At 51.9% G+C, this 56,804-nt stretch carries 64 protein-coding genes and 1 riboswitch (2 of these 65 cut by a window edge); of the genes, 8 read left to right on the top strand and 56 right to left on the bottom strand.

The annotated features are described in order from the left end of the window. The 13 genes from ACE5KN_RS11670 to ACE5KN_RS11610 form a co-directional block, all read right to left on the bottom strand. On the bottom strand, positions 1–111 hold the start of the coding sequence (locus tag ACE5KN_RS11670) for an NAD(P)H-dependent glycerol-3-phosphate dehydrogenase (RefSeq protein ID WP_375523565.1). The gene continues 930 nt to the left of window position 1, outside the view; only the first 111 of its 1,041 coding nucleotides appear in the window; the start codon lies at positions 109–111; its stop codon lies off the left edge, out of view. Next, a complete protein-coding gene (gene plsY / locus ACE5KN_RS11665) occupies positions 104–715 on the bottom strand; it encodes a glycerol-3-phosphate 1-O-acyltransferase PlsY (RefSeq protein ID WP_355320338.1) in 612 nt (203 codons plus the stop codon). The genes ACE5KN_RS11670 and plsY overlap by 8 nt, the downstream gene beginning before the upstream one ends. An 11-nt stretch (positions 716–726) precedes the next feature. Beyond that, positions 727–2,049 carry a ribosome biogenesis GTPase Der gene (der, locus tag ACE5KN_RS11660; protein ID WP_375523564.1) on the bottom strand — a complete coding sequence of 441 codons (1,323 nt, stop codon included), beginning with the start codon at positions 2,047–2,049 and terminating at the stop codon, positions 727–729. 129 nt (positions 2,050–2,178) lie between these two features. Then, complete coding sequence (gene rpsA / locus ACE5KN_RS11655) at positions 2,179–3,396, bottom strand: 30S ribosomal protein S1 (RefSeq protein WP_375523563.1); 1,218 nt, start codon at positions 3,394–3,396, stop codon at positions 2,179–2,181. 89 nt (positions 3,397–3,485) lie between these two features. Beyond that, positions 3,486–4,073: a lysophospholipid acyltransferase family protein gene (locus ACE5KN_RS11650; protein ID WP_375523562.1), complete on the bottom strand. Its 588-nt coding sequence runs from the start codon at positions 4,071–4,073 to the stop codon at positions 3,486–3,488. A gap of 3 nt (positions 4,074–4,076) precedes the next feature. Further along, positions 4,077–4,778, bottom strand: a complete 702-nt coding sequence (cmk, locus tag ACE5KN_RS11645) for a (d)CMP kinase (RefSeq protein WP_375523561.1) — start codon at positions 4,776–4,778, stop codon at positions 4,077–4,079. 138 nt (positions 4,779–4,916) lie between these two features. Then, positions 4,917–5,111: a hypothetical protein gene (locus ACE5KN_RS11640; protein WP_375523560.1), complete on the bottom strand. Its 195-nt coding sequence runs from the start codon at positions 5,109–5,111 to the stop codon at positions 4,917–4,919. A gap of 73 nt (positions 5,112–5,184) precedes the next feature. Beyond that, positions 5,185–5,838 (bottom strand): flagellar brake protein, encoded by a 654-nt coding sequence (locus tag ACE5KN_RS11635; protein ID WP_375523559.1) that lies wholly within the window; start codon positions 5,836–5,838, stop codon positions 5,185–5,187. Between the two features lie 346 nt (positions 5,839–6,184). Beyond that, positions 6,185–7,564, bottom strand: a complete 1,380-nt coding sequence (gene ypeB / locus ACE5KN_RS11630; protein WP_375523558.1) for a germination protein YpeB — start codon at positions 7,562–7,564, stop codon at positions 6,185–6,187. A gap of 80 nt (positions 7,565–7,644) precedes the next feature. Continuing rightward, positions 7,645–7,794, bottom strand: a complete 150-nt coding sequence (locus ACE5KN_RS11625; protein WP_355320346.1) for a hypothetical protein — start codon at positions 7,792–7,794, stop codon at positions 7,645–7,647. 63 nt (positions 7,795–7,857) lie between these two features. Continuing rightward, a complete protein-coding gene (gene prsW / locus ACE5KN_RS11620; protein ID WP_375523557.1) occupies positions 7,858–8,553 on the bottom strand; it encodes a glutamic-type intramembrane protease PrsW in 696 nt (231 codons plus the stop codon). Positions 8,554–8,673: 120 nt separating this feature from the next. Then, positions 8,674–9,288, bottom strand: coding sequence for a genetic competence negative regulator (locus ACE5KN_RS11615; protein ID WP_375523556.1), 615 nt, complete (start codon positions 9,286–9,288; stop codon positions 8,674–8,676). A gap of 193 nt (positions 9,289–9,481) precedes the next feature. Next, on the bottom strand, positions 9,482–9,850 hold the full coding sequence (locus tag ACE5KN_RS11610) for a hypothetical protein (protein ID WP_375523555.1): 369 nt from the start codon (positions 9,848–9,850) through the stop codon (positions 9,482–9,484). A 93-nt stretch (positions 9,851–9,943) separates the two neighbouring features. Here ACE5KN_RS11610 and ACE5KN_RS11605 point away from each other — a divergent pair, with 93 nt between their 5' ends. After that, positions 9,944–10,834 (top strand): polysaccharide deacetylase family protein, encoded by an 891-nt coding sequence (locus ACE5KN_RS11605; protein WP_375523554.1) that lies wholly within the window; start codon positions 9,944–9,946, stop codon positions 10,832–10,834. 127 nt (positions 10,835–10,961) lie between these two features. Here ACE5KN_RS11605 and ACE5KN_RS11600 read toward each other — a convergent pair whose 3' ends face one another. Beyond that, entirely contained in the window at positions 10,962–11,300 is a 339-nt protein-coding gene (locus ACE5KN_RS11600) for a hypothetical protein (RefSeq protein ID WP_375523553.1), read from the bottom strand. Next, positions 11,297–11,896, bottom strand: a complete 600-nt coding sequence (locus ACE5KN_RS11595; RefSeq protein ID WP_375523552.1) for a CPBP family glutamic-type intramembrane protease — start codon at positions 11,894–11,896, stop codon at positions 11,297–11,299. Before ACE5KN_RS11595 ends, ACE5KN_RS11600 begins: the two co-directional genes overlap by 4 nt. Positions 11,897–12,488: 592 nt before the next feature. On the opposite strand from ACE5KN_RS11595, the gene serA reads away from it, so the two are divergent. Beyond that, positions 12,489–14,081 (top strand): phosphoglycerate dehydrogenase, encoded by a 1,593-nt coding sequence (gene serA, locus ACE5KN_RS11590; RefSeq protein ID WP_375523551.1) that lies wholly within the window; start codon positions 12,489–12,491, stop codon positions 14,079–14,081. Positions 14,082–14,446: 365 nt separating this feature from the next. Here serA and ACE5KN_RS11585 read toward each other — a convergent pair whose 3' ends face one another. From ACE5KN_RS11585 to ACE5KN_RS11550, 8 genes are all read right to left on the bottom strand, one after another. Beyond that, on the bottom strand, positions 14,447–15,868 hold the full coding sequence (locus ACE5KN_RS11585; RefSeq protein WP_375523550.1) for an ATP-binding protein: 1,422 nt from the start codon (positions 15,866–15,868) through the stop codon (positions 14,447–14,449). Between the two features lies 1 nt (position 15,869). Continuing rightward, positions 15,870–16,586: a response regulator transcription factor gene (locus ACE5KN_RS11580; RefSeq protein ID WP_375523549.1), complete on the bottom strand. Its 717-nt coding sequence runs from the start codon at positions 16,584–16,586 to the stop codon at positions 15,870–15,872. A gap of 144 nt (positions 16,587–16,730) precedes the next feature. After that, positions 16,731–17,477, bottom strand: a complete 747-nt coding sequence (locus tag ACE5KN_RS11575) for a pseudouridine synthase (protein ID WP_375523548.1) — start codon at positions 17,475–17,477, stop codon at positions 16,731–16,733. An 81-nt stretch (positions 17,478–17,558) separates the two neighbouring features. After that, positions 17,559–18,089 carry a spore maturation protein gene (locus ACE5KN_RS11570; RefSeq protein WP_375523547.1) on the bottom strand — a complete coding sequence of 177 codons (531 nt, stop codon included), beginning with the start codon at positions 18,087–18,089 and terminating at the stop codon, positions 17,559–17,561. 13 nt (positions 18,090–18,102) lie between these two features. After that, positions 18,103–18,723, bottom strand: coding sequence for a nucleoside recognition domain-containing protein (locus ACE5KN_RS11565; RefSeq protein ID WP_375523755.1), 621 nt, complete (start codon positions 18,721–18,723; stop codon positions 18,103–18,105). A 37-nt stretch (positions 18,724–18,760) separates the two neighbouring features. After that, positions 18,761–19,945, bottom strand: a complete 1,185-nt coding sequence (locus ACE5KN_RS11560; protein ID WP_375523546.1) for a D-alanyl-D-alanine carboxypeptidase family protein — start codon at positions 19,943–19,945, stop codon at positions 18,761–18,763. Positions 19,946–20,103: 158 nt separating this feature from the next. Then, on the bottom strand, positions 20,104–20,604 hold the full coding sequence (ytfJ, locus tag ACE5KN_RS11555) for a GerW family sporulation protein (RefSeq protein WP_375523545.1): 501 nt from the start codon (positions 20,602–20,604) through the stop codon (positions 20,104–20,106). 138 nt (positions 20,605–20,742) lie between these two features. Continuing rightward, the gene (locus ACE5KN_RS11550) at positions 20,743–21,474 is read right to left on the bottom strand and encodes an SDR family oxidoreductase (protein WP_375523544.1); all 732 of its coding nucleotides are present in this window, start codon (positions 21,472–21,474) and stop codon (positions 20,743–20,745) included. Between the two features lie 164 nt (positions 21,475–21,638). Here ACE5KN_RS11550 and ACE5KN_RS11545 point away from each other — a divergent pair, with 164 nt between their 5' ends. Further along, positions 21,639–22,574, top strand: coding sequence for an AraC family transcriptional regulator (locus ACE5KN_RS11545; protein WP_375523543.1), 936 nt, complete (start codon positions 21,639–21,641; stop codon positions 22,572–22,574). 67 nt (positions 22,575–22,641) lie between these two features. Here the strand turns inward: ACE5KN_RS11545 and ACE5KN_RS11540 are convergent, their stop codons facing one another. The 14 genes from ACE5KN_RS11540 to ACE5KN_RS11475 form a co-directional block, all read right to left on the bottom strand. Next, a complete protein-coding gene (locus tag ACE5KN_RS11540; RefSeq protein ID WP_375523542.1) occupies positions 22,642–23,355 on the bottom strand; it encodes a DUF2953 domain-containing protein in 714 nt (237 codons plus the stop codon). Between the two features lie 160 nt (positions 23,356–23,515). Beyond that, on the bottom strand, positions 23,516–24,127 hold the full coding sequence (gene scpB / locus ACE5KN_RS11535) for an SMC-Scp complex subunit ScpB (protein WP_375523754.1): 612 nt from the start codon (positions 24,125–24,127) through the stop codon (positions 23,516–23,518). Continuing rightward, positions 24,096–24,890: a segregation and condensation protein A gene (locus tag ACE5KN_RS11530; protein WP_375523541.1), complete on the bottom strand. Its 795-nt coding sequence runs from the start codon at positions 24,888–24,890 to the stop codon at positions 24,096–24,098. The genes scpB and ACE5KN_RS11530 overlap by 32 nt, the downstream gene beginning before the upstream one ends. A 69-nt stretch (positions 24,891–24,959) precedes the next feature. Next, positions 24,960–25,424 (bottom strand): 6,7-dimethyl-8-ribityllumazine synthase, encoded by a 465-nt coding sequence (ribH, locus tag ACE5KN_RS11525; protein WP_375523540.1) that lies wholly within the window; start codon positions 25,422–25,424, stop codon positions 24,960–24,962. 49 nt (positions 25,425–25,473) lie between these two features. Continuing rightward, a complete protein-coding gene (locus ACE5KN_RS11520; RefSeq protein ID WP_375523539.1) occupies positions 25,474–26,706 on the bottom strand; it encodes a bifunctional 3,4-dihydroxy-2-butanone-4-phosphate synthase/GTP cyclohydrolase II in 1,233 nt (410 codons plus the stop codon). Positions 26,707–26,750: 44 nt separating this feature from the next. After that, the gene (gene ribE, locus ACE5KN_RS11515) at positions 26,751–27,413 is read right to left on the bottom strand and encodes a riboflavin synthase (protein WP_375523538.1); all 663 of its coding nucleotides are present in this window, start codon (positions 27,411–27,413) and stop codon (positions 26,751–26,753) included. A 308-nt stretch (positions 27,414–27,721) separates the two neighbouring features. Beyond that, positions 27,722–27,894: riboswitch (FMN riboswitch) on the bottom strand. 117 nt (positions 27,895–28,011) lie between these two features. Further along, positions 28,012–28,461: an IDEAL domain-containing protein gene (locus ACE5KN_RS11510; protein WP_375523537.1), complete on the bottom strand. Its 450-nt coding sequence runs from the start codon at positions 28,459–28,461 to the stop codon at positions 28,012–28,014. A gap of 215 nt (positions 28,462–28,676) precedes the next feature. Next, positions 28,677–29,111, bottom strand: coding sequence for a peptidylprolyl isomerase (locus tag ACE5KN_RS11505; protein ID WP_375523095.1), 435 nt, complete (start codon positions 29,109–29,111; stop codon positions 28,677–28,679). Positions 29,112–29,241: 130 nt separating this feature from the next. After that, a complete protein-coding gene (gene lysA, locus ACE5KN_RS11500; RefSeq protein ID WP_375523536.1) occupies positions 29,242–30,570 on the bottom strand; it encodes a diaminopimelate decarboxylase in 1,329 nt (442 codons plus the stop codon). A 122-nt stretch (positions 30,571–30,692) separates the two neighbouring features. Further along, complete coding sequence (locus tag ACE5KN_RS11495; RefSeq protein WP_375523535.1) at positions 30,693–32,327, bottom strand: spore germination protein; 1,635 nt, start codon at positions 32,325–32,327, stop codon at positions 30,693–30,695. Positions 32,328–32,517: 190 nt separating this feature from the next. Beyond that, positions 32,518–33,273 (bottom strand): RNA polymerase sporulation sigma factor SigF, encoded by a 756-nt coding sequence (sigF, locus tag ACE5KN_RS11490; protein ID WP_375523534.1) that lies wholly within the window; start codon positions 33,271–33,273, stop codon positions 32,518–32,520. 15 nt (positions 33,274–33,288) lie between these two features. Beyond that, on the bottom strand, positions 33,289–33,744 hold the full coding sequence (gene spoIIAB, locus ACE5KN_RS11485) for an anti-sigma F factor (protein WP_375523533.1): 456 nt from the start codon (positions 33,742–33,744) through the stop codon (positions 33,289–33,291). Then, a complete protein-coding gene (spoIIAA, locus tag ACE5KN_RS11480) occupies positions 33,741–34,094 on the bottom strand; it encodes an anti-sigma F factor antagonist (protein ID WP_375523532.1) in 354 nt (117 codons plus the stop codon). Before spoIIAA ends, spoIIAB begins: the two co-directional genes overlap by 4 nt. Before the next feature lie 128 nt (positions 34,095–34,222). Further along, positions 34,223–35,401, bottom strand: coding sequence for a D-alanyl-D-alanine carboxypeptidase family protein (locus tag ACE5KN_RS11475; protein ID WP_375523531.1), 1,179 nt, complete (start codon positions 35,399–35,401; stop codon positions 34,223–34,225). A 662-nt stretch (positions 35,402–36,063) separates the two neighbouring features. Here ACE5KN_RS11475 and ACE5KN_RS11470 point away from each other — a divergent pair. Beyond that, on the top strand, positions 36,064–38,658 hold the full coding sequence (locus tag ACE5KN_RS11470) for a beta strand repeat-containing protein (protein ID WP_375523530.1): 2,595 nt from the start codon (positions 36,064–36,066) through the stop codon (positions 38,656–38,658). 204 nt (positions 38,659–38,862) lie between these two features. Here the strand turns inward: ACE5KN_RS11470 and ACE5KN_RS11465 are convergent, their stop codons facing one another. The 8 genes from ACE5KN_RS11465 to ACE5KN_RS11430 all read right to left on the bottom strand — a co-directional run bounded on the left by ACE5KN_RS11465 (position 38,863) and on the right by ACE5KN_RS11430 (position 45,445). Further along, entirely contained in the window at positions 38,863–39,687 is an 825-nt protein-coding gene (locus ACE5KN_RS11465) for a purine-nucleoside phosphorylase (protein WP_375523529.1), read from the bottom strand. Between the two features lie 32 nt (positions 39,688–39,719). Beyond that, complete coding sequence (gene deoB / locus ACE5KN_RS11460; RefSeq protein WP_375523528.1) at positions 39,720–40,913, bottom strand: phosphopentomutase; 1,194 nt, start codon at positions 40,911–40,913, stop codon at positions 39,720–39,722. Then, the gene (xerD, locus tag ACE5KN_RS11455) at positions 40,906–41,868 is read right to left on the bottom strand and encodes a site-specific tyrosine recombinase XerD (protein ID WP_375523527.1); all 963 of its coding nucleotides are present in this window, start codon (positions 41,866–41,868) and stop codon (positions 40,906–40,908) included. The genes deoB and xerD overlap by 8 nt, the downstream gene beginning before the upstream one ends. An 89-nt stretch (positions 41,869–41,957) precedes the next feature. Continuing rightward, on the bottom strand, positions 41,958–42,194 hold the full coding sequence (locus ACE5KN_RS11450) for a DUF4227 family protein (protein ID WP_375523526.1): 237 nt from the start codon (positions 42,192–42,194) through the stop codon (positions 41,958–41,960). A gap of 157 nt (positions 42,195–42,351) precedes the next feature. Next, positions 42,352–42,816 (bottom strand): ferric iron uptake transcriptional regulator, encoded by a 465-nt coding sequence (gene fur, locus ACE5KN_RS11445; protein WP_375523525.1) that lies wholly within the window; start codon positions 42,814–42,816, stop codon positions 42,352–42,354. Between the two features lie 99 nt (positions 42,817–42,915). Further along, entirely contained in the window at positions 42,916–43,563 is a 648-nt protein-coding gene (spoIIM, locus tag ACE5KN_RS11440; protein ID WP_375523524.1) for a stage II sporulation protein M, read from the bottom strand. Between the two features lie 110 nt (positions 43,564–43,673). Then, complete coding sequence (locus tag ACE5KN_RS11435; protein WP_375523523.1) at positions 43,674–44,876, bottom strand: endonuclease Q family protein; 1,203 nt, start codon at positions 44,874–44,876, stop codon at positions 43,674–43,676. Further along, the gene (locus ACE5KN_RS11430) at positions 44,876–45,445 is read right to left on the bottom strand and encodes an NUDIX domain-containing protein (RefSeq protein WP_375523522.1); all 570 of its coding nucleotides are present in this window, start codon (positions 45,443–45,445) and stop codon (positions 44,876–44,878) included. The genes ACE5KN_RS11435 and ACE5KN_RS11430 overlap by 1 nt, the downstream gene beginning before the upstream one ends. Before the next feature lie 108 nt (positions 45,446–45,553). Between ACE5KN_RS11430 and mciZ the strand changes: the two genes are divergently transcribed. Next, positions 45,554–45,697, top strand: a complete 144-nt coding sequence (gene mciZ / locus ACE5KN_RS11425) for a Z-ring formation inhibitor MciZ (RefSeq protein ID WP_375523521.1) — start codon at positions 45,554–45,556, stop codon at positions 45,695–45,697. A gap of 159 nt (positions 45,698–45,856) precedes the next feature. Here the strand turns inward: mciZ and ACE5KN_RS11420 are convergent, their stop codons facing one another. Continuing rightward, the gene (locus ACE5KN_RS11420; RefSeq protein WP_375523520.1) at positions 45,857–46,993 is read right to left on the bottom strand and encodes a tripeptidase T; all 1,137 of its coding nucleotides are present in this window, start codon (positions 46,991–46,993) and stop codon (positions 45,857–45,859) included. Between the two features lie 89 nt (positions 46,994–47,082). On the opposite strand from ACE5KN_RS11420, the gene prli42 reads away from it, so the two are divergent. After that, positions 47,083–47,184: a stressosome-associated protein Prli42 gene (prli42, locus tag ACE5KN_RS11415; RefSeq protein WP_375523519.1), complete on the top strand. Its 102-nt coding sequence runs from the start codon at positions 47,083–47,085 to the stop codon at positions 47,182–47,184. A gap of 21 nt (positions 47,185–47,205) precedes the next feature. Here the strand turns inward: prli42 and ACE5KN_RS11410 are convergent, their stop codons facing one another. From ACE5KN_RS11410 to ACE5KN_RS11380, 7 genes are all read right to left on the bottom strand, one after another. Then, positions 47,206–47,673 carry a GNAT family N-acetyltransferase gene (locus tag ACE5KN_RS11410; protein ID WP_375523518.1) on the bottom strand — a complete coding sequence of 156 codons (468 nt, stop codon included), beginning with the start codon at positions 47,671–47,673 and terminating at the stop codon, positions 47,206–47,208. A 67-nt stretch (positions 47,674–47,740) separates the two neighbouring features. Then, on the bottom strand, positions 47,741–48,427 hold the full coding sequence (gene lipB, locus ACE5KN_RS11405) for a lipoyl(octanoyl) transferase LipB (protein WP_375523517.1): 687 nt from the start codon (positions 48,425–48,427) through the stop codon (positions 47,741–47,743). A 44-nt stretch (positions 48,428–48,471) separates the two neighbouring features. Then, positions 48,472–49,830: a dihydrolipoamide acetyltransferase family protein gene (locus ACE5KN_RS11400; protein ID WP_375523516.1), complete on the bottom strand. Its 1,359-nt coding sequence runs from the start codon at positions 49,828–49,830 to the stop codon at positions 48,472–48,474. A gap of 29 nt (positions 49,831–49,859) precedes the next feature. Continuing rightward, entirely contained in the window at positions 49,860–50,846 is a 987-nt protein-coding gene (locus ACE5KN_RS11395) for an alpha-ketoacid dehydrogenase subunit beta (protein WP_355320389.1), read from the bottom strand. Between the two features lie 2 nt (positions 50,847–50,848). After that, a complete protein-coding gene (locus ACE5KN_RS11390; protein WP_375523515.1) occupies positions 50,849–51,877 on the bottom strand; it encodes a thiamine pyrophosphate-dependent dehydrogenase E1 component subunit alpha in 1,029 nt (342 codons plus the stop codon). Positions 51,878–51,995: 118 nt separating this feature from the next. Next, the gene (gene lpdA / locus ACE5KN_RS11385) at positions 51,996–53,417 is read right to left on the bottom strand and encodes a dihydrolipoyl dehydrogenase (protein WP_375523514.1); all 1,422 of its coding nucleotides are present in this window, start codon (positions 53,415–53,417) and stop codon (positions 51,996–51,998) included. A 126-nt stretch (positions 53,418–53,543) separates the two neighbouring features. Then, positions 53,544–53,753, bottom strand: a complete 210-nt coding sequence (locus ACE5KN_RS11380) for a hypothetical protein (protein ID WP_375523513.1) — start codon at positions 53,751–53,753, stop codon at positions 53,544–53,546. 176 nt (positions 53,754–53,929) lie between these two features. Here ACE5KN_RS11380 and ACE5KN_RS11375 point away from each other — a divergent pair, with 176 nt between their 5' ends. Further along, entirely contained in the window at positions 53,930–54,526 is a 597-nt protein-coding gene (locus ACE5KN_RS11375) for a thymidine kinase (RefSeq protein ID WP_375523512.1), read from the top strand. Between the two features lie 108 nt (positions 54,527–54,634). Further along, a complete protein-coding gene (locus ACE5KN_RS11370; RefSeq protein ID WP_375523511.1) occupies positions 54,635–55,411 on the top strand; it encodes a sporulation protein in 777 nt (258 codons plus the stop codon). A gap of 213 nt (positions 55,412–55,624) precedes the next feature. Here the strand turns inward: ACE5KN_RS11370 and ACE5KN_RS11365 are convergent, their stop codons facing one another. From ACE5KN_RS11365 to spo0A, 3 genes are all read right to left on the bottom strand, one after another. Next, positions 55,625–55,888, bottom strand: a complete 264-nt coding sequence (locus ACE5KN_RS11365) for a hypothetical protein (protein WP_375523510.1) — start codon at positions 55,886–55,888, stop codon at positions 55,625–55,627. A gap of 48 nt (positions 55,889–55,936) precedes the next feature. Beyond that, positions 55,937–56,227, bottom strand: a complete 291-nt coding sequence (locus tag ACE5KN_RS11360; protein WP_375523509.1) for a hypothetical protein — start codon at positions 56,225–56,227, stop codon at positions 55,937–55,939. 134 nt (positions 56,228–56,361) lie between these two features. Next, positions 56,362–56,804: the 3' portion of a sporulation transcription factor Spo0A gene (spo0A, locus tag ACE5KN_RS11355; RefSeq protein ID WP_375523508.1), read on the bottom strand. It continues 364 nt past the right edge of the window; only the last 443 of its 807 coding nucleotides appear in the window; its start codon lies beyond the right edge, outside the window; it ends in the stop codon at positions 56,362–56,364.

Raw genomic sequence — 56,804 nt, 5'->3', positions numbered from 1 at the left:
CTGCCCGGCATTGCGGGTCCAGATCGTTACCTCATGCCCGTTGTTTGCCAGCACCGAAGCAAGGGCCGTTCCCCAGCTGCCGGCGACCAGTACAGCAACCTTCTCAGCCAAGTCGATCTCCTCCCTTGGAGCCCAGTCTGTTCTCTTTACCTTGAATCAGCTTGCGGATATTCGATCTGTGTCTCCATACGGCGAAAACACAGATGATCAGGCTGCTCCAGAACAGCGGCCACGAATAACCCAGGACAAGAATCATCCATGGCGTCAGAATAACGAAAATTAATGAGCCAAGCGATACATATCGGGTAATTACAATAGATAAAATAGCGATGATTCCGGCGATCAGCGCCGGGAAAAAGCAGAGTGTCGCAAGCACACCGATAGCTGTGGCGATGCCCTTTCCACCGCGGAAATGAAAATAGAGCGGCCAGTTATGACCCGCGATGGCGGCAATGCCGGCCAGGGCGGCAGTCCATTGCGAACCGCCTCCCAGCCAGTAGCCAAGCCATACTGCGGCAATGCCCTTGCACACATCAAGCAGCAGCACCATAATGGCCGGACCTTTGCCCAAAACGCGCAGCGTATTGGTCGCCCCCGCATTACCGCTTCCGTGCTGCCTTACATCTACACCCTTCATAAAACGTCCGATCAAAACACTAAAGCTGACCGAGCCCAAAAGATAGCTGAGCACTACGGCTGCAATCTGTAAAATCAAACTGCTCTCCCCTAACCTTCATCAGACTTGTGCCGGGTAAATATGCGAATCGGTGTTCCTTCAAAACTGAAAGCGGCACGAATTTTATTCTCCAGATATCTCTCATAGGAGAAGTGCATCAACTCCGGATCATTGACAAACACCACCATCGTCGGAGGTTTCACCGCCACCTGTGTCGCATAATTAATGCGCAGTCTGCGTCCTTTATCCGTAGGCGGAGGATTGATGGCTACTGCATCGGACACAACGTCATTCAGCAGATGTGTCTGCACTCTCATCGCATGCTGCTGCGATACATGCTGAACGACGGGAAGCAGCTTGTGCAGGCGCTGTTTCGTTTTGGCTGAAAGGAATACTACGGGGGCATAGGTCATAAAGAGAAAATGATCACGGATTTTCGTTTCGAACTGCCGCATCGTCTTGTCATCCTTCTCTACGACATCCCATTTGTTGACAACGAACAAGGAAGCCTTGCCCGCTTCATAAGCATAACCGGCAATATGCTTATCCTGCTCGATAATGCCTTCTTCGCCGTTGATCACGACCAATACGACATCAGCGCGCTCAATGGCGCGCATCGCACGCATGACACTGTATTTCTCGGTCGTTTCATACACCTTGCCGCGCTTGCGCATACCCGCCGTGTCGATCAGCACATAACGCTGCCCATCCCGTTCAAACGGCGTATCAATCGCGTCTCGTGTCGTACCCGCAACGTCGCTGACGATGACCCGCTCTTCCCCCAGGATCGCGTTGACAAGCGAAGACTTGCCGACATTAGGACGCCCGATCAAAGCCACACGAATCACGTCCTCGTCGTACTCGTCATCCGCAAGCTCGGGGAGGCTGTCTGTTATGGCATCCAGCAGGTCGCCAATGCCGGTTCCATGGCTGCCGGAAACACCGATCGGATCACCGAAGCCAAAAGCGTAAAATTCATAAATCAGATCGCTGCGTTCAATATTGTCAACCTTGTTCACAGCGACAACGACCGGTTTGCCGGAACGGTACAAAATTTGTGCGACCTCTTCGTCCGCCTGTGTGACTCCGGTTTTGGCATCACACATAAATACGATGACATCGGCTTCTTCAATTGCCAGTTCGGCCTGCATACGGATGGATTTCAGAATGACATCCTCTCCGTCAATCTCGATGCCGCCGGTATCGATGATGCTGAAAGGCTTGCCGTTCCATTCTGCCACACCGTAAATCCGGTCACGGGTAATTCCGGGCTTGTCCTCCACAATGGCCAAACGATCACCGATGATCCGGTTGAATATCGTTGACTTCCCGACATTCGGACGACCTACAATCGCCACGACGGGTCTTGCCATATTGCCATTCCTCCTGTCCATTTTTCGCTATCTAATCATAGCAAAAAAATGATGTTTGCAACAACAATCGGCGAACCCTCTGGGTCCGCCGATGGTGTATGTTCATGCGTTATATTGCTGCTTGCCCAATCACTTGAACTTGCTCAGCTTGTCGCCAAAGCGCTCTCCAAGAGTAACGCTCATGCCTTCATTGTTCAAGGACACATTCGGGTTGTTGAGCTGCTCTCTAGGAGCGCGGTCACGCGATCTTTCAGATCTTTCAGCTCTAGGTGCCGGTGCCGGCGCTTCTTCCGTTTCCTTGATGCTCAGGCTGACACGCTTTTCCGCCGGATTCATTTCCAGAATCTTCACTTTCACTTCTTGTCCCTCTTCAAGCACTTCCTGAGGAGTTCCGATATGCTTGTGCGAGATTTGGGAAATGTGAACCAGTCCTTCTACGCCAGGAGCGATTTCAACGAAGGCGCCGAAGTTAACGAGACGTCTTACTACGCCTGTCACAATGTCACCGTTGTTGAATTGTCCTGCAGCGGTTTCCCACGGACCTGGTTGAGCGGCTTTCATGCTCAGGCTGATTTTTCCTTTTTCAGGATCAACCTTGAGTACTTTGACCTTAACCTGTTGTCCTTCGGATACGACGTCGGAAGGCTTGTCAACATGAGTCCAGGCAATTTCGGAAACGTGAACCAGTCCGTCTACGCCGCCAACATCAACAAAGGCTCCAAACTGGGTCAGGCGCTGAACTGTACCAACAATCTCCTGGCCTTCCTGCAGCTCGGACATCACTTTTTGCTTGCTCGCTTCGTATTCAGCTTCCAGCACGTCTTTCTGGGAAAGAATGACCTTGTTGTTCTCACGGTCCAGCTCTTTCACCTTAACGCGCAATGTACGCCCTTTGTAATCGCTGAAATCTTCGACAAAATGACGCTCCACCATGGAAGCTGGAATGAATCCGCGCACACCTACGTCTGCTACAACGCCGCCTTTTACAACATCGGTTACGGTAACCTCGAATACATCCTGGTTATCGAAATGCTGCTGCAGCTTCTCCCATGCATTCTCGCTGTCAATAGCGCGCTTGGACAAAATCAGCTGCTCTTTGTTGTCGTTGATGCTTACAACCTTGGCTTCGATTTCTTGTCCGACCTGTGGTTCCTCTTCACCGGAAGACAGCTCGCGAACTGGAATTACACCATCGTATTTATATCCAATGCTTACTACCGCTTGGTTATCTTCCAGCTTCACGATTGTCCCCTTGACGGTATCCCCTTTTTTGAGTGATACCATTTGGTCCAGCTCGTCTTGAGTTGCCGCTTCAGCAGCTTCTTGGTTTCTTGTTTCTTCCGACATGTCAATACCCTCCTCAATTCAAAAACACCTTTATTCAAACCTGCGTGTAGCAGAGTTCAAAACATTCATGCATGCCCAGATTGTCAAGCTCAGCTCTGTGTCGGCTGGCCGGTCTCTTTCATCGTGCGGATTCTGGACATAATGCCTTCGGTTGCCAGCTCCAAAGGGTCGCCTTCCACTGCCGTCTTGTACTGCTCCAGGTCAACCGGCTTCCCGTAAATGACCTTTGTCTTCCGGAACAGCTTGTATTCGCCCACGATCGCTACAGGCACGGCGGCGGCACCGCTGCGAAGCGCAAAGCTTGCAGCCCCTTTCTTGCCCATTCCCTGGGCGTTCCGCGACCCTTCCGGGAATATGCCCATAACCTCTCCATCACGCAAAATCGTGAGTGCCAGCTTGATCGATTCCTTGCTCACTCCGCCGCGCTTCACCGGAAAAGCTCCAAGCTTATTGATCAGCGGTCCAAGGACCGGAACATCAAAAAGCTCTGCTTTGGCCATAAAGCGAACCTTTCGGTCGAGCAAGATACCAACAGTGGGCGGATCCAGATTGCTGATATGATTGGAGCAAAGCAGCACACCGCCTTCGGCCGGCACATTCTCCATGCCGATCGCCTCCAGTCTGAACAGGAAACGATACAGGATGCGCAGAATCCCCCTGCACAATTGATAAATCATTGCTTAATCTCCCCATCCTATCGCCGTTTTGCAGTAGGATACGATCGTATCGACAACCTCGTCGATTCCCATTTGCGTCGTATCCAGCATAATGGCATCTTCGCTGCGACGAAGGGGGGAAACTTCCCTTTCTTCGTCCAATTTGTCCCGAGCCGCAATATCGCGTTCGAGCTGCTCCAGCGTGATGTCAGCCGCTTCCCGCAATTCTTTGAATCGGCGAAGAGCACGTTCCTTGACGCTGGCGGTCATGAATACTTTCAACTCTGCGTCTGGCAGCACGGTCGTACCGATATCACGGCCGTCCATGACTACACCCTTGCGTTCCGCCATCCGGCGCTGACCTGACGTTAAATGCTCCCGCAGACCAGCGATACTGGCATACCTGGATACGTTGCCGGTGACGTCCAGCGAACGAATTTCCACGGTGACATCCACTCCGTTGCAGATCACCTTCTGCCCGGACGGATCCGGTTTTAATTCAATCACCATCTTTGGTACATGTTGAAGCACTTCCCGGACATTTTCCGGAGAAATCTTATGTTTCATCAAATACCAAGTCGCTGCCCGGTACATGGCGCCAGTGTCCACATAGACATAAGATAATGCTTCAGCCACCCTGCGGGCAACCGTACTTTTGCCTGCCCCGGCAGGCCCGTCAATGGCGATGTTGATTTTCCCGTTCGATGCCGTACTCTGCCTTGCCAACGGGGCACCCTCCTCAACCCTGAGCCTCAATAAAAAAGCAGGCATTGCCTGCGACGTGAAAATTATACCACACCTAGCACGATGATGCAAAAACAGGCCTTTTGAAAAAACCTGCCAAAAGCCACAAAAAATGCTTGATTACAGCCCGTTTGCGTCCAGCGGCCATCCTTCCATTTCGGAAATAGGCGAGATATGCCGCGCGGCAGCGGGGATGTGAAGCAGCAGCTGAGCGCACACCATGACAACGGTTAGCAGCGCCAGCAGGCTCAACACCCCCAGCGGCAAAAGCTGGTGCAAATCCCGGACAATCCGGCGCATATTTTTCTTTTTCAATGGGCCACCTTCCGTTTTTTGCTTTTATTTTTCCTCCATACCGGAAAAATTACTCTCTCCACTCGCTCATTTCTTACTGCCGCTGCTCCAGCTGTTGTTCAAAGCAGTATCTGATGACCTTCTGACGTTCATGGTCCGGGATTTTTTTGTAGGCAGCCATGACCTGGTTTGTCCCGTTCTCCTGCGCGACAACCCTTACAATTTCCGCATCAAAGCTAACGTGCTCCCTTGTTCCGTTTCTGTATGGCACCAGCAGCCAGCAGTTGAGGTTCCAGCCTGCCTGCATTGCGATCTCGGGCTTGGTGTAAAAAGATACGCCGCCCCCACCCACGTCAATCGTATGTGCCAAAAAATGAACGGCCTGCTCTGTCGACTGCACGGCGATTTCCAGTGATGCAGGAACCCGTAAATAGCTGCGCCGCTGAACCTTTGTAATTTCATCTTCCAGCGGCTTGCGAATATGTATCAACTGCACCCTGTCTTTTCCAAAGCCGGTAACATGGGAATTAAAATAATGCCTCAGCCCATTTTCATTTACATAGACGACGGACAACTCGTCACCGAGATGCAGCATCTTCATTTTTCCCGTTTCCACATGGATCGGTACTTCGATCAGATAGTTGCCTTCTTTCATATCCATAATTCTGGATCTATAGTCAAATGTCTCCTTGTTGTCGTCTGAAGTAGCCAACTGAAAAAACAGCATATCTGTTATTTTGGGCAACATCCCTGCCACCATCCTCATCCTGCAGTAATCTTCATCGTTGATATAACCCCGCCATTATACCACGACTTTTTCACAGGAAGATGAAATTTTTTTACGAAAAGTGAGTGCTCAAAAAGTCAGGTTTTCAGCACCGAGAAGGTTGAATGAAGCTAGGGACTGAGGAGCGGAGCGTACTTGGGGTACGTGAGCACCGGAAGGCCCGGCTGAATTCAAGATTCGATGTCGAGTCCACTTCCTGACTTCCTTCGTGATCAAAAGATGACTTTTTGAACTACCTCTATGAGGACGGCTTGCAAATAAACAGCCCCCTGAACGATCAGGAGGCTGTCGGAAATGAATGAAAAGCCTAGCTTACAAGCTGTTTATTATGCTGATCCTTTGTAAAATTGTCGTCCGCATCCTTCACTTCCTCGATCTTCTCTTCTTCTCCCGTATTTGCATTAATGTATATCCGGTACACCGAGCCGTTGATCCGTCCGCCGAATTCATAACAGAGAACGTGCTTGGACAGCTCATTTTCAATGACGGCTTTCCGGTGATACATCTCCTTGAACCCGGGATTGAGGAATTTGCGGGCCTGAGCCAGGCTCAGCTTTGCTTTCTGCGGCTTCTGGGCATTTTGATGTTCATAGATATAATCGCTTGCCTGCAGACCGATGACTTCTCCGTTGTCCAAAGCCGAACGGACCGTAACCTTTTCCGGGTAAATGAGCGTATCCCCTTCGGTCGGCACAAAAGTGATGTTGGCCATATTATCGTATTCATCATAAGCAACAGGCTTCATTCCTTTGTAGCCTTTCTGGCTGAGGAAGGAATTCGCCTTGGTAATCGCCTGCTTGCGATCCGTTGCTTTTTTGCCTACTGGCCGCTGATCACTGTAGGAAATGAGCAGACCGCCGTTGTGTGTAAAATCCATGCTCTTCCCGCCGCCTTGTTTGGCATGAATAACAGCGGTGTAGGATGGCCACTCTGTATTCTTGCCGTTTTCAAGGACTTTTACCTCTTCCGGCCTGGCGGCGGCAAACCTGGCCGCTTTTGCCCGGATATCCTGCGGCGTGGTCGGCTGCAAATTCAGCTTTTTCACGGACCGCTTATCGTACATATTGGAAATGGATGGGCCCCAGTCGAGCTCGGAATACTGCTCCACCTTTTTATCCACTGTCTTGAAGCCATCAATAATCGTGTTATCCGCAGGCTGTTTCTCTGTGGCGATGGCCGACTCCACATCCATCCAGCGCAGGTTATGGGCCAGTACCTTGCTCTGCATTTCATGCAGATCCTTCGAAATGTCCTTGGAATTTTCATAGAGCACCTTGAGGTTTTTCAGCTCCTTCTCGCTCAGCGGCTCCTTGTTCAAATCCCGGACAGAGGTCTGATAAGCAAAATTGGACATCCGTGAAAGCAGGTCCTCCGCATGATTGAACGAGGCCAGCGAGAGCGGGAGCTGGTTAACCTCATTCTGCGCTTCGCTTGTGAGCCTCCATACGTTGACCAGGCTTTTACGGTGCATTCCTTTAGAGGTTGAATTCACCGCAATGGCATTGCCGAGCTGGGAATGAAGCTGGTCCATATGGTATGACAAATCATGAAAAGCCCGCTGATATTGGTTCTCCGCTTTGATCAGCAGCGAATTCTTCTCCTGATTCTCCTGATATCCCCATACTAATGCTCCGACCAGCAAAACTGCTGTAACAGGGAACAAAAAAGCGCTTATTCGCTTATACATCGTGAGAGTCTCCTTTCATCAGGTACACTAACCATAGTGTGACAAGATGACAGGACTCTTATGCATGGGCTTTGGGCAGCCTACAACGCCTCTTCTTCGATGATGAATTCATCCACATTATCGCACAGACAGCGCTTGAATCCGGTTTCAATTCGATCCGTTTCTCTGCGGCCGCGCAGCACAAATTTTTCTCCACACCGCTTGCAGTAAATTCTTACTTTAACACGCATAAAAAAACACACCTCCGTCATCAGGCTCAGAGCCCGTATGTCAGACAAGTGTGTCCAATTTTGTTACAAATTAACCTCTTCCTCCGGTTTGACCAACCGGAACGGGGAGCGGCTGTTCGCTCTTGCGAGTTTGCCCATGCCCAAAAACCAGAGCAGCAGCATCAGCGGCACAATGAACCAGATCCAATCATGGGTCAGCGTATTCAGGATAATATCGTAAAGTCCGTGCCAAAACCACGGGAACAGCAGCGAGAGCGCAAGAAAAAGCTTGCTGCTTCGGCCTTCCGAGAACTTGGCCCGGCCGAGATAATAACCCATAATGATGCCGAACATGGCGTGCCCTGATACCGGCAGCAGCGAACGGATGATCAGCGTGCCGATGGACGAATAACCAGCCCACGCATAGAGCAGGTTCTCTACGGTCGCAAATCCAAGCGAAACGGCTGCAGCATATACGATCCCGTCATAAGGCTCATCAAATTCCGTATGATTATAAATAATGTGATACACAACAAACCACTTCAGAAACTCTTCGACCCCGGCGGATATGCCAAAGGAGGCAAGCAGCGTATGGTCGCCGAGCCAGATCGTAAGTCCCCGTTGAAAGATCATGACCGGCAGCACGACGAGAAAGCCCAGCAAAAACACCTTGATTACCATATGCAGCGGCTCGGAATCATACTTGTCTTTGAGATAAATATACGTCAGTAGAGCGATACCCGGCGCAATCGCTGCCGCAAGTACCGAAAACAGGAGCACCGTCATCCCTCCAAAAAAACTGCAGCCGGCCCGTTTGTTCTGCAGGGCCGGCTGTCGTTCAAAAATGCTGCAGCAAAGGGACCGTCAAGGTCTTCTGCTGCGGTTTACCTGAGCACCGGATTAGCCGCGGCTGTCAAAATGCGTGCAGATGGTTGCCACCGCATTCTCGGCCATGACCAGCTTGCCATACTCTTCAAGCACCGCCGGAGTAAGGGAAGAGGCTTCCCCGAATTCTGCCAGCACCGCGATGAGCGCAGCATGCCGGTCTTCATCCACTTCCTCCGGCTCCAGATATAGAACCCATTTTCCTCTATAGTGATACAGCTTACCTGCCTCCGTAATACTGCTGCGGAGCATGTGAGCCGCTTCAATTAGCACCTCGAAATCGCTGAAGGCGTAGATGATGGAATCACTTTGTTCAAGGGTGACCTCCATCTCATACACTTCTTCAGGCAGCTCATCATCAGATCCCGAAACGTATTGCTGGTGATCGTATTTCCCCCGGGTTACGATAACGACCATTCCTTGAGCGGGAAGCGCGAATACTTCAACGGCTAACGGGCCGGTGGCGTCAAAGCCGAGCTCACTGTATGCCTGATCCATCATTTCAGTGAACAGCTCATGCACCTTCGGAATCTCCTGCCACATGTCCTCCCTTTGTATGCCACGCTCGCTCAGATCGTCAAATGTTAGGAAAATCCGTATCTTGTCCTGGCTTAATCTTTCTATTTTCATACTGGATCCTCCTCTGCAACCGAGTATTATAAACAGAATATGATGCAACAAAGTCAGCTGTGATGAAAATGGTTCTATGTAGATATGTTATCATTTTATACCCTCAAATGCACGCAATAAAAACGACAAAAAAAGAATCATTTGCACAGCCGGAAAAAAAGCCGCGAAAATGATTCTTTAACAGGCATGCGGTTTATATTCCCGGTACCGCTGTATGAGTTTCTTTAAGGATCTGTTCAACCTCGCGCTTGACATCGGGACTGTTCCGGATAAATTCCTTCAGCATTTTAATGTTTTCCGCTTTTTCGCTGCTCGAGAAGGTTGTTTTCTTGGCCTTGTCCCCATCCTGCTTTTCTGGCTTGGTCAACGAAGCGCCCAGATCCGATCCACCCATACCTGGAAAAGCCGCATCCATCAGTCTGTTTCTTGCCTTTTCCATCATCCTGCCGGCATTGCCGCCATTGCGGTTCATGCCCAGCATAGCGGATCCGCCGTTTCTGGATATCAGCGAGGTAGCAGCAGCTCCAAGAAGCACACCCAGAAAAAATGAAGAAGTTTTCACAATATGGACCTCCTTTTGTGATAAGATCGTCCATAGTGTTCTCTGGAGCCAGGGAACTCATGCGGTATAAATACAGGAAAGAGTGATGTGTACATGAGCAAGAAAGCGGCAGCGGTACTGCTGGCCTCCAGTCTTTTGCTCGGGGCTTGCGCTTCCGTCACGGAATCACCCGCCCCGGCCGATCCCCCATCCGCCGGGAATGAAGCGGGCAAATCCGGTGCGACAGAGCCGACATCCCCCTCATCCGGAACGGATGCAGCTGCCGGCAGCGAAGCACCCGCCGAGGGGAAGGATAAGCCGGCAGAAACAGGAAGCGGCGGCGATGAACAGCCCCCAAAGCTGTACCGGATGGACAGCGCCTATAACATCGTTCCCATCAAGGAAGACGGTACGGAGAAAAAAGTCGTGCTTCTGACCTTCGATGACGGACCGAAAGACCAGGCCATGGTTGATTCCCTGCTGGATACCCTGGATAAGCACAAGGCAAAGGCCATATTTTTCGTGAACGGATACAGGGTTAAGGAGCACCCCGAGCTGCTGAAGCAAATTTTTGAACGGGGCCATATGATCGGAAATCACAGCTATGACCACATTATCCTGAAAAATGAACCCATAGCCAAGGTACGGAAACAGGTTAAAGATGTTCAGGAGCTGGTAAAGGATACCATCGGGACTGCACCGGTCTTTTTCCGTCCTCCGAACGGAGCCGGCGGAGATGTGGGACATCAGGTAGCCAAGGAGGAGGACCTCCTCTATATGACCTGGTCCAACGGCTCCCTGGATTGGACCATGAAAAAAAGCGACCCGAACAAAAAACAGGCCATTATCAAAAATGTGATGGATCAGCTTCATCCCGGAAGCAACATTCTGATGCACGAGCTGCCCTGGACCGTGGAAACGCTGGACGAGCTGCTGACCAAGCTCGAACAGAAAGGATATTCCTTCGTGGACCCTCACAGCATTGACACGGGGGTGATTGAATAGAGCTTATCCGCAAATGGCTGGAAAAGCGTTCATCCCCCAACAAGGTACCAGCCAGCTTTTACCAACATCTTCAAACAGAAGAACCCCGCTCTGTCGAGACGGGGTTCTTCTGTAATGTATTCAGGCATCAGGGCTTGCTCGACAAGGAGGACATAATGACCCGCAATGGGGGCGCGCCCTCGATGCCCCACCAAAGTAACGCCGCTGTAATAAGAATAAATAAAGTGCTCAAAAAGTTCATAAACCACTTGCTTACACGAATGCGCCGTGACGGAAACAGCTCCGTTCGGGACACGTGGACTTCCCCCCCGGCCGCTTCCTCTTCCGTAAGTGGCACCGTGTCCGTATAAGCGGCTGTGTAAGCTTCCGCCTTGGCAGGCTGCTGCTTCGTTTCCTTTTGAGCTTTTTTCGGCTTTCTGTTGCGGCGTTTCCCGTATTTTTCTACTCTGCTTAGTTCCTTGTTCATGACTCCCTCCGAAAACGCAGCGCCAGGCCGGATATAAGGTCTATGACAAAATGGCACAGGATCGGCGCCCACAGGCTTCCGGTCTGCAGATAGATGTAACCCAAGCCATAGCTGCTTAAAAACACCCACCCGGTCGGAATCCAATGCTTAAGGTAGCGGATATGAATCAGGGCAAATATGATGCTCGTCCAGTAAGGACCGAATGCGTATTGGATCGCCCCCCTGAAGAGAAGCTCCTCACAAACGGCAACAACAGCTGCAATACATACGATATGCCATACCGGCCGGTTGCGGAACAACATGCGGTTAATTCCCCCATCGTCCATGGCGTCTTCCGGCATCACAGACGAAATCAGCAAATCAACCAGCAGCATCAGGGCGGCAAGGCCCAGGCCCCACCATAGAAAGCCCATGCTTTGAGGTAAAGCCAGCACAGCTGGAACGCTGCGTCCCTGTAAAAAGATCCACACCGCTCCGATCACAAGGGTCAGCAATTGGGTGAGATAAAGATTGAACAACAGCAGACGGTCATTAAGCTCCTGCGTTTCCGCTTTTCTGAGCTTCAGCTTGATGTTCTTCAGGTTTAGTTTTTTCATTATTTCCTTCTCGGTCCTCTGCTATTTATTCATTTAGCATCATAGCCAATTTCCCATCATTATTCAAGGCATCGCTATACCTGATCTGCCGTGCCGACATGCACTTCAGAGCCCTCCGACGGCAAGTCTTTTTGCCTATTGACATGCTCATGTAAGCCATGATACATTATGAAAAAATTTATTTGTGAGCATAGACATTGACGGAGAGAAGGCGCTGCAGGTTCTTTCAGAGAGCCGGTGGATTGGTGCAAACCGGCGGCAGGCGGCATCCCTTTAGCGCTCCTGAGTTATTGCCCCGAAATTTTCGGTTTTTGCTGAGAATAGTAGGCGCAGTCGGCGGAAGGCCGTTATCCTTCTGGTCATTCAGACCGTTAAGGCTGTCCGTTGCGAAACGGCTGCGAATTAGGGTGGTACCACGATAACTCTCGTCCCTTACTATGGATATAGTATGCGGGTTGGGAGTTTTTTTAATGCCTTGGCACCCCCGCGCCGTATCTCAGCGCTGTCGGCAGGGTAACCGCCCTTTAATCCTTTGGTACTGTAATGCGCCAATGTATCTCACAGCAATTATCTTTTGAGGAGGAAACGCAAAATGTACAAAGTGCTAGTATCGGATCCGATCAGCGACATGGGGATTCAACAGTTGGTGGACGCAAATGATGTGACAGTGGACAAAAACACGGGCTTGACCGAAGATGAGCTTGCAGCCATCATCGGGGAGTACGACGCGCTGCTTGTCCGCAGCCAGACGAAGGTTACCGAACGGATCATGGCCGCAGGTACCAGGCTTAAAGTAATCGGCAGAGCCGGCGTTGGGGTCGACAACATTGACCTGGAAGCCGCCACACAGCGCGGCATTATCGTCATCAACGCGCCGGACGGCAACACCATTACGACGTGCGAGCATACCTTTGCCATGATGATGGCACTGGCCCGCCATATTCCGCAGGCCTACGCCAAGACGATCGGCGGCACCTGGGACCGCAAATCCTTCCTCGGGGTCGAGCTGCGCAACAAGACGCTGGGTGTTCTGGGCATGGGCCGGATCGGCAGCGAAGTGGCCAAGCGCGCCAAAGCGTTCGGGATGAACATTCTGGGCTACGATCCTTTCCTGACTGAAGAGCGTGCCGAAAAGCAAGGAGTCAAGCTGGCGAGTGTTGATGATATCGTCCGTAATGCCGACTTCATCACCGTTCACACGCCTTTGACACCGGAGACACGCCATATGATCTCCAGACCGCAGTTCGAGGTCATGAAAAAAGGAATGCGGGTGATCAACTGCGCGCGCGGTGGTGTAATCGATGAATTCGCGCTTGTGGAGGCCATCAATGAAGGTATCGTCGCCGGTGCGGCATTCGACGTATTCGAATCCGAGCCGCCTGCTCAGGATCATCCATTCCTGAATCATCCGAACATCATCGTGACTCCGCACCTTGGCGCATCAACGGTGGAAGCACAGGAAAATGTGGCTATTGACGTGTCCGAACAGGTTCTTCATATCCTGCGCGACGAGCCGTTTAAAAATGCGGTCAACATGCCGCCTGTCGCACCTAGCGTGATGAACAAGCTGCAGCCTTATTTCAGTCTCGGTGAGAAGCTCGGCAGCTTTGCCGCCCAGATCACCACGCAGGCTGTGCGCGAAATTCATATCGAGTATGCCGGCGACCTGTCCGAGGACGACACCCAGCCGTTGACACGTTATATCCTCAAGGGTGTGCTGCGCCGCCACCTTGGCAGCGATGTAAATATCGTCAACTCGATGCATCTTGCCAAATCGCGTGATGTCGGCTTTGTCGTGACCAAGGCTCTCGCTACCAAAGGCTTTACGAACCTGATCAGCGTCACTCTGAAAACCCAGTCCGGTGAAGAACGCCGTGTGGCTGGCACCCTGCTTGCCGGTTATGGCGAGCGTATCGTCAGACTGGACCAGTTCCCGGTCGACGTTGCGCCGGAAGCTCATCAGGTGCTGATTTCCCACAATGACAAGCCAGGCATCATCGGCCGCGTCGGAACCCTGCTCGGACAAAACGATGTCAACATCGCATCCATGCAGGTCGGCCGGAAGGTGATCGGCGGCGAAGCCATCATGATACTGACCGTGGACAAAGCCGTCCCTAAGCAAGTGCTCATCGAGCTCGCCGGCCTGTCTGACGTGAATTCCGCCCAGGAGATCGTGCTGGAGTAGTTGTTATATTTTGTTATTTTATTAACTAAAGGTCGAGAACCGGAGCTTTTCGGTTCTCGACCTTTTTTTACTACCCCAACCAAATGGCAAATGAAATGGCCATTTGACCCTCATGCGGGGATATGCACGCAGTCAGCGGAGAGGACGAAGCAATTCCGGAAAAGCGAAGCGTTCGCCTTTGGCCCGAAGGGTCAACAGCGATTGTAGGAATGCTTCGTTCTCGGAGCGCCTCTAAAGAGCAAAAGTAGCGCCTTAGGTCAACAACCCGTTCATTCTGCCATGTTCCACGATGAACAATTTTTTATTTTAAATTTCAACAAAAAAAGCGGATTTCGGGCATTTTCAGATCTATTTCCGCGTTTATCCTACTTCACAGGCAGCGTTATTGTAAACTCAGAGCCCTGTCCGATGACACTCTCGGCGGTAATGGTGCCATGATGTGCCTCCACGATATTGCGAACAATCGCAAGGCCAAGTCCCGTTCCGCTCTCCTCACCGCGTACCCGCGCTTTATCCGCTTTGTAGAAGCGCTCGAAGATATAGGGCAAATCCTCGCTCGGTATGCCCACACCCTCGTCCCGAATCCGGATGATGATGGATTCTCCCTGTTCATCTGCAGTCCGTCCGGCATGCATATAGATGTGCTTGCCCTCCGGCGTATGTCTGAACGCATTATCAAGCAAATTGGTCAGCACCTGCTCCAGTCTGTCTTCGTCCGCAGCAGTCAACCAAAGGGGAGCGCCCGTGATCCGGCATTCAAGCACCAGGCCCCGCTCTTTGGAACGGACGGCAAATTTACGGTGAACACGCTCGACCAGCTCATCCACCCGTACCGGACTGCGGTCAATGTCGATGTGTCCAGCCTCCATTCTCGTCAAATCCAGCAAATCCTTAACAAGCCTGCCCATCCGCAGCGACTCGTCATGGATGACCTGAATCAATTCTTCTGTCTCTTCCGGCGAACCGGCCATGCCGTCCAGCAAAGCTTCACTGTAGCCTTGCATCATGGATAGCGGCGTGCGAATTTCATGAGAGACATTAGCGACGAAATCGGCGCGTACCTTTTCCAGCCGTTCCTCTTCGGTTACATCGCGCAGAACAGCCACCGCCCCCCGGATCATATCATCCGTATACAGAGGGGCCATCTGAACAGACCATACGCCCTGCTTCACATGCACCTTCGCCCCCGCATCCTCGCCGCTCTCCATCACCTGTTCAAACAACGGCTGCAGCGGCTTGGGGACAGCATAGCGCCCTTCCTCATTCCCGCTGTCCTCCCATTTCACTCCCCGCCAGCTGGCGACGGTCTGCTGTCCGGGAGGGTTGGTCAGTATAATTTCACCATTACGGTTAAAGGTAAGCACGGCATCGGTCATACTGCGCAGCACACTGGACAAATGGTTCTTCTCCGCATTCAGGCTGCGGATGGTCGACTCCATTTCGGCGGCCATATGGTTGAAGGTGGTAGCCAAAGCGCCTATTTCATCGCTGCTCACCACCGATACCCGTCTATCATACCGGCCCTTGCGAATCGCGTCTGCCGCTTGAATGAGCTGCTGCATGGGCTGTGTAATTTTGGTGAATAAAAACAGGGCGAAAAACGTCGTCAATAGAAAACCAACGATGCATGTGTATGTAAACAACCGCTTAATGTCCGACGATTCCGCAGCGGCGAAATTGGTATCGATATAAGGAAGCAAAAATAATCCCAGGAAAATAAGCACACAGCCGACCAGGCATATGATTGTGATCCACAACTTGCCGACAAGTGATCTCCAGAAGCTCAATTTATTTCGGGACCTCCAGTTTATAGCCTACTCCCCAGACGGTTGTGATCATGCCTGCCGCCTCCGGCGATACTTTGTTCAATTTTTCACGCAGACGTTTGACATGGGTGTCCACGGTTCGTAAATCACCGAAAAATTCATAATTCCACACATCCTTCAGCAGCTCTTCCCGGGAAAACACCTTATCAGGTGAAATGGCCAAGTAATGAAGCAGCTCATATTCCTTGGGCGTAAGACTGACTTCCCTCCCTCCGGCCGTTACGCGGTGGGCGTCATTCTCAATCACGAGATTAGGAAAAACGATGCTGTTGCTTGGCGTTGTCTCTTTCGTTAAAAACGCCGTTTCCGATGATCTCCGCAGAATGGCCTTGACCCGGAAGATGACTTCGCGCGGGCTAAAGGGTTTTACGACATAATCATCAGCGCCTACCTCAAAGCCCTGCACACGATTAGCCTCTTCACCCTTCGCTGTCAGCATAAGAACAGGAGTAGCCTTTACCTGCCGCAACCGGCTGCATACCTCTACCCCATCCATGCCCGGCAGCATGACGTCCAGCAAAATAATACTGTAATCGCTCGCTGTCGCTTTACGCAGTGCGGTCTCGCCATCCTCAGCCTCATCAATGGTGTAACCCTCTTTCTCAAGATACATGCGCAGCAGCCTTCTGATCCGTTCCTCATCATCTACAACCAGAATGCGGTTATTTTCTTCCGACATATCCAACAACCCCTTATTATGGTAAATACCTCTTTAAACCATACAAAGCCACTTTCTCTATTGTACTATTTTCCGGGATTAGGTCAAATTCAAAAGAAAACAGAGGCTGTTCGCCTCTGTTTTTCCTTTTATCCCAAAAATACGCTACTTCGTTCCCTGACGCTTTTTTTCTGATTTAGCCAGCTGAGTAAGCCGGTTTACCTCGTCTTTGGTCAGCGGCCTGGTCAGTCCCCGCTTCAGATTTTGCAAAAGAAGATCCCCGAAGGCAATCCGCTTTAGCCGGATGACCGGATGAGAAATCGCCTCAAACATCCGTCTGACCTGACGGTTGCGACCTTCATAAATGGTGATCTGAATCACGGATTCTTTGCCGTCCGGATCCACATCCTTGTACTCCACTTCGGCCGGAGCGGTCATTCCGTCCTCAAGCTGAACACCCTGTCTCAGCTTGTCCAGCTCCGTTCCATGCGGGACTCCTTTTACAGTCGCCAAATACGTTTTGGGTACATGGTGCCGCGGATGCGTAAGCAGGTTGGCAAATTCGCCGTCATTGGTCAGCAGCAGCAGCCCTTCAGTATCATAATCCAGTCTGCCTACAGGATAAACCCGTTCTTTCACACCCTTTAAATAATCGGACACAATTTTGCGTCCCTCCGGATCGGAAGCGCTCGTAATGACTCCTTTGGGTTTGTTCATCATCAGGTATACTTTCGATTCCGTTTTAATCGGCTTGCCGTTTACCGTTATGATATCCTGAGCGGGGTCCGCTTTCGTGCCGAGCTCCGTAACGGTCTCCCCGTTAACCTCCACTTTGCCCGCAAGAATGAGCTCCTCGCATTTGCGCCGGGATGCCACGCCTGCCTGGGCAAGAATTTTCTGCAATCTCTCCATGTTCGTGATTTCACCTCATGCTAATGATACCCAGTAGGGCCCAAAATCACAAGTTGAAATCCGGGAGAAGCTTGACAGCGTTCAAAATACGAGCAGACATACGGCAATCGCCGCCGCAAAACCCACGAAATCCGAAAACAGTCCGACTTTCAGCGCATACCGCCCGTTGCGGATGCCGACGGCTCCAAAATAAACTGCGATCACATATAAAGTCGTATCCGTGCTGCCCTGAATGGTGGAGGCCATACGTCCGATCATGGAGTCGGGACCGTATGTACGAATTAAATCTGTCGTGTAAGCAAGGGAGCCGGAGCCTGTCAGCGGCCGCAGCAAACCAAGCGGCAGCACCTCGGGCGGAATATCCCATAAGCGGAACAGAGGCGCAAACCAGCTCAAAATAAAATCAAGCGCTCCCGATGCCCGGAAAACGCTGATCGCCACCATCATGCCGACCAGAGAAGGGATAATGCCTATAGCCGTCGAGAAACCGTCCTTGGCTCCTTCTGTAAAGGATTCGTACACCGGTACCTTCTTCATATATGCGTAAAGGGGGATAAACGCCAGAATAACAGGAATGGCCCAGGCAGAAATGAGATTTATGAATTCAAGCATGCAGCTCCCCCTTTCACATGGACTTGCCCGTCGGCTGTCTTGGCACAGGCGGCTGCCGCCGCAGCCGATTGCGGAACCAGCGGTCAGCGGCGACCGCCGCGAAGGTAGCGATGGCCGTAGCCATCAGTGTGGTACCGACAATTTCAGCGGGCTCTGCGGAATGGTAATTCATCCGGATTGCAATCAGTGTCGTCGGTATGAGCGTAATACTGGCCGTATTCAATGCAAGCAGAGTACACATGGCAGGAGTGGCCGTATGTTTGTCCGGATTTAGCTTCTGCAGCTCCTGAATCGCTTTAAGCCCCATGGGAGTTGCCGCATTCCCCAGTCCGAGCAGATTGGCGCTCATATTGGATAAAATATACCCCATCGCCGGATGATTGCGCGGCACATCCGGAAACAGAAAGCCTATGACAGGCGCAAGCATCCTGGACAGCTTCTTCATAAGTCCAGCGTCCTCCGCGATCTTCATCATACCCATCCAGAATACCAGAACACTGATCAAGCCGAAGCATACGGTGACAGCGGAGGCAGCCCCGTCAAAGGCCGCCTTGGTTACAACGTCCATCTTTCCTTGCACAGCCGCAAATCCGACGCCAACAACAATCATGGCCATCCATATCAAATTAACGATAAGATTCACCGCCTTTCAGTTCTCCTGCAGCTCCCATTTATGCAGAAAATAAGCGCTGCATCACTTCAGTCCAAGCGTCCCTCCATGAGCTGTCGCGCACATTGCCGGACGCGGGAGCGGGAAGCGCTTCTTTGGCCTTGGGAATATAACTGCCCTTCTCGTACACAGGCACGGAGCCGATAAGCTTGCCATCAAGCAGCATGTCAATCCTGCCGCGCAAGCCGAAGGAGGCCCGTTCTGATGTGATACCCCCAGAGGCTGTTTTGGTCAGTACCAGCTTCTTCGTCAGCATTTGTTCCTCCCCTTCGGCAAGGGGATAGGAGAAGGAAGCCCCTGTGACAAAATTATACCCGCTCAAAGGCGTGTTTTTCCGCGTAACTTCCACAATCGGATAATAGCGAAAGCCGTAATCCAGCATCCGGCCATGATCATTCCAGTCGTCTCCGTCGTTCAAAGTAACGGCGGCCAGCTGTCGTCCGTCCCGGGTGGCCGAGCTGACCAGACAGCGGAATGCTTTTTTCGTATAACCGGTCTTCACCCCGTCCGCGCCTTCGTACAGCCGCAGCATCTTATTTTTGTTATGCCAGGAATAGTCCCACTGCTCGTTCGGATTGGGAGCCTTCTTGTTTTCTGTCTTGACGATTTCCCGGAATACCGGGTTCCGAAGCGCATATGCTGTAAGCTTCGCCATATCATTGGCTGTGGAATAGTGGCCTTCCGCGTCGAGTCCGTGCGGATTGGCAAAATGGGTATGCTCAAGCCCCAACTGCTCAGCTTTGGCGTTCATGAGAAACACAAACCCTTCCTCGGAACCGCCAACATGCTCGGCGATCGCTGTGGCTGCGTCGTTGCCGGAACGAAGCATCAGGCCGTACAGCATATCCTCCAGCTTCATCTGCTCTCCCAGCTTCAAAAAGAGGGAGGACCCTTCTTTGCCAAAAGCGTTTCGGGACACGGTAACCTTGTCTTTAAGATTGCCATGCTCTATAGCCACGATGGCGGTCATGATTTTGGTCAGGCTGGCAATTCGCATTTGCTTGTCGCCCTCTTTTTCATACAATATACGTCCTGAAGAAACATCGATCAGCGCTGCAGCTTCCGCATGATTGGCCGGCTCGGGTGGAAGATCTGCTTCCGGAGCAGCCACAGCCGCTGCGGATTCGAATAGAAGGACGATGGATATGAGCAGGCTTATTGAGACAATCCTCTGACGTGTTAACATGGCAATCCTCCGGTTCGCGAATGGTCTTGTACCATTTTATGTACTTGCTGTCGAAAGTATGTCCTTTGCAAAGCCGAAAAATCCTTCCCGCTAAGACATTCACCGGCTGACCCGGAGAAAGCTATTACGGAAAGGATTAAACATCGGCTCAATACAGATTACAGGTAGGATGTGGTAGTACGATCCGTGCTGCTGACCGGAACTTGAGGCGGTATTTGGTTTTCGGTCATTCCGGCTGCTGCAGTTCCACCTGACATACCCGTTCGTCCCATCATGGTCTGGATTTTATCAATCAGTTGCGGCGTGGAGTCGATAATCTTCTCAAAAAGATGGGTCTGATTATCAAGCGGCACGATCTGAACACCTTGACGTCCGACAACGAGGAATGCGATCGGCTGGATGGACACGCCTCCCCCGCTGCCGCCACCAAACGGGTGCCCGGCCTTCACACCTGAAGATCCTGAATGATCCGCTACGTCATCCATCACGTTAAAATCGCTGCCCCCTGCCGCAAATCCGAAACCTACTCTGCTTATAGGCAAAATGACGGTTCCGTCAGGCGTTTCCACCGCTTCACCAACGATGGTGTTGACATCCACCATGCCTTTAATATTTTCCATCGCCGTTTGCATGAGTCCTTGAATCGGATGATCAGACATATAAGCTCCCTCCAGTCGTTAAGCTTGGTTTTTTTCTTCACTTATCATCCCCAAATGCATTTGAGTTATGTAGCACAATTATGGGTTGATTACCTCGCTCCCTGGAGGGGAGTCATTTGTTTCGTTTAACAGGAGGAGTTACGCCTGTGCAGTGGGACGCACGATCATTTCGTTAATATCCACATCGGCCGGCTGCTCCATCGCGAACACAATGGAACGGGCAATCGCTTCCGGTGAAATCGCCTCCTTGTCTCGGTACCTCTCAAGCTCCCCCCTGATCTCCTGATTGGGAATTGCTTCTACAAAATTCGTCTTCACAAACCCGGGGGAAATGATCGTTACGCGCAGTTTATCGCCTGCCTCTTGGCGCAGCCCCTCGGAGATCGCCCGCACCGCAAACTTGGTGCCCGAGTAGACCGCCATGTTCGGGGTAGTCGTAAGTCCTGACGTGGAAGCGATGTTGATGAAATGTCCAAAGCCCTGCTCGCGAAAGACCGGCAGCCCAGCGGCGATGCCGTACAAAACACCTTTGATGTTGACATCGATCATATCCTCCCAATCCTCCACGCGGAGTTCATCAAGGGGGGATATCGGCCCGATTCCAGCATTGTTGAGAAGAACGTCCACTTGACCATACTGTTCACAGGCCAGCTTGACGAGATGGGTCAAGTCGTCACGCTTCCTCACATCTGTACGAGCATAGATGGCCTCACCGCCAACCGCGGTTATACGGGCTGCAAGTGCTTCAAGACGCTCCACCCTGCGTGCACCCAGAACGATTTTTGCTCCTTTTTCGGCGAGAAGAAGTGCTGTTGCCTCACCAATTCCGCTGCTTGCTCCAGTAATGACAACGACTTTTTCTTTAATCATATCAGGTTCCTTCTTTCGTTTTATTTTAGCTTAAATCCCTGTCTGCACTTAAAGTATAGGATGTAGCCCTTTTATACAGGTAGTTCATTCATGTCCGGTTCTTGCCTAATCCTGTACAGCACGGATACAATATGCTTACCAACAGCCGATAAAGGAGCCTGATTATGCACAAATTCGCTCAATCTTCCGACCCGTCAATCTGCCAGCAGGAGTTGGCATGGCTTATTCAACAGCATGCGCCTTCCGATGGTGCTCACGCGTCGGCTGTGCCCGAACTCAGTTTTAGAAGAGCATCTCATGAAACGGAGCATTTCAATTCGGTGAGCGTGCCCTCCTTTTACGTCATAGCCCAAGGAGGGAAGGACGTGACTTTTGGCGGTAAAACCTATAGCTGTGATCCGAGCAACTGCCTGGTCACTTCCGTTCATCTGCCGGTGGTCGGAAAAATCACGCAAGCCTCGCCGCAGCTCCCGTACCTAAGTGTACAATTGGAATTCAGCCAGGATATGATCGTGGACATCCTTAAGTCATCCAAGCCAATGGTGAATGGAACTACCGGTCCCGGCTTGGTCGTGAGCTCATCCACCCCTCCACTGCTTGAAGCGGTAATCCGGCTTGTCCGGCTGCTCTATACACCCGGCGATATTGAGGTCCTTGCACCGCTCATCATCCGTGAAATTCTATATAGAGTCATGCAAGGCGAGCAGGGTGAGATCATCAGACAATTTGCCCTGATCGGCACCCAGGCTCAGCGCGTTGCCAAGGTGATTCACATGATCAACCGTGACTATGCCAAGCCTTTCCTGATTGAAGAATTGGCGAAAGAAGTTAACATGAGTCCCTCTGCCCTGCATAAGCAATTTAAAAAAGTAACCGCCATGAGTCCGCTGCAGTATCAAAAAGCCATCCGGCTGCAGGCAGCACGGCGCTTGCTTCTTACAGAAGACCTTGAAGCTGCTGAAGCCGCGTTTCGTGTCGGTTACGAAAGCCCCACTCAGTTTAGCCGGGAATATGCACGCCGGTTTGGACGACCGCCAATGACTGATATGAAGCAGCTGCGGACCTCCATCATAGAGGAAACAAAAAAGGCTGATCTTTAATAAGACCAGCCTGACTCCGTTTTTGCTTTTGTATCGAAAATATGTAACTGTTCTGAGCCGCACCATTTTAATGTTCCGGCAGATGATCGGACGGTTCTCTGGTAAACATTTTTTTCCATGTTTTAAAACCTCCTGGCACTTTTAAAATGCTGGCCAGCAGCCTGAACAGTGCGATCACCACATAGCCCATGGATATGGAGGCACTGCATACTACATTCGTGGAAAAATAATTCCGTTCATCCCATGAAGGAATGACAGATAAAGCCGGCATGCAGTCATACCGCACATGAGCGGTTGTCCAACCTACAACAGAGCTTTTCAGGGCCCACACTGCTCCGGTCAGAACAGCCGTCTGCGAGCAATCCCGTACTCCCAGCTTGGTTGTCCATTTCAGCTGGGAAAGAGAGAGATGAGCGACCGTTGTTTTTATCCACTGCTTTAAGGAATCCGTACTCTCAAGGAGAACTCGAAAATTTCTTAGCAGCTCCTCAATTTTGCTCTTGTCAACAACCGCCTCGTCCTTGTCCGTTTTATCCTCTCCAACATTGATGTACCTGTCGAGCCTTACCGATATCCCCTTGCGGAACCGGTCGATGAGGACGGAGGGCAATTCGTATTGGAAGCGGACAAGCCCATAAAGCATGTGAATCTGCAAACGGGCATAATCATTATTAGCCTGTTTCAGCACCTCGGCGCGAATCTTGATTCTGGAGAGCAGAACGGCCAGAACCAATAAAATCAAAGCCGCAATAACTATCCATATCCACACAGCAGGCTTCACAGCTTACCTCCTCTCCGTCCAAATACCTGGATGCACATTATGTCGTTTAGTATAGCCTTGGAAGAGGAAAACATTCGTTACAGCTCTGCTCTATGGGCAAAACAAAACAGGGATTCCGCACAGTCGTAACACTGCTTGGGCATCCCTGTCATGAATATAATTAATCTTCTCTATTCCCGATATCATCAAAGGTCAGCTGCTGCTCGTCAAGCTTGCTGAACAGAAGCTGCGTCTCTTCCTCCAGCTGATCCGTATCCTCAAACTGTTCAGGCTGCGGGAGCTCGTCAAGACTGCCGAGCCCAAAGTACTCCATAAACGCTTTGGTCGTTCCGTATAGAATCGGTCTGCCAATGGCGTCTGCCCGTCCTGTCTCTTCGATCAATTCTTTGCTGACAAGTGTATGAATGGCCCGCTCCGATTTTACACCACGTATTTCTTCGATCTCAACCCTGGTGATGGGCTGCCGGTAGGCGATGATCGCCAGCGTTTCCAGAGCAGCCTGGGAAAGGGAGACACGAGCCGGGGAATAAGCCAGCTTCTCGAAATAAGGGGCGTGCTCGGGAAGAGTGGCAAGCTGATATCTGCCGGCCAATTTCAGCATTTGCAGGCCTCTTCCCTCCTTTTGCATGTCATTCTTCATGTCCTCAAGACAATCCGTGACCAGTTCAGAACGCTGCTCCGTTATGTCGGCAATTTGCTTCACGGTCAAGCCTTCTTCGCCAGCCAGAAACAAAAGCCCCTCAATAATCGATTTCAGCGTCGGATAATCTATCAGCACGTAAATCCCCTCTCCACTCCATCACAATATCGTCAAAAACTCTCTCCTGAAAACATACAATCTGCTTCATCTTCATCAGCTCCAGAATGGCGAGAAAGGTCACCACGATCTCATGGCGCTGCATGTCGTCATGCATCAGCCGCGAGAACAGCAGCCTGCTGCCCTGCCCAGCCTTCTCGAACACGGTCAGGACCTGCCTTATCCGATCCTTTACGGAGATTTCATCCCGATGGATCCGGGCCACCGTCGTTCTCCGCTCGGCCCTGCGCAAGGCCCGTTTAAAGGCAGCGATTAAATCTGCCGTATGCAGACCCTGTACCGGGTTAGCCGGCTCGCTTGGAACATAGGAACTCAGATCCTCAGGCTCCTTGCTGAAAATCAGGCTGCGCTCCCATTCCTTTTCGCTGAGATGGCGGGCAATTCCCTTATACTTGCGGTATTCTATCAGCTTCTGCACCAGCTCTTCGCGCGGATCATAGTCCTCGTCCTCGTACATATCATATTCGTCCATGTCGATGACCGGCGGCTTAGGAAGCAGCAGCTTGCTTTTGATCGACAAAAGGGTCGCCGCCATTACCAGAAATTCGCTTGTAACGTCCAACTCCAGCTCCTGCATCGTATGAATATAGTCCATATACTGATCCGTGATTTCACTGATCGGTATATCCTGAATGTCAATTTCGGCTTTTTCGATCAGATGCAGAAGCAAATCAAGCGGCCCCTCAAACGTTTCCAGTTTATAAGTTACTACCGTCAAAGCATTTTTCCTCCCGCCAAATTCACAAACTGCATTGTATCAGAATGTCAGAGTATCCGATAGCCCGAGTCAGAACTGTTTTGTCAAATTAGCCATTTCAATCGCGGCAACGGCCGAATCCCAGCCTTTATTGCCGGCCTTCGTGCCTGCGCGTTCGATAGCCTGCTCAATGTTTTCCGTGGTGACGATCCCGAAAATAACCGGTATGCCTGTTTTGAGATTAATTGCCGCCACACCTTTGGCCACTTCGTTGCACACATAATCATAATGGGTCGTTGAGCCGCGGATGACTGTTCCGAGCGTTATGACGGCGTCGAATTTTCCGCTTTCCGCCATTTTTTGAGCAATCAACGGAATTTCAAAAGCTCCCGGCACCCATGCTACAGAAATCTCTTCATCGGCAGCACCGTGCCGCTTGAGGGCATCAAGCGCTCCGCTCAGCAGCTTGTTCGTAATAAATTCATTGAATCTTCCAACTACAATACCATATTTTAATCCGGAGGATACAAGATTTCCTTCAAAATAATTCGCCATACTGATCATCAGCCTTTCCGAGTTTGGTTTTAGTTATAATCCGACTATATCAACGCTCATTCTGCTCAAGCGTTTCGAACGTAAGAAGATGCCCCAGCTTCACCTGTTTTGTATGAAGATAATTCGAATTATCCTCGTTCTCCGGAATTTGAATGGGCACACGTTCGACCACTTCAAGACCGTAACCTTCCAGACCTTTGATCTTTCTGGGGTTATTGGTCAGCAGCCGGATTTGGCGCACCCCCAAATCCCTGAGCATTTGGGCGCCGATGCCGTAATCACGCAGGTCAGCTGAAAAACCAAGCTTCAGATTGGCGTCTACCGTATCAAGACCTTCTTCCTGAAGTTTATAGGCTTTCAGCTTATTTATCAACCCGATGCCTCTGCCTTCCTGCCTCATATAAAGGAGAATACCGGCGCCTTCTTCTTCAATTTGGCTTAAAGCAGCCGCGAATTGCGGCCCGCAGTCACAGCGGTGCGAATGGAATACATCACCCGTGAGACATTCGGAGTGAACCCGGACCAGAACGGGCTTGGCGGGATCGATCTCGCCTTTGACCAGCGCAACATGCTCCTTGTTGTCCACCTCATTGGAATAGGCCACGGCCTGGAACACTCCGAAATCGGTTGGCATCCGCACGGCCACCTCCTGCTTCACAAGCTGTTCGCTGGCGATCCGGTAACTGATCAGACTTTTAATGCTGATCAGCTTCAAGCCGTGCTGGGCGGCGATCATCGCGAGATCCGGCAGCCGGGCCATGGTACCATCCTCCTTGATCACTTCACAGATCACGCCGGCCGGTGCAGCACCGCTCAGCTTGGCGAGGTCCACAGCAGCTTCAGTGTGGCCTGCCCGTCTTAATACGCCGCCTTTCTTGGCGATCAGCGGAAACATATGGCCCGGTTTGCGGAAATCGCCCGCACCAGCCGCAGGATCAACAAGCGCCTTGGCCGTCATGGAACGCTCCACTGCGGAAATGCCCGTCGTTGTTTGAGCATGGTCTACCGACACAGTAAAAGCCGTACCATGATAATCCGTATTTTGCGACACCATCGGCTTAAGCTCCAGCTCATCAGCCCGTTCCTGCGTGATCGCCACACATACGAGACCGCGCCCCTGGGTAATCATAAAGTTGATCGCCTCGGGGCTTGCCTTGTCTGCGAGCACCACAAAATCTCCTTCATTCTCACGATCCTCATCATCCACCACGATCACAATCTTGCCCTGCTTGAGATCGGTTATGGCATCCTCAATCGAATCAAAAACGATGTCCTGTTCCATGTCTTTTCCCTCCTTGTGTATGCAGTGATGATACCGGGCTTGGCTCAGGAGAACCCGTGCTCGGCCAGGAATTCAAGATCAAGCTGCTTTGGGGCTTGTGTCTGCCGATCTTTCCTGCTGAAGAACAGCAGATGCTCTACATATTTACCGAGAATATCGCATTCGATATTAACAGTATTCCCCGCCCGCTTGCCGCGCAAAGCTGTCGCTTCCAGCGTGTGCGGAATAATGGATACGGCAAAAGACGAATCGTACAACTGAGCTACCGTGAGGCTGATTCCGTCAATGGTTACAGAGCCTCTAGGCACCAGATATTTGAACAGCGCATCGTCATCGGGCATGATCTCATACACGACTGCATTCTGGTCCCGGGTGATACGGACAATCCGGCCGGTGCCATCCACATGCCCCTGCACGATATGTCCGCCGAACCGGCCGCCCGCCGCCATGGCCCGCTCCAGATTCAAGGGATTGCCGGATTGAAGCTCACTTAAATTGCTGTGCCGATACGTCTGGGGCATCACATCCACCGTGAAGCTTCGTTCGCCGATTTTGGTTGCTGTCAGGCAAACGCCGTTAACGGACACACTGTCGCCGATCTTGAGATCCTCAAGCACCACCGCGGCGGAAATCTCCAGCTCCATCGCTTCCCCGCTGCGTGCTGCCTTGCGGAGAATGCCCACCTCTTCAATAAGGCCAGTAAACAACGGCTTCTTCCTCCTTTCTTGTGATGCGAGACCATCATCGGTCCGTATTCTTACAACCGGAATGTTCAGAACAGTAAAAAAGCGTCTATCGACTAAAAAGCCCCCGGCGATTAGATCGCCAGGGGCAGGGATTACAGAGTGAATCAGCTTTCATAGACATGACACAACAAGCTTCAAAAGTTCAGTTCTATGTACATAGAGGCTACAACAAAATAAACCTCCGTACGCATGCAAATTGCTGTAGACGGACTGAACATTTTGAAAATGTGTATGCGAAAGTCAGCGCTCCATTACAGGTGCGCTCATCCACGATCCTTCTCCCATCCAGACTATACTGTCGGTCCCGGATTCGCACCAGGTCCACCATCAACCGCTTGTCACAAGCAGTATCCGGGTCACGGACTGAGCCGCTTGATATAAACCATGTCCATCAAGCGCCATCACCGCCGGTAGGGAATTTCACCCTGCCCCGAAGGATAGATATTCGATTATTTCCATAAGTCGGTTGTAATTGAGCAAATCGTAACACTTTGAAACACAAAAAGCAAGCGGCAGATCCTGAGCCTGCCGCTTGTCCGTTAAAATTCATTCAAATCAATTATGCCTGAAGCTCCATATATTTTTGCGAAAGCTCCTCAAACCATAGCTTATCATTCATCTGCAGCGCCAGGTCGATTAAATCCGCCAGCTCTTCTCTTTCCAGTTCAACATCATCATCAAAGGAAATGACGGCCGCAGCCATCGGGTTATGCTCCGAGCCCTTACGAAAATCATAATCCAGCCGAAGATCGATAACCCCGTCAATATATTCACACTTCAGGAAATATATGATTTCACACATTAGTACTGGACGCACTTCATTCTCCAGAATGCAATCCATTACTTTTGCGGAGTAATGCTGATTGGTAAGGCTGAATTTATGGTCGGCCGCCGGTCTTTCTCTGCCAAAATCGTCCGTGAATTTCAACTCAACCGGGTACAGGTTCATCACTTTGCCCATCTGCTTTTTTGTTATTTCAATTATTTCACTTGTATCCAGGGTAATCATTCGGCACCTCTCCATATTTTCTTATTCCATGTAAATAACGCCGTTGTTTCAGGCCGTATGCCTTTACACCTATATCGGATGTTCGTCCCTAATTTTTAACCCTTAGTTTAGCACTGTTTATTGCTTTGTTCAAAATTAATGCTTCCAAAACAAACAAGGCGATCTATCCCCGGCAGAGTACCGGGAACAGATCGCCTCTTAAACCTCATTTTTTATTACGCTTCAAACACTGTAACTTCCTTCATTTTGTCGCCCTGCTTTACAGCATCAATGTGCTCCATGCCGCTGATCACTTTGCCAAAAACGGTGTGCACACCATCCAGGTGCGGCTGCGGAGCATAAACGATAAAGAACTGGCTGCCGCCCGTGTTGCGTCCGGCATGCGCCATGGAGAGCACGCCTTTTTCGTGTTTGGTTGTGTTAGTAGCTGTTTCGCAATCGATGGTGTAGCCAGGACCGCCTGTGCCGTTGCCGACCGGACAGCCGCCTTGAGCTACGAAGCCTGGAATCACACGATGGAAGCTCAGACCGTTATAAAACCCGCTGTTTGCCAGCTTTTCAAAATTTGCTACCGTATTTGGAGCTTCTTCAGGGAGGAATTGAATCTCAACAACTCCGCCATTTTCAAGCACGATTTTACCTTTTTTCATTTCTTGAACACCCCGTCCATCAAATTTGGCGCCCGGTGGATGTTAATGCTCCGTCCGGACTGCTGTCAGAAGAGACATCAGACTACAGTTTACTATGGATCCCTGCAATTGGCAAAGTCTTCTGTTTCCTTTACACAAGTGTGCGGCTGCTCACACGCTCAGGAATAAGATCGTTGCGCACCAGGTCTTCATAACTCTCGCGGCGTACAACAAGCTCTGCCTTGCTGTTGGCCGCAAACACGACGGCAGGACGGCGAATCCGGTTGTAATTGCTTGCCATGGAGTAGTTATAAGCCCCGGTGGATGACACAGCAAGCAGGTCACCGCTCTTCACTCTTGGCAGCTCAACATCCCAAATGAGCATGTCACCGCTCTCGCAGGCCTTGCCGGCGATGGATACCGTTTCCTCGGCCGGATCATTCGCGCGGTTGGCCAGCATCGCCTCATATTTCGCCTGATAAAGGGCTGGTCTCGGATTATCCGTCATGCCTCCATCGACGGAAACATATTTGCGCACCTCGGGAATATCCTTGATGCTTCCGACCGTATAGAGCGTGGTGCCTGCATCACCGACGATGCTGCGGCCAGGTTCGATCCAGATTTCCGGCAGCGTTGCGCTGATTCCGGCAAAATGGGTTTTGACCGCTTTGGCAATGGCTTCCACATAACGGGACACCGGCAGCGGAGTATCTTCGTCCGTATAACGGATGCCGAAGCCGCCGCCAAGATTAATAACCTTAAATTCCGCCCCGAGTTCTTCTTTTACGGACTTTGTAAAGGCAGCCACACGCTCGGCGGCAACCTCGAAGCCGTCCACCTCGAAAATTTGGGAGCCGATGTGGGAATGGACGCCGAGCAGATTCAGCTGACTTTGCTGAAGGGCCAGCTTAACAGCTTCCATGGCTGCCCCGTTGCCAATATCGAATCCGAACTTGGAATCGGTCTGCCCTGTCGAAATATATTCATGCGTGTGAGCCTCTACGCCCGGCGTCACGCGCAGAAGAATATTGGTCCGCATGTTCCGCTCGGCGGCAAGCGCCTGCAGCAGGTGCAGCTCAGTCAGGTTATCCACAACAAAACAGCCGATCCTGGCGTCAAGCGCCATTTCCAGCTCGGCGGGCGTTTTGTTATTTCCGTGGAAATGAATGCGTTCAACGGGAAACCCAGCTTGAAGAGCAGTGTACAGCTCACCGTCAGAAACTACGTCCAGGGACATTCCTTCTTCTGCAGCGAGGGAGCACATCGCCACTACACAGAACGCTTTGCTTGCGTAGGCCACCTGAAAAGAAAGCCCCGTCGCGCGGAAAGCTTCGATAAATTCACGGCAGCGGCGGCGAACCAGCTGCTCGTCGACAACATAAAGCGGTGTGCCGAACTGCTCTCTCAGCGCAGTCGCGTCACAGCCGCCTATTTCCAAATGCCCTTGGGCATTGATTTTGCTGGTACCATGTAAATACATTTCCTGGGGCCTCTCTTTCTGGAACAGCTCTAATTCCAAAGAATGTTTACATAAGTATAGCAAAAAATGCGCAGCGGGCAACGGATTTTTGTGCGGAAACCGTCCCGGTTTCAGCCTATCCTTCAGGTGCCGCCTTGATGCTCAGGCATGCGTGTGGAATCGCGCGGCTTATTATACGACGGTCTCTTTTCATCCTCCATCACGGATTTACGGATAAGGATGGACAGCATGCCCTTGGCACTGAAAGGAATAAAGGGCCACATATACGAGGAATTGTAGGAACGGTGTACCGTAAGCAGCACAAGAATGGCGGTTACGCCGATCACAAATCCTTTGATTTTAAAGGCAGCCACCAGTACCAGCAGCACGAGCCGTATCAAACGGTTGGCAAGCCCGAGCTCATAGCTTGGAGTTGCAAACATCCCGATTGCCGCGATCGCCATATACAGAACCACCTCGTTAACGAACAGTCCGGTCTGGACAGCAATATCGCCGATCAGAATGGCTGCGATCAGTCCCATGGCGCTGGCAAGAGGTGTCGGCGTATGTACAGCCGCCATTCTCATCAGATCCACCCCGAACTCAATCAGCAGAAACTGAATGATCAGGGGCAGCTTCGCGGCCTTCTGAGGACCAATAAAGTCGAGTATAGGCGGCTTCAGCTCAGGGCTGATCACCATGAGCATCCAGAGCGGAAGCAAGAACAACGAGGCAAAAATGCCGGCAAAACGGATCCACCGCAAATAACTTCCCATAAACGGAGACTGTCTGTTTTCCTCCGCATGCTGGCACAAATCAAAAAAAGTTGTGGGCAAAATCATGACGCTGGGGGACGTATCGACAAACAGTACAACCCTTCCCTCGAGCAAATGGGAGGCCACTACGTCCGGACGCTCCGAATAACGCACGAGCGGGTAAGGGTTCCATTTTTTGTCGGTCATCGCCTCCTCAAGCTGCTTGTCAGCCAGCGGGATGCCGTCAATAACAATCTTTTTAACTTTGGCTCTGACCGAGTCCACCAGCTTTTTATCCGCAATATCATCAATATAAGCAAGGCATACATCAGTGCGTGTGCGGCGGCCAACCTGCATGATTTCATATTTAAGCCCCGGGTCTCTCAGACGCCGCCTTACCAGCGCGATGTTCGTCATCAGCGTCTCCGTGAAGCCGTCTCTTGCTCCCCGTACAACTTTCTCAATGGTCGGCTCCTCAGGCCCTCTTACGGGATACGAACGGGTATCGACAAGAATCGCCTGGTGCGCTCCATCGATAAAAAAAGCGCTCACTCCGGTCAGCACTTTGTTAATGACGGCAGACATCTTGTCCTCCAGCTCCACCTGAACATGCGGGATAAAGCGTTCAAAGTATGACTCCAGCGCATTGGAAGAGATGTCCCCAGGCGATACATAACTGAGCCGGTCAAGCACTTCGGACAGAAGCAGTGAATTGGCAAATCCGTTGATAAAGAAAATGCCTACCTTTCTGCCCCCAAAATTCATTTCCCGCAGAACCACATCAAAGGATTTGCCAAGCCCCACAGTATCCTGCAGCGTCTGCTTGATATCCTCCATGCTCACAGGAATCGTATCCTCTTCCTGCCAATACAGCACGGATTCTTTGACATTATTGGAGATTTCGTTGTCTGCCTTCTCCTGATGCCGCTTGCGGGCTTCAGCATCCTCCCCGTGTCCGCTCTCCCGGGTTGGCGGGTGCTGTACAGCCTCTGTATCTCCTTCATGCTGTGTAGTGTGATTCATTCGCTCTATATCCCTCCTCAGCTGTCCACTAATGTTAGTATGAGGAAGCTGACGGATTTTATCCTTATTACAAAAGCTCTTTTCGTGAACATGAATTGTTATTGTGATAGCAAAAAAGACATCTGCACACTCGCGGCAAGCCGCGGGTGAACACATGTCCAGAATTATAGATTTATCTGCAGCGCTTATATTATTGGGCAATCTGGTCCTTGATGGACTGCAGTATTTTTTTCTCGAGGCGCGATACCTGCACCTGTGATATGCCAAGCCTGCTGGCAACCTCGGACTGGGTCTGGTCCCGGAAATACCGAAGATATACGATGAGCCGTTCCCGTTCGGTCAGTCCCCCGATCGCTTCATTCAAAGCAAGTTTGTCAAACCAGCGCTCCTGGGAATCGTCCGCAATCTGGTCCATAAGCGTAATGGGGTCGCCGTCGTTTTCAAAGACAGTTTCATGAATGGATGTAGGCTGTTTGTTGGCTTCCTGGGCGAATACGACATCCTCCGGCGACACCCCGAGCTCATCGGCAACCTCCTTGATCGTCGGCAGACGATTCAGCTGCTTGGAGAGCTCGTCCCTTTTTTTCCGGACCTTGTTGGCCATTTCCTTCAGGGATCGGCTTACCTTCAGCGTTCCGTCATCTCTGAGAAAACGCTGAATTTCACCTATAATCATAGGTACGGCGTAAGTGGAAAATTTGACATCATAGCTGAGATCAAACTTGTCCACCGATTTCAGAAGGCCGATACATCCGATCTGAAACAAATCCTCCGGCTCATACCCGCGGTTCATGAAACGCTGCACCACAGACCATACCAGCCGGATGTTGCTGTTCACCAGCTTGTCACGGGCACTGTTGTCGCCCGTCTGGCTTAAGGCAATCAGTTTTTTGACTTCCCCATCATCCAGATAAGTGTTAGTACCGCGCTTGATTTCAGCATTCATAGGCCCAACCCCTACCTAATTATATAAAGCTTTCTTGGATTCGATCCTTTTCTTCATCCGAATGACCGTTCCGCCGTTCAGTTCGCTGGTCACTTCAAACTCGTCCATAAAGTTTTCCATGATGGTGAAGCCCATGCCAGACCGCTCCAGCTCCGGCTTGGAGGTATACAGCGGCTGCTGCGCAAGCTCCAGGTCCTCAATTCCCTGACCCGAATCCTCGATCACGAGTGTGACGGTATCCCCTTCGATGCCCGCTCTGATTGTTACAATACCTGAAGGATCATTATTGTACCCATGGATGATACAATTGGTTACCGCCTCGGAGACGACCGTTTTCAAATCACTCAACTCATCCATGGTAGGATCGAGCTGTGAAATAAAGGCCGCTACTGCTACACGCGCAAAAGACTCATTTTCCGACTTGGCCGCAAACTGCAGCGTCATGAAATTGCTTCCACCCGTTTCTGTCATGACACGACCTCCATTCCCGAGAGAGCCACCTCTTCGTTCTCGTAACAAGTCATGATTTTGAACAGTCCTGACATTTCAAGCAGCCTGTAAACTGCAGGAGTTGCATCACATACCGCCATTTTGCCGTTCTTTTGCTTAAGGAGCTTATACCGGCCCAGAATGACCCCCAGCCCTGAACTGTCCATGAACTGCAAATCCTTAAAATTCAGAACAAGATGCTCGCATTGCTGGCGCATAATCGCCTCATCGAGCTGTGCCCGCACCTGATCCGAAGTATGATGATCCAGCTCACCGGCCAGTCTGGCGATCAGAACCCCCCGCTGATAATCCATCTCCACTTTCAGCTTCATGTTTGCTTCACTCTCCTCCCTGACTTGGACAAGGATTTCTACGAACCAATGATAGAATCCTGCCCTGCGACAAAACTAGAAGAAAACTGTGCCCAATCTACAAAAGCAACCCCCACGGGCGATTCATGTCAGGAAAACAGTTTGGAGGTGGTGCGTTTAAACAGTCTCCACCAGCCTGCCTTCTCCACGGCAACCGGAGACTTCAGCTCGAATTCCTTCAGCTTGGCATTATTTTGGTAAACAATCAGCTTGCCGATCACCTCTCCTTTTTTGAGCGGCGCTTTGATCCCGCTGTCCAACTGAACTTCGTGACGGATCTCCTCTTGACGGCCGCCCTTTTTGACAAGAACGCTGTAAGGCTTATCCGCTTTAATCGTTAATTCCGGAACCACCCCTTTTTCAATGCTCAGCTTGCCGATCTCGTCACCCTGGTTATACAACGATTTCATGGCATATTGAGAAAACGCATAGTCAAACATGGAGGCGATCTCACTATTGCGGGTTTTGGTGTTGGGTTCCCCGAGCACCACTGCCACAACGCGCATTCCGTCACGCTTGGCGGTAGCGGAAAGGCAGAATTTAGCTTCGGAAGTATAGCCTGTTTTCAAGCCGTCGGCTCCTGTATAAAAGCGGACCAGCTTATTGGTATTAACCAGCCAGAACGGTTTATCACTGCTTTTGCGCAGATAGTCCTGATACGCTCCGGTATATTTCGTAATCTGCGGATATTTCAGCAGCTCGCGGCTCATCAATGCGATATCGTGTGCAGAGGAATAATGATCCTTGGCCGGCAGGCCGTTGCAGTTGGCAAAATGTGTGTCGTTCATGCCGAGCTCCTTGGCTTTATCATTCATTAAACGCACAAATGCCTGCTCTGACCCCGCAATCTTCTCCGCCATCGCTACAGAAGCGTCATTACCCGAGGCCATGGCAATCCCTTTGAGCATTTCCTCAACGCTCATTTCCTCACCCGGCTCCAGAAAAATCTGCGACCCGCCCATGGAGGACGCATATTCGCTGGCCCGGACAGGGTCCGTCAGCTTCAGCTTCCCATTCTCCAGCGCCTCCATCGTAAGCAGCATCGTCATGATTTTCGTGATGCTTGCCGGAGGCAGCTTATCATGGCTGTTTTTCTCGTAAATGATCGTACCGGTGTACGCATCCAGCAGGATAGCAGAGCTGGATTGAGGTGCCAGGGATACATCGGCTTGCTGTGCGCCTCCTTTCTCTTCGGCAGAAGCTGGCGGCAGCAGCAGACCGGCGCTGATGCTGAATACGAGCAATAAAGATAGACTGATTTTCTTCATGTTCGGTACCTCCCTACTAACATTGCGGAAGAACGCCGGTTGTCGGAAACGGACGGCGCCTGCCGTATACTGCTATCCATTGTCGTCAATCGTCCAGCAAATTATTCCAGCCAAAAGGGAATGTACACAAAAAAAGCGTCTGACTATTAAGCAGGCACTGAAAAATCTATGTGATACCGCTCATGTCAGCGCACGCAATATGGACTTATATGCTCTTGGATTTGGTTGAATCGCTTGTAATAGAAGATGTTTTTGGCAACAGGGTCCGGCTATAACACACTTGTTGAGAACGCCTTTTTTCCTCTTCTCCGTCAAGAGTACACAACTTTTTGAACGGCATGGACAAAGGCCAACACTTTTATAGAAATGCGAGAATAGATTACTACGTGGAACTTCTATTGTAAGAAAACGCCTTTCGGCGTGCTTTGGCAGCAGTTATAAAGAGTTCCACATTATTTCTTAGTATTCATGGGCAATTCTACTTTTTTAGTGAAAAAGAGGGGGGAACGATAAAACTAGAAAATTGCTTCGGCTGATCTTTATATGCCACTGTTTAGATCCATAGAGTAATGAAACCGCCCTCTGACTCCGGAAGAGGCGGCAGCAAATCCTCTTCTGTTAACCTCAAAGAACTCACTTGACGAAAAGGGGGACAAGCACAAATGTCGCAATCCAATCTACCCAATATCACCCCGATTATATCTGTTACCAGAGATGATGCACTTAACCTGCTGTTATCTTCTATCGCTCTCGAAGAGCTTGCTTTAAGTCACATTCTCAATGCAGAAGGTGAAAAAATACAATACGTCCTGGGAACGCTGCCTGGCATAAGCGGACCATCACCCACAGTGAGCGAGCTCTTGGCCGTCAATGACAGTGTCAGAAGCACGCTCAAGGAAGCAACCAAGAAAGAGTGGGTCCTCCAAAACAAGCTGGATAGTATTTTGTCCCAGCTTCCCGGAGAGTTTTTCTTTAATGTGAATGGTCAAAACGGTTCGGCTACTGTGACAAACGGAGAAAGCATTAACTTTTTTTCCGACACGCTGCAAATCGAAGTCACGAAAGGATCGGCAAATGTCCGTATAGAAGTGCCAACATCCGCGATCGGGGCCACGGGGGCGACTGGCGCGACTGGCGCGACTGGTGACACCGGGGCCACCGGAGCTACTGGCTCTACCGGGGCCACGGGCGTTACTGGACCGACCGGAGCTACAGGCGAAACCGGGGCGACGGGCGCTACGGGCGACATCGGGGCGACTGGGGCCACGGGTGACACCGGAGCGACTGGGGCCACGGGGGCCACAGGCGACACCGGAGCGACTGGAGTCACGGGCGTCACCGGCGATACCGGAGCCACGGGCGACATCGGGGCGACTGGAGCCACGGGCGACACCGGGGCGACTGGAGCCACAGGTGACACCGGAGCGACGGGGGCCACGGGCGACACTGGACCGACGGGAGTCACGGGCGATACTGGGGCGACTGGCGCTACGGGCGACACCGGCACGACGGGAGCTACAGGCGACACCGGCACGACGGGAGCGACAGGCGATACCGGAGCCACCGGGGCTACGGGCGCGACTGGAGCCACGGGCGACACCGGAGCTACAGGCGACACCGGAGCCACAGGCGACACGGGGGCGACTGGCGCTACGGGAGCCACAGGCCATACCGGGGCTACCGGGGCCACGGGCGACACGGGAGCTACCGGAGCCACTGGAGCCACGGGAGCCACAGGCGATACCGGGGCTACCGGAGCCACGGGCGGCACTGGAGCCACAGGCGACACCGGCGCTACGGGAGCCACGGGCGATACTGGCGCGACGGGGGCCACGGGCGACATCGGAGCGACCGGAGCCACGGGGGCCACAGGCGATACCGGAGCGACTGGAGTCACGGGCGTCACTGGGGCGACTGGCGTTACGGGCGACACTGGCGCTACGGGCGGTACTGGCGCGACCGGGGCCACGGGCGATACCGGGGCCACGGGAGCTACCGGAGCCACAGGCGACACTGGGGCGACAGGGGCCACAGGCGACACCGGAGCGACTGGCGCTACGGGCGTCACTGGAGCGACTGGCGCTACGGGCGACACTGGCGCTACGGGCGGTACTGGCGTGACTGGAGCCACCGGTGATACCGGAGCCACAGGCGACACTGGCGCGACCGGGGCCACGGGCGATACCGGAGCCACAGGCGACACCGGGGCTACCGGAGCCACGGGTGACACCGGAGCGACTGGGGCCACGGGCGACACCGGAGCCACGGGCGACACCGGAGCGACTGGAGCCACGGGCGACACCGGAGCCACGGGCGACACTGGCGCGACCGGGGCCACGGGCGAGACTGGCGTGACTGGCGCTACGGGTGACACAGGAGCAACGGGGGCCACGGGTGACACCGGAGCGACTGGGGCCACGGGGGCCACAGGCGACACCGGAGCGACTGGAGTCACGGGCGTCACCGGCGATACCGGAGCCACGGGCGACACTGGACCGACGGGAGTCACGGGCGATACCGGAGCCATCGGCGCTACGGGCGCTACGGGCGACACCGGAGCCACTGGAGCCACAGGCGACACTGGGGCGACTGGAGTCACGGGCGTCACCGGCGCGACGGGGGCCACGGGCGACACCGGAGCCACCGGAGCTACGGGCGTTACAGGCGTGACTGGAGCCACGGGCGCTACCGGGGCCACAGGTGCCACAGGAACCACAGGTGCCACGGGTACTACGGGAGCCACTGGCTCCACTGGGGCGACCGGACCTCTGGTGGCAGCGAATGGGTTCTCTGCTTTTGTAGGTTCTATTACCGGAATAGTGACCGACACTCAAATCAGTGGTTTTACAGTGACCAGCCCTCATTACTCCAATACTGGATTTAACCCTGCCACAGGTACGTTCACAGTCCCGCAAACGGGAAGATACAGCATTAAGGCGACAATTAACTATTCAACCACCGCAGCCCTTTCTCTCTCTCTTGGCCCAGGGATCAATCCGGCATTTGTCGTAAGAAGAACATCGCCTTCCACTTCGAATCTGATAGCCGGACTTTTCCCAATATTAAATATTAGCGTGACTCTGCTGACGCTGCGGGCTGTACTGGGGAGCGGTACTGTAACACTCACCGGAGATGTCGAGCTGAATCAGAATGATGTGCTTGGACTGTTCTATGTTTCATCAGGGCTTACCATCGGGTTAAATTTAGGTGGCAGCTCCTCAGCAGGCATCGTATGGTCTATTCATCAGATTGCTTAATCGTTTTTGAGCTTTGACATGAACGGCGGTTAATCCGCCGTTTTGTTCCTAATAGAGTGCAGAAAGGTACTATGCTCTAGCACTTTTTCTTCGGGTTTATGATTAGAGGAAAGTTTCGTTTCCGTAGCGCCTTACAGTAGACAAAGGGAGTGCCCCAGGTCAATAGACCTTACGGACACTCCCAACTTGCAAATGCTGTATTTGTTACATACCTGGAATGACTCCGAGCACCAAACTCAGAAACTGGCCCCGCACCCGCTCAGCAGTTTCCATGACTTCACTATGCGACAGCGGCTGATCCAGAATGCCGGCAGCCATGTTCGTAATGCAGGAGAAGCCGAGCACTTCAAGCCCTGCGTGACGGGCAACAATAACCTCCGACACCGTGGACATACCTACCGCATCCGCTCCCAGCGTACGCAGCATCACGATTTCTGCGGGTGTCTCGTAAGTAGGCCCCAGCAAGCCTGCATAGACACCTTCACGAAGCTGCAGTCCTTGTCCCTCAGCTACCTCCTTGGCAATGGAGCGCAATCGTTTGCTGTACGCCTCTGTCATATCAGGAAAACGCACCCCAAGCGCATTGTCATTCGGGCCAACCAGCGGATTTCTGCCGGTCAGGTTCAGGTGATCGGTAATGAGCATCAGATCACCCGCCGCAAAAGAAGTATTCACTCCGCCAGCCGCATTTGTAACGAGCAGGCTTTTGACGCCAAGCTCCTTCATCACACGCACCGGAAAAGCGGTCACTTCAGGGCCGTAGCCTTCATACATATGGAAGCGTCCCTTCATCATCACGACCGGACGTCCATGGACCGTCCCAAGCAGAAGCTCCCCTTCATGCCCTTCTACTGTAGATACCGGAAAATGAGGGATATCCTGGTAAGGAATGCTGACCCCTTCTTCGATAAGATCGGCCAATATCCCAAGCCCTGATCCGAGGATCAAACCGATCTCCGGGATGATTTTGGTTTTCGAACGGATGTAGGCTGCTGCCCGCTGGATCATTCCCAGACTGATTGTGTTCATGTTCTCTTCTCTCCTGACATATCGCTATATCGCTATTTAAGCAAATTCAAAAAGCTTTTTCCATGTGCCGGCGCCTGCACGCCGAAATTCTCCGCTATGGTGGCGCCAAGATCCGCATAAGTGTCCCGTACGCCTATGCTGGCAGGTGACTGCAGCGACGGGCTGTAGATCAGGACAGGCACATACTCCCTCGTATGATCCGTTCCGCTGTGTACAGGGTCATTCCCATGATCCGCCGATATGATCAGCAGATCGTCCGGTCCGATTTTGGCCATAAGGTCAGGAACGGCTTGGTCAAACACCTCAAGTGCGTGTGCGTACCCTTCCGGGTCGCGCCGATGTCCGTACAGGGAGTCAAAATCGACGAGGTTGGTGAACAGCAGACCATTATAATCCCTGCTTAGCTGCTCCAAAGTCACTTCGATCCCGTGCTCATTGCTTTTGGTCGGATAGGCTTCCGTTACTCCTTCACCGTCGAAAATATCATTGATTTTCCCCACAGCAATTACGTCATGACCGGCATTAGCCAGCGTGTTCATAACTGTCGGCTCCGGCGGCTTGACCGCGTAGTCATGGCGGTTCGGCGTACGCTTGAAGCTGCCGGGCTGTCCCACATATGGACGGGCAATGACCCGACCCACGGAATACTCTGGTGCCAGCGTCAGTCTGCGGGCGATTTTGCAGGCTTCATAGAGCTCTTCTAATGGGATGATATCTTCATGGGCAGCAATTTGGAAAACACTGTCGGCGGATGTATATACGATCCACGCCCCTGTTTTCATCTGCTCTTCGCCATACTCCACCAGTACCTCCGTTCCGGAAGCCGGTTTATTGCACAGCACTTTCCGTCCGGTCAGCTTTTCAAATTCATGAATCAGATCCGCCGGAAAGCCTTCAGGATACGTGTTAAAAGGCGTATTAATCTTCAGCCCCATAAGCTCCCAGTGCCCGGTCATCGTATCTTTGCCGACAGACACCTCATTCATTTTGCCATAATACCCCGCAGGCTTGTCCACCGGCTGCAAGTGAGGCAGCTCGGCAATATTGCCCAGTCCGAGCTTTTGCATATTTGGAAGCTTTGTTTGAGGCACCCGCTCCAGGATATGGCCCAGCGTATGGGCACCTTCATCACCGAACTTGGCGGCATCCGGCAGTTCGCCGATGCCCACGCTGTCCAGTACGATAAAAGCGATGCGTTTAAAGCGGTCTGATGAACGTTCAGTCATACCTGCTGTCACTCCTTGGCTGTGATAAATTGATCATTTCCAGGGAGGCTCTGCTGCCAGCCCTGGGATGAAAATTTTCGTATACTTCTTTCATGCTTTTCTTGGGTGAACCCAGATACATTCTTGCTGCCGAAATCTCTGAGTGGCCCAACATCTCCTGCACCGACCGAAAATCGGCTCCATTCTCCAGCAGGTGGGCGGCAAAGGAATGCCGCAGCGTATGCGGTGTAATATCCGTTTGAATCCCGGCCTCGACGCCATACTTTTTCAGCAGCTTCCAAAAGCCCTGGCGGCTCAGCCGCTTTCCCGAGCTGTTTAGAAACAGTGCTTCCTCCTGTGTACTGGAGTTCCGGGATCTCAGCAAGGTTTCCCGGGATTCGCTTATATACAGCTTTAACCATTCAGCGGCCTGTACACTCATGGGCACGACACGCTCTTTGCCTCCCGCGCCATGACAATGCACAAATCTCATGTCAGTCCGTACATCCTCCACATTCAGGGTAACCAGCTCCGACACTCTCAATCCCGCCGCGTACAGCAGCTCAAGCATGGCCTTGTCACGCATGCCTGCAGGTGTTGACCTATCCGGCGCTTCCAGCAGCCTGTCCATCTCTTCCTGCGTTAAAACAGAAGGAGGCTTCTTCTCCTGCTTGGGCAGCTCCAGCAGCAGGGAAGGGTCTTGTGAAGCCTTTCCTTCACGGATTAAATAATGAAAAAAGGAGCGGATTGCGATCATGGATCGTGTAATCGTCGCCGGCGCCTTGTTCAGCTCCTGCAAATGGCCCGTATAGATGACAAGATGTGTCCGTTTGACGTCATCCGGCACCGTCACCTGCTGACCGGCTGCAAACTCGGCAAACTGTTCAACATCACGGCGGTAAGCTTCCAATGTGCTTGGCGACAATCCCTTCTCGTCTTCCAAATAGCGGATAAAGGGCGTTATATAATGCTTCATAAGAGCAAATCGCTCCTTTGTCTTCCGTATTTGGGCAGAAGCCCATCTTACAACATTCTACGCGGTTCAAATGTTATCCTGCCCCGCCGTCATTCTCCGTACCAGTAAAAAAAGCGCAGCCTCTGCCAGAAGCCGCCCTCCGGCTGCTCCTCGGCAATGGAACCGCCCGCCACCTTCACCACGTTTCCTGCGGGAATTTTATATTGCTGGATCGGGGTCACCCAGGAAGACAGCCGTTCGAGCGCGGAATAGAGCAAAAAAACCAGTACACAGAACAGGACGATAAAACGGATAAATCTCCAGCCCTTTCTCAGGGAGAATATCACGCCGCCACTTCCCTTCCTGTTTAATATACAGCTCATTGTATGACAGGCTGTCCTTAACTATGTACCACCGGGACAGGTTCGGCACCAAAAAAGCTCTCTCCGCAGAATATGCGGGGAGAGCTTGTCTATTCTATTCATTTCAAAAGTGCAGGAAGAATCAATCCTCCTGCTCCGCCTGGTCATTCTTGGCCTTGCAGCGGTAGCAAATGCCGTGGAAATCAAGCCGGTGATCCAGCACAGTGAAGTCGAATTCTCTCTCCAGTCGTTCCTCCAGGGGACCAAGCCAATCTTCCCTGATTTCATCCATGCTTCCACACTGAACACATATCAAATGATGATGATGGTGCTTGGAGGTATCGCCCCGCAAATCATAACGGGCAACTCCGTCACCAAAATTGATTTTCTCCACCACGTGCAGTTCGCTCAGCAGTTCAAGGGTACGGTATACGGTTGCCAGACCGATTTCAGGAGCTTTTTCTTTCACGAGCATGAAAACATCTTCCGCACTCAGATGGTCTTCTTCATTCTCCAGCAAAACTCTTACGGTGGCTTCCCGCTGAGGCGTCAACTTATAGCCCTGGGACTGCAGCTGCTGCTTAATTTTGTCGATCCGCGCTTCCATTTTATCCCTCCCCCTCAGGATTCTCTGCGCACTGCCCCAATTTCACTTCTATCATTATAGGGGGAATTCTCAAATAAAGTCAAACATTTTGCACGAGGATCAAACCGCTCCCGCAGACATCAGCAGCGGTGTTACCCATCGCATCATGACCGGAGTCACCCAGGTTTCAAACGATGCGCTCCCCAGCAGAAACAGCATCATCACGGCTGTCAAGCCGGCGTAGGATGCAAACGGTTTGACAAAGCCGGAAGGACGGCGAGTCAGCAGCATCCGGTCCTTGATCATCTGTATCGAAAAAGTCATGGCAGCCACGCTGCACACGAGCAGCACCGGGATGACCACAACATTGTGGGGAGCAACGGAAACGAGCGCAAACAGCAGCCCTTTCCAGGAATACTGCCCAACCACAAACCCGACCGAGAAGCCGATCAGCACTCCTTTCAGGAAATTCAGCACCAAAATACCGGGCAGACCAATGACTGACAGACCACAAATCCATATCAACGCCGCCCATTTTAAATGAAGCGATGCAATTTCCCAAAACTTCGTTAACGTGGGATCGGCCGCACCACCATCCTGACCGACCGATACAAAAAAGTTGTTCAGATACCGCCCCAGCTCCTGCTGCTGCTCCAACGTAAGCGCATTGACCATCAACGCGCCAAATACGACTCCGACCAGGAACAATACACCCAGAAATACATATAGCGGCATCCGGTGAGCAAGTGAATGGCGTAAAAGCTGCATCAGCAAGTCGGCCTCCTTCATTAGCATGTTCCTATCCTATGAAGAAGACCATTCGCCTATGACAGCATGTACGAAGTCAGCTGCCTGCCTTGTTAGCTGCGGTTTGCCTGCTACCCTTTTCTGTCAATCCTGCCGTAGGTTCCTCCTCCTCCGGCAACCAGCTGCAGCCGTCCTTCTCTTGCCATGACGATAGACCGTGCCAGCTCCGTGCCGACCTCGGCAGCTATCGCCTCCTCGTCCGCCTGATGGAGAATATTCATTTCCGTGCCGAACCGTTCAAGCAGCCGGTTCAGCTTGGCTTTGCCCAACCCTGGAATAAACTCCAGCGGCACCTGGTAAATATAAGAGGGACGAAGTTCAGGTATGAACGGCTCGGTCCGGTCGGCAATATCCAGAATACGATCAAACACCCCACGCACCAGCTTTGCATGTCCGCATGCCGGACAGCGGTCCGCTGCAATCTCCTGTTCATCAAGAATCGTGCCGCAGCCCATGCAGAAGGAGCGGTGATATTTGCCGAGGCGAGGGTTCAATCCATAGTTGCCGGTTACTTTTCTGCCGCCGCTGCGCTCCAGTGCCAGCCGCAGCTCGGCAAAATTCGGAGCCGCCAGCAGCAGCTCGTTGTATTCCCGTCCGATTTTACCCAGGGAGTGGGCATCGGAATTCGTAAGAAAGCTGAAGCTGTCAAGCTCGGAAATATAACCCGCCATTTCCGAATCCGCACTCAGACCGAGCTCAACCGCGCTGATTTTGTCAAGATCCAGCAGCTCGGCCATGCGTCTCGCGGAGCTGCCGTAGATCCCTTTATGAGGCGTAAATACATGAGCAGGAATCATGATGCCTCCCCGCCCGTAAATTTCGGCCTGCAGCTCCCGTGGGGGAGCATAAAGCCTCTGGGAGCTCAAATTGACATTTTTCATATGTCTGCTCATCCATCCGCTAAAGTCCGCCATCGTGACCAAATCCGGAAAAAAGGCCAGCACATGCGCCTCAGGCCGCACCCCTTCCCGGATTTCGATTTCCGATCCCAGCAGAATGACCGTATTTTTATACGCTATTCCCCCGCCTTCAATTTCGGTCATGCTGCCATCGTCAAGATGGCGTCTGATATCCTCCTGAACGTTGGGAGCATGGCAATCGATAACACCCGTAAGCTGGATTCCCTTCCGTTCCGAGGCCTCCCTGGCAATATTGGCAAAAGTCAAATTCCTGCTGCCGCTGATTTTGACCGCTGCGCCCTTCTCCGTTTGTCCGATGTGAATATGCAAATCTGCATAATACTTATGCAGTGGTGTCAGTAGCTGATCCGTCATCAGAAGCTCCCGGTATATTGCTGAAGATGCCAGGCATATACGGCCATGACCGTTTTCGCATCACTGATTCTTCCTTCACGAATCCAGGCGTAGGCCTCCTCCAGCGTCAGCTCGGACAGCTCCAGAAATTCGTCGGCGTCCGGGGACATTTCACCGGCTTCCAGCTCCTCAGCCACGTACAAATGAATGATTTCATCGGCAAAACCGGGTGATGTATAAAACGACTGCAGCAGCTTGAGAGATTTGGCGGTATAACCTGTCTCCTCCTGAAGCTCGCGGGCGGCCGCTTCCATCGGATCTTCTCCCGCCTCAAGCTTGCCCGCCGGGATCTCTACCTCACAGCGCCCGAGCGGCTGTCTGTATTGATCCACTACGAGCATTTTGCCGTTGTGGATAGCCAATACAGCAACGGCGCCCGGGTGACGGACAACCTCCCTCGTTGCCGTGCTGCCATCCGGCAGACGGACCGTATCCACCTGCAGAGAAATCACCTTCCCGGTGAATATCGAATTCGTTGTGATCGTTGTTTCTTCCAAAGCTGGATTTGAATAAGGTTTGCTGGTGCTCATGTGCTGCCTCCTCTTGGCCGAACTTGATTTAGGATCAGGTATAGTTTGTCTCTTTAATACATAGGCTGTAAATAATTCATGCCTGTGGGCAAAAGGGAGATATCCATAATGAAAAGCTATCGAACAGATAACTCGCTCTGCATTTCAGGAAAGGCTTGGCAGGTTCGCCTGCTGCTCCGGCAATGGCTGAAAGACAATAAGGCCGGCACGAAAATGATTGATCTGATCCAGTCTCATGGCAAACAGGCCTGACGGCCGGAATGCCGCTGCAGGCCCGTACTACGGCAGTTCTGCACTTCATATTCTTTTTAGGCAGCAGAAAGTTAACTTCGAAGCAAGGACTTCCTGATATCCCAAGAAAACCTTCCGTCGGGATGCGGTCTGTCTTCCATAAAAATACTTAGATAGACGTTATGCTTGCTTAGATTCGCTAGCCTCGCGAATAATCGCTACAACGACTTCGGCCAGCTTTGCCAGATCCTCTGCCTTGATTCGCTCCTGTGTCGTATGGATCTGCTCATAACCGACCGCAAGATTTACCGTAGGAATGCCGAAGCCGTTAAAAATATTCGCGTCAGAGCCGCCACCCGAAGTGAAGGTAGGGCTGGCCAGTCCTACTTTGCCGATGGCACGCTGCGCAAATTTGACGACATCATCATGCTCCGAGAAGCTGAAGCCTGGATAAACAATCTCGCTGCGGAATTCACCCTGTGCGCCGAAATCCCGGCATGTCGTCTCCAGTGCATCGCGCATTTGCTGGACCTGATGATCCACCTTTTCCTGGACAATGCTGCGGGCTTCGGCAAATAACTGCACAAAATCGCACACAATATTGGTCGGACCGCCGCCTTCAAATCTGCCGATATTCGCTGTCGTTTCCTTGTCAATACGGCCAAGCTTCATGGCGCTGATCGCCTTCGATGCTACCTGGATCGCACTGACCCCGTCTTCCGGATTGACTCCGGCATGCGCGGACTTTCCTGTAATTTTCATTTCAATTTTAGCCTGGGTTGGGGCAGACACGCAGATCGAACCAACATCTCCATTGGAATCCAGGGCATAGCCGAAATCCGCATCTATATCGTCCGGATTCATGGCTCTGGCCCCCGCCAGGCTTGATTCTTCCCCGACCGTAATGACAAATTGTATCTGACCGTGCGGAATACCCTGCTCCTTGACAGTCCGGATCGCTTCCAGCATCGCCGCAACCCCCGCTTTGTCATCCGCTCCCAGAATCGTCGTTCCGTCACTGCGGATCCAGCCGTCATCACCAAGCTGCGGTTTGATGCCTTTGCCGGGAGTTACCGTATCCATGTGCGAGGTAAAATAGATTTTTTGGGCTTGTTCCGCGCCTTCCGCCTCCCACGTAATAATCAGGTTGCCCGCTCCGTGCCCCGAACGCTCCTGCGAATCATCTTCCTTTACAATTAAACCAAGCGAGCCGAATTTCTCTTTCAGCACCCCGGAAATTTCCTGTTCATGCTTTGTTTCGCTGTCTACCTGTACCAGCTCCATAAATTCATTGATTAACCGATCCTTTGTGATCATCGAAACTTTCATCTCCCTCCGGATTGCGATACAATAATGACACACGCTTTGTTTTTTCAAACCTAATTTTCATTATAAAGGAGTTGCCTATGCAGCACAAAAAATGGTTCCGCATTTTTGTATATGTCATGCTTATTGCGATGGTTGGCTCAACCCTGTTGGCTGTTCTTGAGCCTTTACTTTTTCAATAAATTAACCATATCGCTTGACTATTACGCATTCTGAATCGTCCGGAAAAAATGCAGAAATTCTTCATCCTGCTCATATCCGGCATTCCTGTATATTTTTTGCGCCTGAACATTGGTCACGGCGGTCGACAGCTCAATTCCTTTGGCGCCAGTGGCTGCAGCCAGCTCCTCAGCCTGTGCAAGCAGCAGGTGTGCAGCCCCTTGTCTGCGGAACGGGGAAGCTACGAACAGATCGTTCAAAATCCATATTCTGCGCATGGAAACGGAAGAGAATGAAGGATACAGCTGCATGAAAGCTGCAATGGCTCCCGATTCTTTATGTATGGCATGATAAACGACGGACTCTCCGGCTGCCATTCTGTCCCTCAAAAAGCTCTCAGCCCCCGCCGGATCAGACGCCTGGCCATAAAACATTCTGTATTCGTCAAATAATGGAGCAACCCCGGAAATATGCTGCGCCTCCGTCCGGACAACCCTAAAACGATTCTCCACAAAGTTTCTCTCCTTTCCAAACAAAAAAGGTTATTAAAATAGGCCGGCCACATGGACCGGCCTTGCTCTACTCTTTTAACACAGGCTCATAATCAAACAGCTCCGCAAAATAAGGAACAATCCCCTGTGCCACCTGCTTCACCGTAAATGACTGGCCTGTGCAGTCCTCCAGCGAGGTGACCCCATATTCCTGGATGCCGCATGGAATAATGCCGCTAAAGCCTTCCTGCTGAATGCCTGACTTGATATTAAAAGCGAAGCCATGGCTGGTGATAAAACCTTTGCGTTGCCTGCATCTGTTAAATTTCACGCCGATGGCGGCAATTTTCAATTCCCCGACCCAAACCCCGGTATATTCGGATTTGCGGCTGCCTTCAATGCCGAAGCTTGCCAGATAATTGATAATCACCTGCTCCAGGCTGCGCAAATACCCGTGCAAGTCAAGGCCTTTGCCATATCCCAACATCAGCAGCGGATAGCCGACAAGCTGACCGGGACCATGATAAGTGATGTCCCCACCCCGGTCAATTTGGAACACGGTGATTCCGCGCTGCTCAAGCTCCTTGGGGGTGAGCAGCAGATGCTCCGGATGGCGCTGCGAGCCAATGGTATATGTAGGGGGATGCTGAAGCAGCAGCAGGGCTTCCCGCCGCTCCCCGGCATCCAGCTTGGCCACAATTTCCTTTTGCAAATCCCATGCTTCGGCATAAGGCATCATCGGTGTGTACGACACGTCGAGCAATCGTCTGTTCACAACCTGCTCTCTCCCTCCAGCCGGACATCGTGGCCGGCATAGAATCAGTAAAGCTTGGTGTCTAGCGAATAACCTTCCAGGTTTTCCTTCACACGCTGCAAAAATCTTCCGCAGATGACTCCGTCCAGAATCCGGTGATCAAGCGACAGGCACAGGTTAGCCATCGAACGAACAGCTATCATGTCATTAATAACAACAGGCCGCTTCACAATGGACTCAAACGTGAGAATGGCCGCCTGCGGGTAATTGACGATCGGATAGGACAAAATAGAGCCGAAGGAACCGGTGTTGTTGACCGTGAAGGTGCCTCCCTGCATATCGTCCAGCTTCAGCTTGCCTTCGCGCGTTTTGCGGGCAAGATCATCGATCTCCCGAGCCAGACCCGCAATATTTTTCTGATCCGCCTTCTGGATAACAGGAGTCAGTACAGAATCCTCCGTGCCTACAGCCAGGGAAATATTAATATCCCGCTTCACCACGATTTTGTCCACAGCCCAGAAAGAATTCATGATCGGATAATCTTTGATCGCATTGACTACCGCTTTAAGCAGGAAAGCCAAATAAGTAATATTAATTCCTTCCTTGCTTTTGAATTCATCCTTGATCTTGTTGCGCAGCATGACCAGATTGGTTACGTCCACCTCTATCATCGTCCATGCATGCGGTATTTCCGTCACACTCTGCCGCATGTTGCGGGCGATCGTGTTGCGGATTGGCGTGACATCAATATAATATTCCGAACGTCCCGAAGCATCACCCTCCACTTCAATGGCAGGTATCTTCGGTGACTCTGTCAAATGAATGCCGCTGTTGCGCACAGGCGGGATGCTCTGAGTAGGAACAGCCGCAGGCTCATTCGCCTTGCTGGCCGCAGTAGTCTGTACGGTTTCCTGGCCTCCCGTAGCAGCAGCACCAGAAGCTCCGCCTGTGGCTACATAAGCCAGAACATCTTTGCGCGTAATGCGCCCGCCCAGTCCGGTTCCCGGCACGCGGCTTAAATCGACCTGATGCTGTGCGGCAAGCGTCTGCACAGCCGGTGAATAACGGCCGCGCATGGATTGATCCCCCTGCTGGGCCGTCTGGGCCGCAGCAGGCATTTCGGCTCCGACAGAGGAAGCAGGCGCTGCATCGGCGTGTCCGGCCTCTGCTGCGGTCTGAATACGGCAGATCAACTCGCCTACGGCCACCGTCTGCCCTTCCTCAGCCAGCAGCTCGCCCATGACTCCGTCCACCGTTGAAGGGATTTCCGCATTTACTTTATCCGTAATGACTTCGCAGATCGGCTCGAACTGCTCCACGCTCTCCCCCGGCTGCTTAAGCCACTTGGCAATGGTTGCGGAAACAAGCGATTCCGCAAGCTGAGGCATGGTAACATTGGTCCATTGCGTATTATTCTGTGTCATTGGTTCAACTCCTTGACTGCGCAGCTACATTAATACAAGGCAAGCTGGCGCATGGCTTCTTTCACTTTGTCCTTATTGAGCAAAAAGAATTTCTCCATCGGAGGGCTGATCGGCATGGCCGGCACATCCGGGCCGCACAGGCGCGCAATGGGCGCATCCAGCTCAAACAGGCACTCCTCGCTAATGATTGCGGACACCTCCGCCCCGACGCCGCCGGTTTTATTATCTTCATGCACAATCAACACCTTGCCGGTGCGGCGGGCGGCTGCAATAATCGCTTCCCTGTCAAGCGGCTGCAAAGTCCGCAAATCAAGCACATGGGCGGTAATGCCCTCCTCACGCTCCAGCTCCTCGGCGGCCTGCATGACAAAATGCAGCGGCTGGCTATAGCCGATAACGGTGATATCGTCGCCCTCACGCAGCAGATTGGCTTTGCCGATTGGTACAACATAGTCCTCTTCAGGAACTTCTCCTTTAATCAGCTTGTAGCTCTTCTTATTCTCAAAATACAGCACCGGATCAGGATCACGGATTGCTGCCTTCAGCAGTCCCTTGGCATCGTAAGGAGAATACGGTGCCACAATCTTGAGACCCGGTGTTCCGAAAAAGATCGACTCAGGGCACTGGGAATGATACAAACCGCCGAATATCCCGCCGCCGATCGGAGCGCGGATGACAACCGGACAGCTCCAATCATTATTGGACCGGTATCTGATTTTGGCCGCTTCGCTGATAATCTGGTTTGTCGCCGGCAGCATAAAGTCCGAATACTGCATTTCAGCAATCGGCTTCATGCCGTACATGGCTGCTCCAATAGCCACCCCGGCTATGGCGGATTCAGCAAGAGGGGTATCCATGACACGCATTTCGCCGAACTGATCCATCAGCCCCTTGGTGGTGGTAAAAACACCGCCCTTGACACCTACGTCCTCCCCGAGGACAAACACGGTGTCATCCTGCTCCATTTCTTCCTTCATCGCCAGCCGAATGGCGTCGATATATTCCATAACTGCCATAATTAACGGACCTCCCCGCTGCTGTCCGCGTACACATGCAGCAGCGTATCCTCAGGCTTCGGATAAGGCGCGCGGTCAGCATATTCAATCGCTTCTTTCATTTCCTGGACGAGCTCGGCGGAAAGCATCGCGTCCTTGTCTTCATCCCAAATACCGCATTCAATCAAATAATTTTTCATGCGTTGCACACCGTCTTTTTTCCAGTTTTCTTCAACCTCTTCCTTGGTCCGGTATGCCAAATCATTGTCCGAAGTCGAGTGTGGAGACAGACGGTACATCATCGCTTCAATCAGGGTTGGGCCCTCACCGCGCACAGCGCGTTCCCGCGCTTCCTTCACAGCGGCGTACACGGCTAGCACGTCGTTGCCGTCCACCCGTATTCCGGGAAATCCGTAACCGAGCGCGCGGTCGCTTACCTTCCCGCTAAGCTGCTTGTGCACAGGAACGGAAATGGCATACTGGTTATTCTCGCACATAATGATGACAGGCAGCTTATGCACGCCCGCAAAGTTGCAGCCCTCGTGAAAATCACCCTGATTGCTCGATCCTTCCCCGAAGGTTACGAAAGAAACGATGCTCTTCTTCTGCATCTTCGCGGCCAGCGCCACGCCAACGGCATGAGGTACCTGTGTCGTCACGGGACTTGAGCCTGTAACGATCCGCAGCTTTTTGCTGCCAAAATGCCCCGGCATCTGACGGCCGCCGCTGTTCGGATCCTCGGCCTTGGCAAAGGCCGACAGCATCAGCTCGCGCGGAGTCATGCCAACAGACAATACAAAACCGTAATCGCGGTAATAGGGAAGAAAATAATCGTTATCCCTGTCAAGGGCAAACGCTGCTCCAACCTGGGCAGCCTCCTGCCCGATTCCCGATACGTGAAAATTAATTTTACCGGCACGCTGGAGCAGCATATTCCGCTCATCAAACGTTCTTGCCAGCAGCATATATCTGTACATTTCTATGACCTGGTCATTGCTCAGGCCCAGTTCTTCATGCCTGAGCTGCGCGTCGACAGCGCTTTTTGCGTTCATCGAGGCACCTCCTTGTTATAAAAGCCATATTTAATTATACCATCTTGTCTTAAAACCTGGTACTAAAACTTGGCTTAACCTTATTAAAACACTTTCACACCGAAAAGGAAAGCGCGCCTTATATCCCAATCGCTTTCCCGTTCACCGCCAGCATCGCTTCGCCCAAAATTTCAGACAGCGTCGGGTGCGGATAAGCAAGCTGGCCTACTTCCCATGGGGTAGCGTCCAGCAGCTGTGCCAGTGCCGCCTCACTGATCAGGTCGGTAACATGCGTGCCGATCATATGAACGCCGAGAATATCATTGGTCTTCCCGTCCGCAATCACCTTCACAAAACCGTCCCTGCTGCCATACACGAGCGATTTGCCGATCGCCTGAAAAGGAAACTTGCCTATTTTCACCTCGTGCCCTTGTGTTCTCGCCTCCTGCTCGGTCAGGCCGACGCTGGCTGCTTCCGGTCTTGTATAAATGCAGCGCGGGATCTGGTGAGAAGGTATCATATGAACTTCCTCGCCGCAAATATGGTTTACAGCTGCTAGCCCTTCATGGCTGGCGGCATGTGCAAGCTGAACGCCGCCGATGCAGTCGCCGATGGCATAGATATGAGGCTCAGCCGTCTGATAATGAGCGTTAACTGCTATTACCCCGTTTTCAATCCGGATATCCGTATTTTCCAGTCCGATATTTTCCACATTAGCCTGTCTGCCCACAGACAAGAGCAGCTGTGATGCGGTGAGCGTGCTTGTTTCATCACCCCGGCGCACCTCAATTTGAATTCCCTCTTCATCCTTGCCGAGGCTCTCCGGCAGCACCTGGGAGCTGGTCAGGACCTTAACACCTCTTTTCGTCAGCAGCCTCTGCATCTCGCGGGAAATCTCCTCATCCTCAAGCGGAATCAGCCTGTCTGCTGTCTCTACCACGGTCACTTCCACACCGAAGTCGTTCAGCATGGAAGCCCACTCCACACCAATGACACCGCCGCCGACAATGATGATTGAAGCAGGAAGCTTGTCCAGCTGAAGAGCCTCGTCACTCGTCAAAATAAACCTGCCGTCAGGCTGAAGCCCCGGAATATGTCGCGGCCGCGACCCTGTCGCAATAATCAGATGCGCAGGCACGACTGTCTCCATTTCCCCATTCTCCAGCTCGACGGCGACTGCGCCGCTTTTTGGCGAGAATATGGACGGTCCAATAACTCTCCCTGTGCCGTGCAAAACCTTGATTTTATTTTTGCGCATCAAATACTGAACACCCTGATGAAGCTGCTCCACGACCTGCTCCTTGCGTTCCTGCACCTTTGGAAACAGCAGCTTGGCCCCGGACGTCTCAACACCGTAGGATTCGCTTTCCTTGACAGTTGCATACACTTCCGCGCTTCTAAGCAGTGATTTGCTGGGAATGCAGCCGCGATGCAAACAGGTGCCCCCCAATTTATCACGCTCAATGATGACTACATCCTTGCCCAGCTGGGCAGCCCGGATCGCGGCCACATAACCTCCCGTTCCTCCGCCCAGTATCGCTATATCACATGTGATTGCCATATTAACCTCCACTATTGCTGCATGATTATTTAAAGTCTATTTTACTCTCTTTGAACGGCATTACAAATAAGCCGGCAGCCTCGGCTGAACCCGGCCTGTTCTTAATCAGGCGCCCGATCTGGCAGCTTATTCGTAAAGCGCATCTTTCAGCTTGCTGGACATGCGCGGTGCTTTTGATGAGCTGCGAAGCGACCGGCGAAGCGCCGTATTCCGCTGCTCCAGCATATCAACCTGTTCCAGCATGTCATTCACCAGCGCCTCCGCCTCAGAGCTCAGCAGACCGAGACGTGCCAATTCAGCCTTTCTCTGCTTGAAGCGAGAGTTGACATCATCCATCCGGATTCCTCTTTTCTTCTATGTAATCCCGTCTTTCTACAGTAGCAGACTTGACGGCTTCGAGCAATGAAGCGGCTGCGTATCCTGTCAAAATTCAAGCATTTGTCTCTGGCCTGTCTCCCTTAACATATGGTAATCTATAGTGGCGTTTTCTTTAAAGAAAGAGGGGAATTGCTTTGTCTACAGGGCGTATTACTGTAATTACAGGTCCTATGTTCAGCGAAAAATCGGGGGAGCTCATCCGCCGCTGTCAAAAATTAATGAAATACGGCCGCCGCAAGGTGGTCGCCTACAAACCTGCTGAGGACAATCGTTTTGCCAAGGATGAGATCGTCAGCCGCATCGGATACCGCCTTCCTGCTATTTCCATACCGCGCAAGCTGACGGAAGAGACTGTGGCCAAAATTTTGGAACAGACCCGTGACGCGGACGTTGTCGCTTTTGATGAGGTGCAATTTTTTAACCGTCCGATCATGAACCTTGTTCAGGAGCTCGCTTATTGCGGAAAGCATGTCATTGTCGACGGCTTGAATATGGATTACCGTGGAGAGGAATTCGGATATATCGGAGGACTGCTGGCCATGGCAGACGATATCGAAAAGCTGAGCGCTTTCTGCGCCGTTTGCGGCAGTGCCGAAGGCAACTTCACGCAGAGAATCATCAACGGCGAGCCCGTAAAAGTAGGCCCAATCGTCATGATTGGAGATTCCGAAGCATATGAGCCACGCTGCCGGCGCTGTTTTGTGCCGCCTCACAAAGTGGATTGTGATTAAATATAAAGTTCACCAAAAAATTTTTTTATTTCGTCGTTGTTACAGAAACCTTGTCGCCCCCTTAACGTATACTCCTGTATCATACATATCTTTTAGGGGGTTCTTTCCATGTCTTTTTTTAACAAAATGCTTGCAAGTGTAGGAATTGGGGCTGCGGAAATTGACACTCATCTCGAAAAGGCCTCTTACCATCCAGGCGAGGAAATTCGGGGAATGGTCCATATCCGCGGCGGCAATGTCGAACAAAAGGTAGATCATATTTACATCAAAGTAATGACAGAGTATATCAAAGAGCATGATGACAAAAAGGTCAAGGAGACCTGCACAATAGCCAAATATCATGTGGCTGACCGTTTGCTCGTCCGGCAGGGAGAGAGACTGGAGATCCCGTTCTCCTTCCCGCTTCCGCTGGAAACGCCCATGACACTGTCGCGTCAGCCGGTGTGGATTCAGACGGGCCTTGATATTGATAATGCCATTGATCCAAACGACCGCGACTACATTGAGGTGACTCCGCATCCTTACGCCACCGTTGTATTACAGGCTGCCCAGGAGCTTGGATTCAGATTCAAGGAGGCCACCTGTGAATATCATCCACGCCTTGGACGTGGCGTTCCGTTTGTGCAGGAAATCGAATTTTACCCGGGACGGGAATTTTCCAGCAGGGTGGAGGAACTCGAATTTATTTTCAACCTTGAACGTGACGGCATTCATGTGCTGGTTGAGGTTGATCGCCGCGGCAGAGGCTTCTCCGGCTGGCTTGAACGGTCGTTTGACATGGATGAGCGCACGGCATGGCTCAGTCTGAGCAGGTCGGATTTGCAAAGAGGAAACAGATATGTAGCAGACGTGCTTGGAGACTTGATCTACAGACAGGCTCGTTAATATATTTTAACCCCGCCATCTTGGATGGTGGGGTTATTTTTGCCAGAAAAACTACTGCTAAATACGGTCTGGCTTCTGAGAAGTACGTCGATAAACGTTTTTCTTAAGATTTCAGAAAGATAAACTCCTTGGTATAAGCTTCCTGAAATCGCAAGAAAAACTACTGCTGAACGCGGTCTGGCTTCTGTGAATGTATGTCGATAAACGTTTTTCTTATGCTTTAATGGCTGTCAATGCCTGCAGAGCTGTCTGCTCATCCTCGGGCCGTACATAAATTTCGTATTGAGTCGTGGAAGAGGGGACCGGGTATGCTCCGTCTCTTCTGGAATTGTTGGCGCGAATAAACCGGGTATAATGCCGAATGCCTCTGCTTATGAGAACAGATTTAGCCTTCATGTAATCCTCTTCGATAAAGGAAGTATAGATTAGCACATTGCGGGCTAACAGCCTGCTGAACCAATGTTTAAGCCTTGACACAACAAAAGCTCCTTTCCATGCATGCGTAATCCAACCGGCTGCATGAAACTACAGCGGCAGCATATCCCTGCGTTCCGCTTTCGGTTTGCAGTGCCTGCAGACGCCCTTTATCACTCCATTGTCACCTGCGTAGAAGGTCAACAGCTCTTCTTTGCCGCAAAAGCTGCATTTCTGCACAGAAGGTTTGCCCTTGCCTCTTTTACGCCGGAAAGGAACTACATTATCTCCCTTAGAACTGGAAATCTGCATTTTTTTGCTGCGCCCTTTATTCAAGCGTAATATGGTGAATAAGATAATTCCGGCGACTGCGGTTCCGGCAACAATCCACAGATACAGCATATGCAATCCCCTCCTGCCTTTATGATGCATGTCAGCTATTGCAACAGCATGCCGGAATGAACGAACCCAATAAATCGTTGATTTATTGGGCCGGCTTCCGGGCATATGATTGGTGTGACTTTGATTGGTGTGGCTTACGATACTTTATGCTCGATCCGCAGCTTGTCGGCGACCATCGCGATGAATTCGCTGTTTGTAGGTTTCGACTTGCTGATGTTGATCGTATAACCAAACAGGTGGCTGATGCTGTCAATATTGCCGCGGGTCCATGCGACTTCAATCGCATGACGGATAGCGCGTTCGACGCGTGATGGCGTTGTTTTAAATTTCTCCGCAATCGCCGGATACAGCGTTTTGGTGATAGCCCCCAATATTTCGATATTATTGTACACCATGGTGATTGCCTCGCGCAGGTATTGATAGCCTTTGATATGCGCCGGCACACCGATTTCATGAATGATGGATGTTATGCTGGCATCCAGATTTTTGACTTTCCCCATTGGAACGACATTCGATTTGGTCATGGACATTCCGATCGCCGAACTGCTGCTGACTGTCTGCACACCAACCAACTGAC

Source organism: Paenibacillus terreus, from assembly GCF_042138595.1.
GTDB lineage: Bacteria > Bacillota > Bacilli > Paenibacillales > Paenibacillaceae > Paenibacillus > Paenibacillus terreus.
Note: the sequence above shows the minus strand (reverse complement) of the source record. Positions and strands in the feature narration are given on the sequence as shown.

Bases quoted from the DNA above. Each gene is read 5' to 3' on its own strand.
- der (WP_375523564.1), bottom strand. From the start codon at position 2,049: ATGGCAAGACCCGTCGTGGCGATTGTAGGTCGTCCGAATGTCGGGAAG.
- rpsA (WP_375523563.1), bottom strand. From the start codon at position 3,396: ATGTCGGAAGAAACAAGAAACCAAGAAGCTGCTGAAGCGGCAACTCAA.
- ACE5KN_RS11650 (WP_375523562.1), bottom strand. From the start codon at position 4,073: ATGATTTATCAATTGTGCAGGGGGATTCTGCGCATCCTGTATCGTTTC.
- ACE5KN_RS11635 (WP_375523559.1), bottom strand. From the start codon at position 5,838: ATGTTGCCCAAAATAACAGATATGCTGTTTTTTCAGTTGGCTACTTCA.
- ypeB (WP_375523558.1), bottom strand. From the start codon at position 7,564: ATGTATAAGCGAATAAGCGCTTTTTTGTTCCCTGTTACAGCAGTTTTG.
- ACE5KN_RS11625 (WP_355320346.1), bottom strand. From the start codon at position 7,794: ATGCGTGTTAAAGTAAGAATTTACTGCAAGCGGTGTGGAGAAAAATTT.
- ACE5KN_RS11615 (WP_375523556.1), bottom strand. From the start codon at position 9,288: ATGAAAATAGAAAGATTAAGCCAGGACAAGATACGGATTTTCCTAACA.
- ACE5KN_RS11605 (WP_375523554.1), top strand. From the start codon at position 9,944: ATGAGCAAGAAAGCGGCAGCGGTACTGCTGGCCTCCAGTCTTTTGCTC.
- ACE5KN_RS11600 (WP_375523553.1), bottom strand. From the start codon at position 11,300: ATGAACAAGGAACTAAGCAGAGTAGAAAAATACGGGAAACGCCGCAAC.
- ACE5KN_RS11595 (WP_375523552.1), bottom strand. From the start codon at position 11,896: ATGAAAAAACTAAACCTGAAGAACATCAAGCTGAAGCTCAGAAAAGCG.
- serA (WP_375523551.1), top strand. From the start codon at position 12,489: ATGTACAAAGTGCTAGTATCGGATCCGATCAGCGACATGGGGATTCAA.
- ACE5KN_RS11580 (WP_375523549.1), bottom strand. From the start codon at position 16,586: ATGTCGGAAGAAAATAACCGCATTCTGGTTGTAGATGATGAGGAACGG.
- ACE5KN_RS11575 (WP_375523548.1), bottom strand. From the start codon at position 17,477: ATGGAGAGATTGCAGAAAATTCTTGCCCAGGCAGGCGTGGCATCCCGG.
- ACE5KN_RS11570 (WP_375523547.1), bottom strand. From the start codon at position 18,089: ATGCTTGAATTCATAAATCTCATTTCTGCCTGGGCCATTCCTGTTATT.
- ACE5KN_RS11560 (WP_375523546.1), bottom strand. From the start codon at position 19,945: ATGTTAACACGTCAGAGGATTGTCTCAATAAGCCTGCTCATATCCATC.
- ytfJ (WP_375523545.1), bottom strand. From the start codon at position 20,604: ATGTCTGATCATCCGATTCAAGGACTCATGCAAACGGCGATGGAAAAT.
- ACE5KN_RS11550 (WP_375523544.1), bottom strand. From the start codon at position 21,474: ATGATTAAAGAAAAAGTCGTTGTCATTACTGGAGCAAGCAGCGGAATT.
- ACE5KN_RS11545 (WP_375523543.1), top strand. From the start codon at position 21,639: ATGCACAAATTCGCTCAATCTTCCGACCCGTCAATCTGCCAGCAGGAG.
- ribH (WP_375523540.1), bottom strand. From the start codon at position 25,424: ATGGCGAATTATTTTGAAGGAAATCTTGTATCCTCCGGATTAAAATAT.
- ACE5KN_RS11520 (WP_375523539.1), bottom strand. From the start codon at position 26,706: ATGGAACAGGACATCGTTTTTGATTCGATTGAGGATGCCATAACCGAT.
- ACE5KN_RS11510 (WP_375523537.1), bottom strand. From the start codon at position 28,461: ATGATTACCCTGGATACAAGTGAAATAATTGAAATAACAAAAAAGCAG.
- ACE5KN_RS11505 (WP_375523095.1), bottom strand. From the start codon at position 29,111: ATGAAAAAAGGTAAAATCGTGCTTGAAAATGGCGGAGTTGTTGAGATT.
- lysA (WP_375523536.1), bottom strand. From the start codon at position 30,570: ATGTATTTACATGGTACCAGCAAAATCAATGCCCAAGGGCATTTGGAA.
- ACE5KN_RS11495 (WP_375523535.1), bottom strand. From the start codon at position 32,327: ATGAATCACACTACACAGCATGAAGGAGATACAGAGGCTGTACAGCAC.
- sigF (WP_375523534.1), bottom strand. From the start codon at position 33,273: ATGAATGCTGAAATCAAGCGCGGTACTAACACTTATCTGGATGATGGG.
- spoIIAB (WP_375523533.1), bottom strand. From the start codon at position 33,744: ATGACAGAAACGGGTGGAAGCAATTTCATGACGCTGCAGTTTGCGGCC.
- spoIIAA (WP_375523532.1), bottom strand. From the start codon at position 34,094: ATGAAGCTGAAAGTGGAGATGGATTATCAGCGGGGGGTTCTGATCGCC.
- ACE5KN_RS11475 (WP_375523531.1), bottom strand. From the start codon at position 35,401: ATGAAGAAAATCAGTCTATCTTTATTGCTCGTATTCAGCATCAGCGCC.
- ACE5KN_RS11470 (WP_375523530.1), top strand. From the start codon at position 36,064: ATGTCGCAATCCAATCTACCCAATATCACCCCGATTATATCTGTTACC.
- ACE5KN_RS11465 (WP_375523529.1), bottom strand. From the start codon at position 39,687: ATGAACACAATCAGTCTGGGAATGATCCAGCGGGCAGCAGCCTACATC.
- deoB (WP_375523528.1), bottom strand. From the start codon at position 40,913: ATGACTGAACGTTCATCAGACCGCTTTAAACGCATCGCTTTTATCGTA.
- xerD (WP_375523527.1), bottom strand. From the start codon at position 41,868: ATGAAGCATTATATAACGCCCTTTATCCGCTATTTGGAAGACGAGAAG.
- fur (WP_375523525.1), bottom strand. From the start codon at position 42,816: ATGGAAGCGCGGATCGACAAAATTAAGCAGCAGCTGCAGTCCCAGGGC.
- spoIIM (WP_375523524.1), bottom strand. From the start codon at position 43,563: ATGCAGCTTTTACGCCATTCACTTGCTCACCGGATGCCGCTATATGTA.
- ACE5KN_RS11435 (WP_375523523.1), bottom strand. From the start codon at position 44,876: ATGACGGATCAGCTACTGACACCACTGCATAAGTATTATGCAGATTTG.
- ACE5KN_RS11430 (WP_375523522.1), bottom strand. From the start codon at position 45,445: ATGAGCACCAGCAAACCTTATTCAAATCCAGCTTTGGAAGAAACAACG.
- mciZ (WP_375523521.1), top strand. From the start codon at position 45,554: ATGAAAAGCTATCGAACAGATAACTCGCTCTGCATTTCAGGAAAGGCT.
- ACE5KN_RS11420 (WP_375523520.1), bottom strand. From the start codon at position 46,993: ATGATCACAAAGGATCGGTTAATCAATGAATTTATGGAGCTGGTACAG.
- prli42 (WP_375523519.1), top strand. From the start codon at position 47,083: ATGCAGCACAAAAAATGGTTCCGCATTTTTGTATATGTCATGCTTATT.
- ACE5KN_RS11400 (WP_375523516.1), bottom strand. From the start codon at position 49,830: ATGACACAGAATAATACGCAATGGACCAATGTTACCATGCCTCAGCTT.
- ACE5KN_RS11395 (WP_355320389.1), bottom strand. From the start codon at position 50,846: ATGGCAGTTATGGAATATATCGACGCCATTCGGCTGGCGATGAAGGAA.
- ACE5KN_RS11390 (WP_375523515.1), bottom strand. From the start codon at position 51,877: ATGAACGCAAAAAGCGCTGTCGACGCGCAGCTCAGGCATGAAGAACTG.
- lpdA (WP_375523514.1), bottom strand. From the start codon at position 53,417: ATGGCAATCACATGTGATATAGCGATACTGGGCGGAGGAACGGGAGGT.
- ACE5KN_RS11380 (WP_375523513.1), bottom strand. From the start codon at position 53,753: ATGGATGATGTCAACTCTCGCTTCAAGCAGAGAAAGGCTGAATTGGCA.
- ACE5KN_RS11370 (WP_375523511.1), top strand. From the start codon at position 54,635: ATGTCTTTTTTTAACAAAATGCTTGCAAGTGTAGGAATTGGGGCTGCG.
- ACE5KN_RS11360 (WP_375523509.1), bottom strand. From the start codon at position 56,227: ATGCTGTATCTGTGGATTGTTGCCGGAACCGCAGTCGCCGGAATTATC.